This is a genomic window from Amphibacillus sp. MSJ-3, assembly GCF_018919165.1.
Lineage (GTDB): Bacteria > Bacillota > Bacilli > Bacillales > Amphibacillaceae > Amphibacillus.
This window is the reverse complement of sequence record NZ_JAHLQM010000005.1, coordinates 1-57,671: the sequence shown is the minus strand read 5'-3', so window position 1 is coordinate 57,671 and position 57,671 is coordinate 1. Positions and strand designations below refer to the sequence as shown.

Annotated in this window: 43 protein-coding genes and 1 riboswitch (1 of these 44 running past the window's edge); of the genes, 9 read left to right on the top strand and 34 right to left on the bottom strand. The window is 36.7% G+C overall.

Features of this window, described 5'->3' with window-relative positions; genetic code table 11:
- From KQI76_RS02780 to KQI76_RS02730, 11 genes are all read right to left on the bottom strand, one after another.
- A protein-coding gene (locus KQI76_RS02780) for an ABC transporter ATP-binding protein (protein WP_253288772.1) crosses the window boundary here: on the bottom strand, nucleotides 1-566 show its beginning. The gene continues 1,192 nt to the left of window position 1, outside the view; 566 of the gene's 1,758 nt are visible here — the first part of the coding sequence; its start codon is at nucleotides 564-566; the stop codon falls past the left edge of the window.
- Complete coding sequence (locus KQI76_RS02775) at nucleotides 563-2,275, bottom strand: ABC transporter ATP-binding protein (protein WP_216398780.1); 1,713 nt, start codon at nucleotides 2,273-2,275, stop codon at nucleotides 563-565. The genes KQI76_RS02780 and KQI76_RS02775 overlap by 4 nt, the downstream gene beginning before the upstream one ends.
- A gap of 228 nt (nucleotides 2,276-2,503) precedes the next feature.
- Nucleotides 2,504-3,856: a branched-chain amino acid transport system II carrier protein gene (brnQ, locus tag KQI76_RS02770; protein ID WP_216398779.1), complete on the bottom strand. Its 1,353-nt coding sequence runs from the start codon at nucleotides 3,854-3,856 to the stop codon at nucleotides 2,504-2,506.
- Nucleotides 3,857-4,067: 211 nt separating this feature from the next.
- Entirely contained in the window at nucleotides 4,068-5,516 is a 1,449-nt protein-coding gene (locus KQI76_RS02765) for an ABC transporter substrate-binding protein (RefSeq protein WP_216398778.1), read from the bottom strand.
- A 43-nt stretch (nucleotides 5,517-5,559) separates the two neighbouring features.
- Complete coding sequence (locus KQI76_RS02760) at nucleotides 5,560-6,561, bottom strand: carbohydrate ABC transporter permease (protein WP_253288771.1); 1,002 nt, start codon at nucleotides 6,559-6,561, stop codon at nucleotides 5,560-5,562.
- 15 nt (nucleotides 6,562-6,576) lie between these two features.
- Nucleotides 6,577-7,431 (bottom strand): carbohydrate ABC transporter permease, encoded by an 855-nt coding sequence (locus KQI76_RS02755; RefSeq protein ID WP_216398777.1) that lies wholly within the window; start codon nucleotides 7,429-7,431, stop codon nucleotides 6,577-6,579.
- Entirely contained in the window at nucleotides 7,431-9,806 is a 2,376-nt protein-coding gene (locus KQI76_RS02750; RefSeq protein WP_216398776.1) for a DUF5696 domain-containing protein, read from the bottom strand. The genes KQI76_RS02755 and KQI76_RS02750 overlap by 1 nt, the downstream gene beginning before the upstream one ends.
- On the bottom strand, nucleotides 9,793-11,835 hold the full coding sequence (locus KQI76_RS02745) for a YIP1 family protein (protein ID WP_216398775.1): 2,043 nt from the start codon (nucleotides 11,833-11,835) through the stop codon (nucleotides 9,793-9,795). Before KQI76_RS02745 ends, KQI76_RS02750 begins: the two co-directional genes overlap by 14 nt.
- A gap of 9 nt (nucleotides 11,836-11,844) precedes the next feature.
- Nucleotides 11,845-12,714, bottom strand: a complete 870-nt coding sequence (locus tag KQI76_RS02740; RefSeq protein WP_216398774.1) for a carbohydrate ABC transporter permease — start codon at nucleotides 12,712-12,714, stop codon at nucleotides 11,845-11,847.
- A gap of 15 nt (nucleotides 12,715-12,729) precedes the next feature.
- Nucleotides 12,730-13,614 (bottom strand): carbohydrate ABC transporter permease, encoded by an 885-nt coding sequence (locus KQI76_RS02735; RefSeq protein WP_216398773.1) that lies wholly within the window; start codon nucleotides 13,612-13,614, stop codon nucleotides 12,730-12,732.
- 18 nt (nucleotides 13,615-13,632) lie between these two features.
- A complete protein-coding gene (locus KQI76_RS02730; protein WP_216398772.1) occupies nucleotides 13,633-16,551 on the bottom strand; it encodes an extracellular solute-binding protein in 2,919 nt (972 codons plus the stop codon).
- 290 nt (nucleotides 16,552-16,841) lie between these two features.
- Here KQI76_RS02730 and KQI76_RS02725 point away from each other — a divergent pair, with 290 nt between their 5' ends.
- Complete coding sequence (locus KQI76_RS02725) at nucleotides 16,842-17,744, top strand: ArsR/SmtB family transcription factor (protein ID WP_216398771.1); 903 nt, start codon at nucleotides 16,842-16,844, stop codon at nucleotides 17,742-17,744.
- Between the two features lie 253 nt (nucleotides 17,745-17,997).
- Here KQI76_RS02725 and KQI76_RS02720 read toward each other — a convergent pair whose 3' ends face one another.
- The 13 genes from KQI76_RS02720 to KQI76_RS02660 form a co-directional block, all read right to left on the bottom strand.
- The gene (locus KQI76_RS02720) at nucleotides 17,998-18,855 is read right to left on the bottom strand and encodes an aldose epimerase family protein (protein WP_216398770.1); all 858 of its coding nucleotides are present in this window, start codon (nucleotides 18,853-18,855) and stop codon (nucleotides 17,998-18,000) included.
- Between the two features lie 473 nt (nucleotides 18,856-19,328).
- Entirely contained in the window at nucleotides 19,329-20,141 is an 813-nt protein-coding gene (locus tag KQI76_RS02715; RefSeq protein ID WP_216398769.1) for a MetQ/NlpA family ABC transporter substrate-binding protein, read from the bottom strand.
- Between the two features lie 2 nt (nucleotides 20,142-20,143).
- Nucleotides 20,144-21,172, bottom strand: a complete 1,029-nt coding sequence (locus tag KQI76_RS02710) for a uroporphyrinogen decarboxylase family protein (protein WP_216398768.1) — start codon at nucleotides 21,170-21,172, stop codon at nucleotides 20,144-20,146.
- Between the two features lie 121 nt (nucleotides 21,173-21,293).
- On the bottom strand, nucleotides 21,294-21,953 hold the full coding sequence (locus KQI76_RS02705) for a methionine ABC transporter permease (RefSeq protein WP_216398767.1): 660 nt from the start codon (nucleotides 21,951-21,953) through the stop codon (nucleotides 21,294-21,296).
- On the bottom strand, nucleotides 21,953-22,972 hold the full coding sequence (locus KQI76_RS02700) for a methionine ABC transporter ATP-binding protein (protein WP_216398815.1): 1,020 nt from the start codon (nucleotides 22,970-22,972) through the stop codon (nucleotides 21,953-21,955). Before KQI76_RS02700 ends, KQI76_RS02705 begins: the two co-directional genes overlap by 1 nt.
- 270 nt (nucleotides 22,973-23,242) lie before the next feature.
- Entirely contained in the window at nucleotides 23,243-24,340 is a 1,098-nt protein-coding gene (locus KQI76_RS02695; RefSeq protein WP_216398766.1) for a 5-methyltetrahydropteroyltriglutamate--homocysteine S-methyltransferase, read from the bottom strand.
- 18 nt (nucleotides 24,341-24,358) lie between these two features.
- Nucleotides 24,359-25,459, bottom strand: coding sequence for an aminotransferase class I/II-fold pyridoxal phosphate-dependent enzyme (locus tag KQI76_RS02690; protein ID WP_216398765.1), 1,101 nt, complete (start codon nucleotides 25,457-25,459; stop codon nucleotides 24,359-24,361).
- Between the two features lie 251 nt (nucleotides 25,460-25,710).
- A riboswitch (SAM riboswitch) is annotated at nucleotides 25,711-25,818 on the bottom strand.
- A gap of 350 nt (nucleotides 25,819-26,168) precedes the next feature.
- On the bottom strand, nucleotides 26,169-27,668 hold the full coding sequence (locus tag KQI76_RS02685; RefSeq protein ID WP_253288770.1) for a tagaturonate epimerase family protein: 1,500 nt from the start codon (nucleotides 27,666-27,668) through the stop codon (nucleotides 26,169-26,171).
- Nucleotides 27,669-27,832: 164 nt separating this feature from the next.
- Entirely contained in the window at nucleotides 27,833-29,128 is a 1,296-nt protein-coding gene (locus KQI76_RS02680; protein ID WP_216398764.1) for a Gfo/Idh/MocA family oxidoreductase, read from the bottom strand.
- Between the two features lie 528 nt (nucleotides 29,129-29,656).
- Nucleotides 29,657-30,655, bottom strand: a complete 999-nt coding sequence (locus KQI76_RS02675) for a dienelactone hydrolase family protein (protein ID WP_216398763.1) — start codon at nucleotides 30,653-30,655, stop codon at nucleotides 29,657-29,659.
- A 41-nt stretch (nucleotides 30,656-30,696) separates the two neighbouring features.
- A complete protein-coding gene (locus KQI76_RS02670; protein WP_216398762.1) occupies nucleotides 30,697-32,172 on the bottom strand; it encodes a gluconokinase in 1,476 nt (491 codons plus the stop codon).
- A gap of 161 nt (nucleotides 32,173-32,333) precedes the next feature.
- Nucleotides 32,334-33,104, bottom strand: a complete 771-nt coding sequence (locus tag KQI76_RS02665; protein WP_216398761.1) for an SDR family oxidoreductase — start codon at nucleotides 33,102-33,104, stop codon at nucleotides 32,334-32,336.
- 26 nt (nucleotides 33,105-33,130) lie between these two features.
- Nucleotides 33,131-34,393, bottom strand: coding sequence for a nickel pincer cofactor-dependent isomerase, group 22 (locus KQI76_RS02660; RefSeq protein WP_216398760.1), 1,263 nt, complete (start codon nucleotides 34,391-34,393; stop codon nucleotides 33,131-33,133).
- Between the two features lie 668 nt (nucleotides 34,394-35,061).
- On the opposite strand from KQI76_RS02660, the gene KQI76_RS02655 reads away from it, so the two are divergent.
- The gene (locus KQI76_RS02655; protein ID WP_216398759.1) at nucleotides 35,062-36,231 is read left to right on the top strand and encodes an ROK family transcriptional regulator; all 1,170 of its coding nucleotides are present in this window, start codon (nucleotides 35,062-35,064) and stop codon (nucleotides 36,229-36,231) included.
- A 214-nt stretch (nucleotides 36,232-36,445) separates the two neighbouring features.
- Here the strand turns inward: KQI76_RS02655 and KQI76_RS02650 are convergent, their stop codons facing one another.
- Nucleotides 36,446-37,195 (bottom strand): GTP pyrophosphokinase, encoded by a 750-nt coding sequence (locus KQI76_RS02650; protein ID WP_253288769.1) that lies wholly within the window; start codon nucleotides 37,193-37,195, stop codon nucleotides 36,446-36,448.
- 785 nt (nucleotides 37,196-37,980) lie between these two features.
- Between KQI76_RS02650 and KQI76_RS02645 the strand changes: the two genes are divergently transcribed.
- From KQI76_RS02645 to KQI76_RS02635, 3 genes are all read left to right on the top strand, one after another.
- Complete coding sequence (locus tag KQI76_RS02645) at nucleotides 37,981-39,597, top strand: family 43 glycosylhydrolase (protein WP_216398758.1); 1,617 nt, start codon at nucleotides 37,981-37,983, stop codon at nucleotides 39,595-39,597.
- Between the two features lie 593 nt (nucleotides 39,598-40,190).
- Nucleotides 40,191-41,846, top strand: a complete 1,656-nt coding sequence (locus KQI76_RS02640; RefSeq protein ID WP_216398757.1) for a PTS transporter subunit IIBC — start codon at nucleotides 40,191-40,193, stop codon at nucleotides 41,844-41,846.
- A 3-nt stretch (nucleotides 41,847-41,849) separates the two neighbouring features.
- Nucleotides 41,850-42,647 (top strand): endonuclease/exonuclease/phosphatase family protein, encoded by a 798-nt coding sequence (locus KQI76_RS02635; protein WP_216398756.1) that lies wholly within the window; start codon nucleotides 41,850-41,852, stop codon nucleotides 42,645-42,647.
- 572 nt (nucleotides 42,648-43,219) lie between these two features.
- On the opposite strand, the gene KQI76_RS02630 is transcribed toward KQI76_RS02635, so the two are convergent.
- Nucleotides 43,220-44,146, bottom strand: coding sequence for an LCP family glycopolymer transferase (locus tag KQI76_RS02630; RefSeq protein WP_216398755.1), 927 nt, complete (start codon nucleotides 44,144-44,146; stop codon nucleotides 43,220-43,222).
- 847 nt (nucleotides 44,147-44,993) lie between these two features.
- Here KQI76_RS02630 and KQI76_RS02625 point away from each other — a divergent pair.
- Nucleotides 44,994-45,236, top strand: coding sequence for a hypothetical protein (locus tag KQI76_RS02625; RefSeq protein WP_216398754.1), 243 nt, complete (start codon nucleotides 44,994-44,996; stop codon nucleotides 45,234-45,236).
- A 25-nt stretch (nucleotides 45,237-45,261) separates the two neighbouring features.
- On the opposite strand, the gene KQI76_RS02620 is transcribed toward KQI76_RS02625, so the two are convergent.
- From KQI76_RS02620 to nikC, 5 genes are all read right to left on the bottom strand, one after another.
- Nucleotides 45,262-46,158 carry an ATP-grasp domain-containing protein gene (locus KQI76_RS02620; RefSeq protein WP_216398753.1) on the bottom strand — a complete coding sequence of 299 codons (897 nt, stop codon included), beginning with the start codon at nucleotides 46,156-46,158 and terminating at the stop codon, nucleotides 45,262-45,264.
- A gap of 206 nt (nucleotides 46,159-46,364) precedes the next feature.
- Nucleotides 46,365-47,381 (bottom strand): ABC transporter ATP-binding protein, encoded by a 1,017-nt coding sequence (locus tag KQI76_RS02615; protein WP_216398752.1) that lies wholly within the window; start codon nucleotides 47,379-47,381, stop codon nucleotides 46,365-46,367.
- Entirely contained in the window at nucleotides 47,362-48,408 is a 1,047-nt protein-coding gene (locus tag KQI76_RS02610) for an ABC transporter ATP-binding protein (RefSeq protein WP_216398751.1), read from the bottom strand. Before KQI76_RS02610 ends, KQI76_RS02615 begins: the two co-directional genes overlap by 20 nt.
- Nucleotides 48,409-48,438: 30 nt before the next feature.
- A complete protein-coding gene (locus KQI76_RS02605) occupies nucleotides 48,439-49,380 on the bottom strand; it encodes an ABC transporter permease (protein WP_216398750.1) in 942 nt (313 codons plus the stop codon).
- Between the two features lie 17 nt (nucleotides 49,381-49,397).
- Nucleotides 49,398-50,294, bottom strand: coding sequence for a nickel transporter permease (nikC, locus tag KQI76_RS02600; protein ID WP_216398749.1), 897 nt, complete (start codon nucleotides 50,292-50,294; stop codon nucleotides 49,398-49,400).
- Between the two features lie 699 nt (nucleotides 50,295-50,993).
- On the opposite strand from nikC, the gene KQI76_RS02595 reads away from it, so the two are divergent.
- Nucleotides 50,994-52,607: a glutathione ABC transporter substrate-binding protein gene (locus tag KQI76_RS02595; protein WP_216398748.1), complete on the top strand. Its 1,614-nt coding sequence runs from the start codon at nucleotides 50,994-50,996 to the stop codon at nucleotides 52,605-52,607.
- A 61-nt stretch (nucleotides 52,608-52,668) separates the two neighbouring features.
- On the opposite strand, the gene pfkA is transcribed toward KQI76_RS02595, so the two are convergent.
- Complete coding sequence (gene pfkA, locus KQI76_RS02590) at nucleotides 52,669-53,625, bottom strand: 6-phosphofructokinase (protein WP_216398747.1); 957 nt, start codon at nucleotides 53,623-53,625, stop codon at nucleotides 52,669-52,671.
- A 423-nt stretch (nucleotides 53,626-54,048) separates the two neighbouring features.
- Here pfkA and KQI76_RS02585 point away from each other — a divergent pair, with 423 nt between their 5' ends.
- Nucleotides 54,049-55,134 carry a hypothetical protein gene (locus tag KQI76_RS02585; protein WP_216398746.1) on the top strand — a complete coding sequence of 362 codons (1,086 nt, stop codon included), beginning with the start codon at nucleotides 54,049-54,051 and terminating at the stop codon, nucleotides 55,132-55,134.
- Nucleotides 55,135-55,498: 364 nt separating this feature from the next.
- On the opposite strand, the gene KQI76_RS02580 is transcribed toward KQI76_RS02585, so the two are convergent.
- Together KQI76_RS02580 and KQI76_RS02575 are read right to left on the bottom strand one after the other, a co-directional pair.
- Nucleotides 55,499-56,188, bottom strand: a complete 690-nt coding sequence (locus KQI76_RS02580) for an LrgB family protein (RefSeq protein ID WP_216398745.1) — start codon at nucleotides 56,186-56,188, stop codon at nucleotides 55,499-55,501.
- Complete coding sequence (locus tag KQI76_RS02575) at nucleotides 56,188-56,544, bottom strand: CidA/LrgA family protein (protein WP_216398744.1); 357 nt, start codon at nucleotides 56,542-56,544, stop codon at nucleotides 56,188-56,190. Before KQI76_RS02575 ends, KQI76_RS02580 begins: the two co-directional genes overlap by 1 nt.
- Before the next feature lie 822 nt (nucleotides 56,545-57,366).
- On the opposite strand from KQI76_RS02575, the gene tnpA reads away from it, so the two are divergent.
- On the top strand, nucleotides 57,367-57,671 hold a 305-nt coding region (gene tnpA, locus KQI76_RS02570; protein ID WP_216398743.1), incomplete at its 3' end, for an IS200/IS605 family transposase.

Here is a 57,671-nt window from a genome sequence, read left to right as displayed (position 1 = left end):
AAACGGGTCGCGAAGAAGCTTAATGGTACAGTAAGTAGGAAGGCAAGTGACAAGATCCAGCTGATATTGACCATCATAAGTAAAATTCCAATTACTAATACCAAACTACCAAACATTTGACTGACACTAATTTGAATGTTATTCCCCATCTTATCAATATCATTCGTCATTCGACTAATCAAATCACCAGTTGACTGATTATCAAAATACGTCAGGGGTACTTTTTTAATTTTAGCAGATACTTCTGATCGAAGATCTTTGACCAATCTTTGCGATAAGTAAACGAGCGTACGCTCTTTAACAATATCAGCCACTGCTAAAATAAGATACATCACGATTAAAAGTAAGACAATTCTAAGTATGAATTGGTGATCAACAGCTATATGATCGCGAAATGCGACTTGTAGATGATTTAGAATCTGCCCTAAAATAACGGGTGTAAATACTTGAATAACTGTGACAATAACGGTGAACAAAAGTGAGATAATTAAAATCGCTTTATAGTGACTTAAATAACTCAGTAACCGCAAGAATGATCCTGTTTTCTTTTGCTTCTGATCCATCATCTACCCACCTCCTCTCCTTGTGAGATCGCAATTTCACGATAGACAGGATGATGGGCTAATAAATCATCATGACTTCCATAACCTTGCACTTTTCCATTTTCTAAAACAAGTATCTTATCAGCGTGACGTATCGTTGCAACACGCTGGGCCACGATGATCGTCATCGCCCCTCTTAGCCGATCTTCAAGCGCCTGCCTGATCTGATAATCTGTTCGATAATCTAAAGCAGAAAATGAATCGTCAAAAATATACACACTTGCATCACGAGCTAATGCTCTCGTAATGGCAAGGCGCTGTCTTTGCCCACCAGAGAAATTCGCACCACCACGGATCACCTTCGTATCTAACGCCTCTTCCTTTGGTAAAAACTCTCTTGCCCTGGCAATCGTTAAATCATTTAAAATCTGCTCATCAGAAATGTCAGGATTACTATACTGCATATTGCCACGTATAGATTCAGAAAAGAAGAAGTTTTGTTGTGGAACATAGCTTATCCGACGACGGACATCATCCGTATAAAGTTGATTAATTGGTTCCCCATTAATCAGCAAGTCACCTTCAGTTGGTTGATAAAACTGCATCAGTAGTTTTAAAAATGTTGATTTACCAGAACCCGTCCCTCCTATAATTCCGAGCACTTCACCTGTTTTTAATGAGAAATTGATTTTGTCTAAAGCAGGTAAATTTGCCCCCGGGTAATAAAATGTAAGATCTTTCGCCTCAATCGACTGCATGGGCTCAGTTAATCTTGTTGTACCACCCACTTTTCGTGATGGATAATCGATCACTTCCTGGACACGCGAAATTGATGTAGACGTACGGGGAATAATCATTAACATTCTTGAAAGCATGACTAATCCTGTCATCACTTGTGCAGTGTATTGAATAAACGCTAGTAACTCACCAATATTCATCGTACCATCGGCAATGAACTGGGACCCAAAATAAACAGCAATAACAGTTGTCACACTAACAACAAAAGTTAATAAAGGTTGTACTGTACTCATCGCATTATTAATACGCATAGATAATCTGTAATAATCATCGTTTGCCTCTTCAAAAATTGCTTCCTCCTCTTTATCTCTGGAAAAAGCACGGATCACCTTTAACCCTGTTAATCGTTGACGCAATAATAAATTAACACGATCTAAAGCGTTTTGTAGTTTAGGGAAATAAGGAATAACCACTCGAATAATAAAATAAATGAGGACAAAGATAATCGGCATACTAATTAGCACGATCGCGGTCAAACGTCGGTGAGTTAAATAGGCCATCACTAATCCACCAATAAATTGCAATGGAGCCCGTAAAAGAGGGCGCATCATGAGTAGAACAAACTGTTCAATATGCCCGACATCGTTTGTCGTCCGAGTAATCAGTGATGAGATGCCTAAAGCCTCTGTTTCATCAAAGGTCATATGATTCACTTTATTAAAAATTCGTTTCCGTAAATCGCGTGAAAAAGCCATGGCAGCTTTTGCAGAAAAATAAGAAGCGGAACCCCGCACGATAATCGTTAGTAATGTCACAAGCAACATAAGGCCGCCGATACGGAAGACATACTGGACATCTTCTACTGCTATCCCATTGTCTACGATTAATGAGAGTAATCGCGGTAAGTATAGTTCACCAATTGTATTTCCTAATGTGAGGAAAAATACGAGAGTGACTAATCCTTTATATTTTTTTAAGTCTTGAAAAACACTCATTCTTGCCCCTCTTTTCTATCTATCTATTAACTAGTCTATCATAATAAGAAATAAGACTTCACTTATATGATTAACTCTATTCTCCAAAATAAAACACAAGTAAATAGGCTGGAGCATACCTTAGATTCCAGACTACAAAACTTGTGTCGTTAGACTCTCTTTAACTATTCTATCTGATTTTCCAACAGAAGACTGTTATCTCTAATTATGTTAGAAATTAAGTGATGATTAGTTCAAGTACTTTTCACGCACTTTCCAAAAAAACAGACCAATGATAAAGCCAATCATTGCAGGAACAATCCAACCAAAGCCATAGTCAAACCCAGGTAAGTAAAGCCCAGCAAAGTTGATTATTTTAGCAATGATTACATTCTCCTTGATCGAATTAGGCAAGGCGTTGATAAAATCGAATAATGCTGCAATAATCGTCAAACCTGTTGTCCATCGATAGACATCCTTTTGTTGATGAATAAAAGGGGACAGTAACGATAAAATAATCAACGTAATAGCCAACGGATAAAGAAACATAAGCACGGGTAAGGATAACTGAATAATTGTATTTAAACCAAAGTTAGCAATGATAAAAGATAAAAGCGTAAAAACCACCGCGTACTTATTATAGGATATGGAATGTGGAAACATTTCTCTAAAGATCTGGGAACATGATGTAATTAATCCGATCGCCGTTTTTAAACAAGCAACAAACACAATGATAGCGAGTAAAATTTGACCTGCAAATCCAAAATAATGTGCACCAACCATGGATAGAATAACCCCACCGTTGGCTCCTATTCCAACACTACCTAAACTCGTTGCTCCCATATAAGCTAATGAAGCATAAATAACACCCATTCCAATCAAACAGACTATACCAGATTTTAATGTCTCAATAGCCTTTCTTTTTGGATCGTGTACCCCTAACTTTTCTATATTTGCAATAATCACAATCGCAAAGGCGAGTGATGCTAATGCATCCATTGTGTGATAACCTTCTATTAGTCCAGTAAATAAAGGGCGGGCAGCATACTTCTCTTGCGGTGCAAATTGACCGACCTCACCCATCGGATTGATAAAGGTTGCAATAATTAAGATAGACAAAAGAACTAAGAAAGTAGGTGTGAGGTATTTACCCACCCAATCCAATATTCGACCTGGTCGAAGTGAAAAGTAAAGCGTCATAATAAAAAAGATCAACGAGAAGATAAATAAACCGATTTGAAGAAATTCATCACCAATAAAATCTGCCAATCCTACTTCAAAAGCGACTGTAGCTGTTCGCGGAATCGCAAATAATGGCCCAATGGTTAAATATAGGGCACACGTAAATAAGATCGAATAGCTCTTATTTATAGGCTTCGCCATATCGTACAAGCTCTCACTTCTAGAAAGTGCTGAGCCGATAACTCCCAGAACCGGAAGACCCACACCTGTAATTAAGAAACCTATCGTGGCTGGTAGAGTATTCATACCTGCCAACTGCCCCATGTGAACAGGAAAAATTAAATTACCCGCTCCGAAAAATAGGCCAAACAATAGTGAACCAATCAATAAACTTGATTTAAAATCTAACTTTTCATTCATCATAAAACTCCTTAAAATAACAGAGGATAATGGATTAAATTATAACATATTGTTTCATATTTCATAGTATTTTTTTCTTTAACATAGAAAAAACTTTTTGGTTTTCATTATATGATTGAGACGGGAATCATACTGACGGTTGTAGTGCGATAAGGACATTAAAAAACACGCTTTGATGGTGGGCACCATCAAAGCATGTCTTAAAAAGTAATTAATAGAATAACTCATCAAGAGCATCTTGATAATATTGATTAATAAACTCTGTTAAGTTAGGTGCAATATCATGAGCATTGACTTCGCCTTCAATAATCGCTCTTTCCACGTTATCATACTCACCGCCAAAGTATACCTCATCCAAGAATGTTTGGAAACCTGGCATTGCCGCACCACCTAATGGAATTGGGTGTGTAGCACGTGCTAAGAAGTCATCATAGTATTGGCCTTCTGGTAACAATGTTCGTAATTCATCCCAAATATCTTGATCTTTAATAAGTGGAAGACCATCTGGATGACTAAAGACTAGCTCGCCATCTTCACGTTCAAGTGTTTTAAATGCTTCTAACTTAGCTTCCCAACCTTCTCGGCCCCATCCAAAGAACTTCAAGAGCTCATAAGCTTCTCTCGGGTACTCAGTAGCATCTGAAATTGAGCCGAAGTCAACAAATGCTGGTTTATTAAGTGATGTTGCATCGTCGCCTTGTGGGACAACATAAGGAACCCATTTAATCCCTTTATCGGCGAATTCATCCGTTCCGAATAAATCTACAGTCCACCATGCATCTAATTGCATCGCTACACGTCCAGATGAGGCAGCCCAAAGCTCACGGTCACCGAAAGCAGCTTCTGCTTCATCTGTATCAAAGAATGGTGCGTGGTTGCCATTACGAACAAATTCAGCATGTTGCGTAATTGAATCAGCCCACTCTGTTGTCATATCATATTGCTCGCCATCCCAACCAAATTCACCATCTGCATCAGCATTGACAATTGGTGCCATTGTAAAGATTTGCGTATAAGTATTATAACCGAAGATTCCCTCTTCAGGGATTGTCATTTTTTCAATCAAATCTAACATTTCACTGTATGTCCAATCTGGAGATGGCATATCTACGTTTTGTTGCTCAAAGAGGTTTTCATCTAAGAAAACGGTATATGGTTGATAAGCAGCAGGGGCTGCCATCTTTCGTTCTCCATCAAAATAACCTTTATTAACTAAGGTATCTAAAATATTATCTGTCTCTGGGTCTGCTTCAAAGAACTCTGTAAAATCGCCTAACCACATATTACGGATTGGTACGTCAACATTACCCATATACCAGAATACATCAGGTAAATCTCCAGTACTTGCTAGGTTAGTTAAATGATCATTCCAACCTTCTTGTTCTAATTCAACAATTTCAACTGTAATATTAGGGTATTTTTCCATAAACTTATCAGCTAAAAAACGTTGTAGTTCAAGGTTTTGCCAAGATGCATATGTTAATGTAATTTCTTCATCAGTCATTGGCGGTAAATCTGCAGTCTCTTCTGTTTCCCCTGCCCCATCATCACTACCTGTGTTTGAATCACTTGGCGTATCATCACTTGATGAACATCCTGCAACTAACAAAAATACTGCTAAAATAACCGACAAGAGTGTATACATTGTTTTTCTTGTCATTTCACTTCCCCCATTCCTTTTAATTAAGTTTATATTACGGTGATTATTCACCGGTAATACCAGTATTATCGACACTTTCAACGAAGTATCGTTGTAAGAAGAAATAAATGATCAGTAGTGGTAGGATACTAATAACCGTTCCAGCCATCTTGATCCCTTCATTGATCCGATTTGGACTCGCTTCAGTTGCTGGATAAAGTGCTTGGTAATTTGTTTCAAATTGCTGTAACTGAAGTAATATAGTCGTAATATCAGTTGAAGAGCTCGTTAAATAAAGCGTTGTTAAATAAGTTTCATTCCAATACCAAACAAATGAGAACAGAAAAGCGACGATAAAGGCTGGGATAGCCATTGGAATCGCAATTTTAAAGAAACTGACCAATTGATTAGCACCATCAACTTCTGCTGCTTCATAAAGAGATTTTGGTGTTTGTTTAAAAAATTGATAAAATATCAAAATAAAAATTGTACTATTTAAACCTTGCCCCAGTAGAGCAGGGATCGTAAAGGCACTTAAAGAACCTGTTAATCCCAACTCACTAAATAAACGATAAGTTGGCATCATCAAAATTTGTGGTGGAATAATAAAACTGAAGATCATTAAACCAAACCATAGTTTCTTCAATGGAAACTCAAATCGAGCAAAGCCATAGCCAACAATTGATGAAATTGCGACTTGAATTAACGTTGGAAATAGGGCAATCTGTATACTTCCTAGCAGTGCCGGACGTACATTTAATACTGTGTAAGCCTGGCGATAATTATCAAGATACAAGGAAGAAGGAATCCAATTAATTGCCATATCCAGTAAATCACTCAACGATTGCATACTCGTTACAAACATATATAGAATCGGATAGAGATAAACAAAGCCAATACATAATAACAGCAAATAAATCGTAAATTTGAGTAGAAAACCTGTTCGGTCGTTGAAACCGAATAGAAAACGTTGCATTTTTTGTTTGATAATCTCAGCTTTATCCCTGAACGACATTTCACTGTTTTTCAATACTCCACCTAGACTCGTTGCACTTTTTGTTGACATAGATATCCTCCCTCCTTAACGATATCGTTTCGGTTCTTTTTCCTTAAATACAAAGTATATAATTATGAGCATAATGCCAATAATGACTGCATACATCCAAGCCATTGCTGATGCGAAGCCATAGCCTCTTGTCGCATTAAACATATTACTATAAATCAATTCAATAATTGGATTTTGGCCACTATTAGCTAACGACACTAGCGTATAAACTAAATTAATTAAAATTAAAGGCTTGATTGTCGGTAAGGTAATCTTCCAAAAACATTCCCAATTTGATCCGCCATCAATTTTCGCTGCTTCGTATAAATTGGGATCGATTTTCTGTAAGGAGGCAAGGAATAAAAGGATCTGCACTCCCGAATACCACAAAATTGTAATGATTTGATTAAACAAATCACTGATGACCCCCGCAAAAAAGCTAGGGAAAATTGAGTTCAAGACACCCATAATAATATCTTGATCGAGCATTGGTATCGCTGTTGCCCCCTGATCAACCAATTGGTTAATCACGGGGCCACTAGCTACAATAACTGGTAAGAAAAAGATTGTTCGAAACAAACCTTTAAATTTAATCTCCTGATTAAGTAACATCGCTATAATTAAAGCGAAGACAACGATAACAGGTACTCGAATAAATGTATCAACAGCAAAGGCTAATAATTCTTGAATAAAGAACATATCTTGTAGCCAAACATTTAGATAATTATTAAAGCCTGCGTAAACGAACTGTAAACCACTTGGTGTAATCCGCATATCATTCATACTATAGTAAAAGGATTGAATCATCGGATAGAGCACCAAGCCTAAAAATCCAATTAACCAAGGTAGAATAAATAGATAGCCATATATTGTTTCACGTTTGATCTTCATCAGTTATTCACCACCTTATACGACATCGGTTCAATCAAGTGATCATTTACTGTTTGTGGCTCTTCCGCATAGTTGATTAAGACATCCACTCCATTATCATAACTGACTCTTGTCGTTTGTCCTTGACGTTGGTAATCAACGATCACCGCTCCTGCTGTTTGATTATGCACATCTGATAGCTCTTGATAATACTCTTGAATCATCTCTTGGTAACGTTCATATTGTGAACTATATATATGAGATGAGTTTGTATTCATTAAATCAGCTGGACTTTCATGAGTAATCAAGAATGATGGATTAAATCCTTGTTCAACCATCTGTAAGAAAAATTCCTCTTGATTCGCTTGGAAATTTACATACTCCGCATAGATCGGAACGACTCCTTTTAATGTTAAAGCCAAAAATGGAATGTCCTCATCGGTAAATACATAGTTTGACGAACGTGTCGGAACATCGATCATCGCTTCTGTTTGGTCCCAAAGATATGCAAAAGGTTGTTCGAGTAAAAGATTAAAGTCATCTGCATAAGATTCAATTACTGGCTCATAATAATCTTTCGTCGAAATTCGATCAAACTCTTTGTTTCCTTCACTATAGGAAAAGAGTGTATTTGAAATTCCACTAATCATTATGTTTTCAATATCTGCATTTAGATAGTTGTCATGCATATTCTCCATTATTTTAACTGTCGATCCAGGATGGAGGTAATTGAATTCACGATACACTTTTCCATGGACCTCTTCCTTATATGTCCGACGGTTAAATTTCTTCATGATCTTATGTCGCGTTGTACCAAGTTCATCCATATTGATCCGCAGTCCATCATGGTAGAGGAATAAATCAATTTGTTCTTCATCCAACTGTTCAATTAACTCTTCTATTGATGTCCCATCAGATAAGGTAGACTCCGGATTAAATGTTTGAATCGGTAACCCACCATAATAACCTTTGTCATTCCAACCTTTATAGATTGATAAAATATTTTCCGCTCCCTGATCCTTAATATCTGTCAGAATATCATAGGCTTGACTAAAGGTTGTCATTGGAACGTCACTCTTAAAGAGTAAGCCTTGCTCAACTTCGGCGCCCAGAAGATCGACTCTTAGATTAAACTGGTCCTCTTTAACCGTGATTAAGTCATTATCTAACAAGTAGTCGCGATAAGTTGATGCGAGTCCCATATAATTTGCATCCTCTTCAGCAACGAAATGATAATGAACTTTAATATCAAAATTATTTCGATTACGCTGACGAACAACCATTGTTCCTGTATCTTGGCTTGTTGGTTGATTATAAACTTGACGATAAATAAACTTTGGTGTTATCCAGTTATAAGGTAGAATCGCTCCATTTGGATAAGCCTCTATACGGGCACTGAATTCTCCTTCTTCAATAATTCCTAGATACCCAATTTCATTATCGGTATGCACCATACCAAAAACAGGGGCAAGGACCTTTTCCGGATCATTAAATGGATTCATTTGGTTAAACAATGATAAGACATAAGGATCATCGATACCGACGTTTTCACCATATACCATCACTGAATAAGGTTGTGTATACTTACCGTCTTTATCATTAAGATAAATTAGGGCCCCAGAACCGTCCGGGATAAACATATATCCTTCCCGATCACCTAATAATGTATGGCCTAGAAATGGATAAACATAAATACTCGCCATACGGTATTGATTATTTTCCTCCACAATTGAGTCTTGTGGAATATCAACAGTAATCCCTTGATCTGTTAATGTCACTATCACTTCAAAACCAATTTCAAGTTCAGGATAAAAAATTTCTGCCAGAAAACCATCCTCTGTTTCAGTTACTGTTTTCTCTGGTTCCTGTGAATACATATCTGCCCGATAGGTCACAATATTTGTACCAACAATATATTCCATGACAATACCTGAACGGACAAAGTTTTGCCAAGATTCATTACTACCAACAGGTTCATCCACAGTTGAAGTCATAATGGCTCCAGTTTGTTTTTCACGTAAAATGATCGATAAATTTTCTTCTTTCAAATAAAGTTCAAAATGATCATTTTCAGTTAGAAATTTATGTCCTTCAATTTCATCCTGTTTTGAATCAATAATAATCTTTCGTTCTTCCTCTTCTTCCAATAAGTCTTCAAGTTCTTCCTCATCAACTTCAACCTGTTCGGGTTCTTCTTCTGGTGGAAGTTCACCTTCCGCATCTTCGGCGTCATCTCCAGCTTCATCTTCACCAGCCGGCTCTTCGACCACCGGTGTATCAGGGCCGGTTATTTCCATATCCTCCTCATCACCTGATAAGAGAAAATAGGTAAACCAGCCAGCAATGATAACGAATAGAACAACCTTAATTATTGTTTTTACTTTAACTGTTTTCAATGCGATACACCCCCTCATTGAAGACTGCAACAATAAACTGGAACATCTGTATGATCAAGATATAAACAATAAAGATGAACAATACAGCAATTAAAATCATAAATAATGTTAAGAAGATAATTTTAATTGTTTCACGAATTGTGTAGTCATTAATCTCTTTAATCATCACAAAGATTAACACGCCGACCCAAGTATAAATGATAACATTAGCTAAACTTAGTAAATACGCCTCATTTAATGTTAAGAAATTACTTATTAAGATCGTAAATGGTTTGAAAACAAAGTATGGCGCAAAGGCATAGATAAAGCCAGTAAAGACATGGTTGAATTTACCTTCCCCATCATTAATCGTTGTGATGAGATAGTTAGAACCAATTACTAAAGCAACAACCGCAACAAACATGGCCGTATCCATCGCTAATGTATATTCGCCATCACGAACGTAACTAAATATAAATCCTGTAAAGTATTTATCAATTATGAATAAGAGATAGAGTATAAATAACCAGAATGAGGCAGACCACATACTCCCTTTCTTTTCATATTGAATACTATAATAAGTATCAATTGGATGTCTAATCATATTTTTAATTAAAAAGACATCTTTGAAAAACTTCAGTCGATAACGAGATTGCAGATGGTCTGATAGACGTTTCCAATAACCCTTTCTGCTTTCTACAAAACCAAGGATTTTGAATAGGACATAGATACCAATGATAACAAAAATTAAGGTCATTACATTTTCTCTCATCCATACATTACGTACTTCCCAATAGGCATCTGAGTAACCTTCTTGATACTTCGCTTGACGGAAAGCATCTAGAGCTTCATTATATTCTTCTTCTTTAAAGAAGGCTTCGCCAAGACCGAGGTAAGCAAAATCGAATAAACTATTTAATCGAATAACCTCTTCCCATGGTTCCTTACTTGCCTCATAGTCCCCATTCTGATAAAGTTCAAGTGAGGTATGGACAAGATTAGCAAATTCAGTTGGTCGGAAAATTTGAATTTGGTTTCGATCTTGATCCAGCGCATAAATCTGGTCATTACTATCTACAGCAATAGCCGATAGTTTTCTAAATAGACCAATTCGTTGCCGTCCGTCATCCTGGCCACCAAAAACAAATAATAAATTCCCTTCACTGGTATATTCATAAATAAATCCATCTTCACTACCTACATAGACATTCTCTAAGGAACCTATTTCAATTGAGGCAGGAAATTCATCGGCTACTTGTGTTTCAATAATATTCTGTCCGGCTACATTTAACTTTCGAATCGCTTCTACTCGTTCCCCCTGCGAAACAGAATAGACAAGACCTTTTTCATCAATATTTATATTCGTCGATGTTGGTGGAACGATATCAATCATTCGACTTAATTGTTCATCGGTGAAAATCGCTTTACGGAAAACAGTCATTGGCGTTACCGCAGTTTGATTCGGGGCGTAATAGCCTAGAAATTGCCCAGTATTTGCATTAATTTGAATAATCCCATTTGAGTTACCCTGTGAAATAATATAAATATTATCTCTTTGGTCAACAGCTACTTTTAACGGAATAAAATTAGCTGTTTCACCAAATAGAATACTTTCCGGACGACCAAATTCTTGAAGCAATTCGCCTTCTAATGTATAAACATAAATCTTGGCATTTGACTCATCTGCCACATACACTTTATCGTCATGCGACAGAAAAATACCTGTTGGGCGACTCAATTCTTCTTCGCCAAAAATACGTTCTAAATTACCGGATCGATCACCAACTAAAATTCGGCCATTGCCAGTATCGGCAACATAGATTAGTCCATCAGCACCTACTTTTAGATCTTCGGCCTGTGAAAAGAGTTCATCATCAAATTTAACAATCGTATTTCTAACCGTATAGGCTGTTTGTGTTTCAACATAACGGCCATAACCATCTTCTGTAAATGTTCGGTAAGCTGTGTTTGCTTCTACAACCTGTGCCGTCGAAGTTAATAATAGAGTTATAGTAAGCAAGGCTAAGCTTATTCTTTTGATCATTTTCATTGTTAACACCTACTTTAATCCTGAATGTGCCATCGTATTCATTACCTTGCTTTGTAAGATAATAAACAAAATCAGGTTTGGCAAGAACATAATCAGAGAGGCGACGGCTGCCATTCCCTGTCCTACGACAACGTTTGTCTGAGCTGCTAATGTATTCATAAAGAATGCTAGCGTTCGCATATTCTCACTGGTTGTATAGAGTGTTGAAGTCTCTAAATCATTCCATACTAGCTGGAAGGCTAGAATTGCTGCCGTTGCTATCGCTGGTCTGATCAAAGGTAAAATGACCTTCCAATAAATCTTCAAGTCACTTGCCCCATCAATTACAGCCGCTTCAATCAACGAGTCAGGCACTTGGTCGATAAATTGCTTAACTAGAAACAGTCCAACTGGCATCGCAACAAGTGGTAAGATATGGGCAAAGTAAGTATCCTCAATACCTATAAATGAAATCGTTAAAAATCTTGGAATCATCACTGCAATCGGAACAAACATCAAGGCTGCATTATTAATTTCTAAAAGTGCCTTTTTACCGGTAAACTTCTTCTTAGATAAAGCGTAACCAGCAAGCGTCGATAAAATGATCGATAGTAATACCACCACAATCGTAACAAAGATACTGTTAAATAAATAACGTGATAAAGGAATCCCTGACGATTCAGCTAATTTATACAAGTTCGTAAAGTTTTCCAACGTCGGGTTTTTCACAAAGAACGTTGGCGGAAATGCATAAAGTTCATCAAGTGGCTTGAATGCATGGTTAAAGATAAAAATAATCGGCAATATCATAAACATAGCAAGCGGAATTAAAAAGATATAAAATTTCAATTGACTACGATGAAAGCCCTTTGGGTTCACACCACTACTTTTAAAAGCCATCTCAACCTTCCTTCCTTAAGCCTCTTCACTGAAGAGTTTTTTCGAAATATGGGCAAATAAGTATATGATCAGTAACAGAACAACAGATAATGCTGCTGCATAGCCCATCTCAAATCGAATAAAACCGTAGTCCTCGATATGATTCACCATGAGTTGACCAGCATACCCAGGTGTTGGATTTGCCCCTGTTAACTGCACACCGATCGCCCCAGCTGAGAAGGTACCAACAATCGCCATTACCGCACCAAAGAGCATCTGTGGTTTCATTGAAGGTACTGTAATATAGATTAACTCTTGGAAACGATTTTTTATTCCATCAATCGCACCCGCTTCATATAAAGTCTCATCAACATTAAGTACGCCCGAAATCATCGCTAGGAAACCAACCCCCATACTACTCCATAAGGCAACAACAATCATAATTGGTAAAATAAAACGCGTATCTTGTAGCCAAATAACAGGTTCAGTAATGATTCCTAACTTCATTAAAATGTAGTTGAAATAACCCGATTGGTTACCACTGAATATGACCTGCCAGACAACTGCCATTGCAATTCCTGCCGTCATCGATGGTGAGTAAAAAATTAAAGCAAAAATTGTCCGTGGTATTTTTGGTAATTGAGCTAAAACCCAAGCCAGGAGGAAGGATAAGACATATCCCCCTGGGCCAACAATTACGGCAAACAAAATCGTATTCGGTAAAACATATTGCATAAAAATTTCATCTTGTGTTAGCAAATTAATATAATTCATAAAGCCTACAAATTCTGGTGTTTCAATCGTGTTAAAGTTTGTAAACGATAGGAAGATCGCCATTAAAACAGGCACGATAATAAACAAGGTAAACAGTAAAATATAGGGTAGTAAAAACAGGTAGGCGCTTTTATTATTGTCTCTCATGACTTTGACCCTCCTTCGTTACTCTTCATTAAGTGACAATTCCGGATTTGGATAAGACTGGATAACTGCTCCATCTTTCATAAAGCCGAATTCCTCCAGCTTTCTTTCCGTTTCACGATTAACTCGTTTACTTGCTAAGTCAATCGCCGTCCGTAGATTTTCGCCATCAAGCACAACAGCATTGTATGCATTACTTAACTCACGCTCTAGTAAATAACTACCCGGTGCACGAGGTACTTCAGCAATCCATTCGGCCTGATCAAGGATTATTTGTTTATGACTATGTGGCCATGGTAATTCTGAATAAGCCGCTAAATTAGCAGTATTCCACATATATTCTGATCCATAGGTCGTTTGAAGCGTATTTCCAAAAGCAACTTGGGTTTCTGCTTTAGACCACCACTTCATAAACTCCCAAGCAGCATCCGTTTTGTCAGTATCTTTAAACATAATATTACTTTCCGCTCCACCTGTAGACCAACGCTCGACTTCTCCATCACTATTTTCAATCCCTGGGACAAGAGCAACATCCCAAACATTAGCAATTTCTGGCGCAGCATTCAGAATTAAGTTATACATATGATAGTCTGAAATCCCAATTGGAATCGAACCATCGCGGAACTGTTGATAGAAACTTGGAACATCGTAAGGTATATTATAGATTGTAAATAACTCGGTTAATAAGCGCATACCCTCAATTGTATCATTGTTATTTAACTCGGTTCGATGAATCGTATCGCCGTAGAATTGTCCACCACTTTGATAGATCAATGGCATGGTCCCGGCGAAAATTTTCATTCCACTCATACCTGCTGTCGGGTAGAAAAAGTTCATCCCACGTCTTTGAAGCTCTGGTAAGTATGAACGAACATCAAAGATCGTATCAGGAATTGCTAATTCCATATCCTCTAAAATATCCTCCCGATAAAACATAACCCAAAAATTCATTGTATCTGGCAGTGCATAGACACCGTCTTGAATCTTCGCGGGTACAAGCATTCCTGGTGGATAATCAGAAACAACCTCTTGATAATCACTAAACTCAGTTAAATCTTGAAGAGCGCCACGAATTCCAATTTCAAATGGAAGGGCGTAGTTTACACCCAAGGCCACATCTGGCGCTTCCCCAGCTGCATTAGCAAGGATTAATTTATTCTGGTCTGGCATTAAGGATAGATCAACTTTTACTCCAGTCTCAGCAGTAAATGTTTCATCAATCAAACGTTGCATAATTTCAACATATTGGCGTGGGCGGTTGACCCATACCTGTAAATTATTTTTATCTATATTGCTCACTTCATAATCTTGGGCACCAAATGTATTGGCAAAACGCTTAATACTGGCCCATGTCTTAGTAAAGAAGCCTGCTTCTTCAGGAATATCCGCTTCATCTTGATAAAGGTAAAAGCGATCGATTGCAATCCCGTTATCATTATGGGCTTGAAGTAAGTTTCCTAGATAGGCAGTGACTGAATTCGTTCCTGTTGATAGTTCACTTTTGCGTCGTGCTATTTGCTCTGGACGTTCAGCCAAACTTCGCAACTGCTCTTCAGCAATTCTCAACTCTGAAAAGGCTCCGATTGCATTTTTGTCAGGATTAAACGTTTTCATCTCTTCATAAATAGTAGCCATTTCATCAGCCCAGGAAATCATTAAATCTGTCACACCTGGAATATAATCTTCTACATTAATATCTCTGTATCGATCGGCATCTGGTCCAATCAAGTTTGTTAATTCTAATGATAGATTTTGAATCTCATTCGTTAAACGTTCAATTTGTTCCATCGCTTCTTTTAGAGGTTCAACCGTTATTTGAAAAGAAATTGTATGGCTTCCCTCTTCAAGATAGATCGGAATTTTTTGATCTGATTGATCCGCTAATGTATAGTGGTAATACTTTGATTGATAAGGAAATGGGAAATCTTTGAAACTCTGAAAAGGAATCTCACCATCTAGTTCAATATTCATAAATACAGGAAAATCAGCTTTTGAATCTTGTTGATAATGCATACCCAAATAATAGTAACCAGCTTCCTCTATATCAACATCATAATAAATTTTATCCCCCGCTGAATTAAAGGAATCAGCATCAATATGATTTAACACTCGCTTATCATCACTGTAAGGGACTAAATTTACATTAAAAGAGGCATTTGCCCGAATGGAAGAATTATTCCGCTTCACCAGATCATTGGCCGCTTCAACTTCAATATATTGATTCCCCGTCACTTCAGCCTGCTCGTGGTCACCTAATGAAGGTTTACCAGCTAACTCTATTGTACGTATAAGTAAATTTCCCTCAGAAACAGTCAATTCAATTTCATTTTCCCCTTGTTCCAATTTCATCATTAATGGGGAACTATCTCGATAACTTGAATCAATTAAATACTTAAACTCCCAATCATCAATCTTAATTGGTTGAGGAATAATTTCATTTCCATACTTGTCAATTTGAAAGGTTTCTGGATTTTCCCAACCACTCTCAAAGATTAAATTTCGCATTTCATAAAAAGGAATAGAATCATTGACACGCATCTCCAATTGCGTTGGTAAAACATTGACACCTTCAATCTTATATTCAAACCCAATCTGATAATAAGCTGTCTCAGGTGCTTCAATCGTAAAGCTAGCGGTTTCATCTTGACCCACCTGAATCACTTGTTCACCTTCAACAGTCGTTTGTCGATCAGATTTTAGCCCAGTCATATCATCAAATACAATTGGCTCGCCTTGATAATGGTCTGCTTCTGTACCTTCTATATATGCTGAGTATTTCTCAGTTTCATCACGCTCTTCATCTGAAACGATATCCTCCAGATCGACAGATTCATCATATGTCACTTCCAGATCTTCATCTTCTGTTTCTGCTTCATCAGCATAGACTGATAGATTCAGAAACGGTGATCCCAATAACACTAAAACTAAGATGCTAATCATTACTTTTTTCCACTTTACAAGTAGCAAACCCATCACCTCTAAAAATATCATGATATATTCCATATAAATTAAGATAACCCTATAAAAAGAATCGATTGTTGATCTGTCACTTATAAATATATACGTATATGTAAACGATGTCAATAACATATAAGTAATTTACACCTTTTATTTTGCATTCACTTAACCTTTTTGTTAATCTTATAGATGAATTAAGTTTTTATTTCAATTTGATTAAAACAAAAACATTTACTATCACCTACAATTTAACTAGTTAAGGAGGAAAAAACATGCAATTAGGAATTGACCTTGATTCATTGCCAGTTTATCAAGCTCTTGCCAGTGATGTAAGACTTAAAATGATTCAACTACTTTCAAAGAAGACCTATAATTTAAAAGAATTATCTGAAGCTCTCAACCTAAGTAGCCCGATTGTAAAAAAGCACATTGAAAAATTAGAACAGGCTGGAATTTTAAGAACTGAGAAGGTACCAGGCAAGTCAGGAGTCCAGCGGATTTCTATCTTACTCGTCGACCATATCGAAATTTCCTTCCCTAAAAAAATACAACTTGCCTTTGCCTCCTATGAAATATCCGTACCAATTGGACATTACACTGATTTCTCGATTGTCCCTACCTGCGGATTAGCATCAGATAAAGATTTTATCGGTCCAGTCGACCAACCAAAGTACTTCTTAGCACCAGAACGTATTTCTGCGGAAATTCTTTGGTTTACCCAAGGGTTTATCGAATACAAAATATTTAATCACTTAGAAAAGGATCATCAATTGAAGCAAATTGATATTAGTTTTGAAATCTCATCAGAATTTCCCTTTTCGAATTCTGTCTGGCCATCAGATATTAGTTTTTCATTAAATCATGTAGAATTAGGTACTTGGCAAAGTCCTGGTGATTTTGCTGATACAAGAGGAAAACTCACCCCAAAATGGTGGCCTGATAAAATTAATCAATATGGTTTACTTAAAACTTTGCGAATTACCTCCCATGGCACCTATATGGATGGTGATCATCTTTCGGATATAACCATTGCTGATCTATCTACAGCTCATGATAGTTGGATATTTAGAATTGAAGTTAAAGAGGATGCTGAACATGTTGGTGGAGTTACCTTATTTGGGAAGAAGTTCGGTAATCATCCGCAAGATATTATTTTTAAAACCTATTATATATAAGAAAATGAGTCCCTACCCTGATGGAGGTTTTTCATCCCTCACTAAGAAATCGAGCTTTTATTAACCTTTATCGATCCTTCTTGAACGACTCCCCTCATTTCTAACAAAATTTGAAGGGGGATCTTCTAGCCAAAATCAGATGAATTTTAATCTCTCTTAAATAATTAAGACAAGACTGAGGATTAGTTGGAGAAGATATTAAAAAAATCCAAAGCAATCATTTGCTTTGGATTTAACTTGTAAATTTTTTTATTTAAATATTTTGAAAACTAACCCATGTTTCAAATGCTTGACCTGGTTCAACAATAATTAGCTCTTCTTGTCGGGTTAACGCTCCTGATTTTGCTGTCCATGGTTCTATACAGACAAATTTCTTATCCTGCTCGGTCCACAAAACAGTATAACGAAAATCTTTGGCCATATTCATATGTAAATCAACATCATCAATTTTCGCATGAATATCAGTACGTCTATTTTCTAATACAACGGATTCGTGCAATTTTTCTAAATCAATTTCCCCAGTAAAATCCTTGATCTTATGGTCATTATAATCATAATAAGTGTCCACACCTGTGTCAATTGAAATAACCTTTGACTCAGCCTTGAAATAAGGATGTAATCCTGGATAAATCGGCATTTTCTTATTGCCAACATTACGATAGGTTTGATAAATAAAGAGTTGATCATCTTTTAGTGTATAAGTAAAAATAACTTCAAAATCAAAAGGGTAGACTTCTTTTGTTCCAATACTACTTTCAAACAAAATAGAAATAAATGCTTTTTCCTCATCAGCACTAGTTTCAATTACTTCCCACGGATGAATACGAGCAAGTCCATGATTTGGCAATGAATACTGTTGATCTTCCCATTCATATTTCCCATCTTGTAGTTGTCCGGAAATCGGGAACAAAATCGGAATCCCACCACGGATATTTTGCTTACGATCATAAAAAGTATCATCATTTAAGTAAAGTTTCTCCCGGCCCCGAGTGCCATAACCAATAATAATACCGCCACGTTCAGGACAAACCGTTATCCATGACGTGCCATCTTCATTCTTAAGCTGATACATCTTGAACATTTGTTTCTCAAAGCTTTCAATTTTATACATTTGTTAGATATCCCCTTAATTCATATTATCTATCTCTTTCTATTAATGTGAACCTTTACTCAGCAGGGACTTTTCCCCATTGAGCGTTAGATGAACGAATTAGGCTTATACTAACTATTGATCCCTGTTTATCATCCAATGGTTTCACTTGAATGATTAAAGTGAGAGACTTATAGTTAGTTAATCTGCGATAAATATAGCACCTAAGCCTGACTTAGAGCTAATTTAAAGCACAATATCTACATTATACTAAAAATCGTCAACTTTGAATATCTTTTTTATACTTTTGTCGAAAAAGTTCACAAATTTTGTAAGCTTTATCTATATGAAAATTCCTACCTAAATAGGCCATCATCGATTTGATTTCAATTATCGTGACGACAATACAACAGGGCGAATACAGCTAGTAAATATAAAAAAGTGCAAAAAAATAACAGTAGCGAAGACAAAGCTATGCCACTGTTAGTATTAAATTACTGAGCATCCTGACTACCTGGTAGAATAAAGCCATCGTACTTCGTTTGACTTGTCATATATGCTTCAAATTCTGGAGATTCTATGGCTGCCTTTAGATCCTGTGCCCATTCTTCATCTAAATCTTCCTCGAGAATCGATACAATGATTCGATGTTCATCAGGAGTATCTTCGATTGCTAAACCATCAGCAATACGCATACCAGCATCTGCAATGTAATTTCCATTGATAATCCCAAAATCAACATCCTCTAATGAAACAAGAATTTGTGCTGGATCTAAAACGACGAATTCAAGATCATAGTCTCCTGCTGAAACACTAGATAAATTAAAATCTACCGTTCCAGCATCATCTGCAATTGTCACCCAACCAAGTTCCTCTAAAATTCTAACCGCCCGCTCTTGATTAACGGGGTCATTTGGTAGTGCAATTGTTGAGCCGTCCTCAACAGCATCTAATGAATCATGGCGTACAGAATGTAATGACTGTGGTGCACTAGGCGAATATGTTAGAGCTGTCATATTAATACCTAATTCCTCATTAATTGCCTCCATATATGCTGTACTCTGGAAAATGCTAACATCAATCGCCCCTTCCGCCATCGCTGGATTGACTTGCATATTCTGCGAAAACACTTTTATTTCAACTTCATAGCCTTGTTCTTCTAAGATAGGAACAATTCCTTCACGAAACTGTTCTTCATAAGTTCCAACCCCAAATCCTGCAACAATTTTATCCGACGTTTGTTCATTCTCACAAGCCGTAAAAATTGCTAAACTCCCAAGTAAAAATAACACGATAATTCTTTTCATCACTATTCCCCTCTCAATCTTTCCATACCTTCCTTTAATGCTGTTAGCGTCTCAACCGTAGCTTGTGGTGAGACAGCACAATTAGGCGCTAAAAGAAATGGCTCATCTGCTATCTTGGATAAGGATGCTTTTACTTGTTCCTTCAACGGTTCAGCATCTCTTGTTGCAAACAAATCATGATCAATACCAGCAACTTTGACTTTATCCAGTTTTACAGTGAGATCGGGGTTCCCTTCTGCATTTGGATCCCAACTAATCCCCTCAACTGGGTAATCATTGAACCGCTCTGGATCAGCATATGGACCACATGTGTGTAATAACCGTCCGCCTTTTTTCATTGCTGATAAGACGATTTCGTCGTATGGCCGCGAAAACTCATTAAATTGTTCTAATGAAAACAGTTTAGGGTGGGCTGTACCAGTCGTTGCATAAAACAAACCATCTGCACCAACAACGTCAAGAGCCTTGACATAATCCTTTAGCGTTAAAGCAATGGCATGAAGAGCTCTATGAACATCGCTACGATAATGTCTGAATAATAATTGAAGATCAATTGGATTGTCGGCTCCATACATTTTCTGATCTACATATGCTTGGTTTCCCGTTAAGAATAATAGCACTGTTAATGGTGAAAATACTGTTTGAAGTAGTGGAGTATCAGGTAAATCTAGTCGAATTCGTTGTACCACTTCTAGTTGTTCTAATAATGGAGCAGAGTCTTCCCATGCCACTTCCTTTATCTGACTTAAGTCACCTGGTGCTTTAACAACTGCTTCTACTTGCCGAGGAAAAACCCATTGATAATCTGAAAAATCATACCGGTTACCAAATACCTCCGCTAAATAAGTTGCTCGTGGATTAATCTTGACCCAATCCCAATCATATTGATTAACAAAAGATAGGGTTGCTTCAGCCAAATCACTCGCAGTCTGCTCTTTAGTTAAAAAATGATGCCAGACACTTACTAATGGACGATCGGCTTGATCGCCAGTTAAAGTTTTAATCAAGCGTTCTCTCTTCGTTAATCCCATCCTCATAACCTCCGATTCTTTTTTTAAAAATACCATTACCAAAAAATACATAAAGAGATCTAGTGAATCTTCACTCAGTTAGATCCACTGAGCAACAGATAAAGTGAAACTTCAGCCAGCTTTACCGATGGCGGACAATGCGTGCAAGCCGATTGCCAGTTGATTGAATGACTTGCACAATAATCACTAATAGAATCACTGTTGAAATCATCGCAAAGCTATCAAACCGTTGATAACCATAAACAATAGCGATATCGCCAATTCCCCCGCCACCCACTGTACCAGCCATTGCAGTCGCACCGATCAAGGTAATCGTTGCTGTGGTCAATGATAAGATCAATGAGCTAAAAGCTTCTGGTAATATAAAGTATCTAATCATTTGTAGCGGGGTGGCTCCCATTGATTCAGCTGCCTCAATAATGCCCGGGCCAACTTCAAGAAGTGAATTTTCAACAAGTCGCGCAATAAATGGTGTAATATAAATAATCAGTGGAATAATTGCTGCATTTGTTCCTATCGATGTACCAATAATCATTCTAGTAAAAGGAATAATGGCGACCATTAGGATAATAAAAGGAATTGAACGGACCATATTAATGATTGGATTTAATAGTGTATAAATAATTGGGATTGGGATAATCCCGTCTTTCTTCGTAACGACAATAACAATTCCAATCATTGAACCTAATAAGGTTCCAATCAATAACGACATCCCGACCATATATAATGTATCCTGGATACCCTCCGCAAATTGCTCTAAGGTTAAATTTGTTTCAAACATTATACCGACACCTCCTGGTACCTCACACCCTGCGAATCTAAAAAGTCTAAGGCAGCTGCTTTATCCTTTGCTTCTCCTTGAATATCAACATACCAAATCGCTAAAGTTGTCTCCTGAATTTCGGTCATATTTGTAAAGACTGTACTAACAGTTAAATTGAATTTTTGTATTAATAGTGCTAATAGTGGTTGGGTTGCATGATCACCGACCATTTCTAATTTCGTTAAAGTTGTAATGCCGGACTTATCTAGATTTGCCTTGATATTTCTTGGAATATCTGTTCTAACAACTGTTTGAACAAAGTCTTGTGTCGTTGGATGTTTCGGATCACCAAAGACATCAAGCACAGTCCCCTCTTCTATTATTTTGCCATTTTCCATTACAGCAACCCGATTGCAAATGCTTTGAATGACAGACATCTCATGTGTAATCAAAAGGATGGTAATCCCATACTCACGATTAATTCGCTTTAATAAGTTCAAAATAGATTGTGTTGTTTGTGGGTCTAGGGCAGAGGTTGCTTCATCACAAAGTAATATTTTTGGATTTAATGCGAGCGCACGTGCAATACCAACACGTTGTTTTTGACCACCCGAAAGTTCATTCGGATAACTCATTACCTTATCGGACAAACCTACAAACTCAAGTAACTCTGTTACACGCCTTTTAATATCTTGTTTCGGAACTTTCGAGATAATTAGTGGCATCGCCACGTTTTGGTAAATCGTTTTTGATTCTAACAAGTTGAAATGTTGAAAAATCATCCCAATATCTTTTTTTATCTCTCGAAGTGCTTTAGATGATTGCTCTGTAAGAGAGCGTCCATCAACGATAATCTTTCCTTCTGTTGGTTGTTCTAAATAGTTGACTAAACGGACAAGAGTGCTTTTCCCCGCACCACTATATCCAATGACACCAAAAATATCCCCTTGTTCAACTTTTAAGTCGATTCCTTTTAATGCTTGAATTGATTTGCTTCTTTTTTGATATGTTTTATGAATATTTCTCAATTCAATCATCATTGATCAGCCTTTCTGATATTACCTATAAATTAAATAGGAATAATAAGTTTAATATTCTATTAAAAATCAAAAAGGCTTAGGCCTTTTTGATTCTTAATTTGCGCTAAAGTAACCCTTCATCCAGAGGAGTTTCTTTCCCCACTGAGTGTTGGATAAAGTGAAACTTCAATCAGTGGGGGTTGGGCCTACAGGACCTAGGTTATGCAGAAGTTACCAGATGACATGGTGGGATCTAACCGTCCATTAAATCATAGCCAAATGATTGGACTAATCTCCCCAAACTTCTTTAGCGATCTTAACAACATGTTCTAGTTTATTCCATTGGTCTTCTTCTGTGATTAAATTCCCATGATGTGTCGATGCAAAGCCACATTGTGGACTTAAACATAACTGATCTAAGGGGACATACTTCGCTGCTTCGGCAATTCTCGCTTTGATCAAGTCCGGATCTTCTAACTCAGCATGTTTTGAGGTAATTAATCCAAGGACAACTTTAGCACCGCCTTTTGGAATATGGGCCAAGGGTTCAAAATCACCCGAACGATCGTCATCATATTCTAGAAAGAAGCCATCAACTTTTTCTTTAGCAAAAACAGTTGGTGCAATTAATTGATAACTTCCTTGAAAAGCATAAGTAGACTGATAGTTTCCGCGACAAATATGAGTTGTCACGATTAAATCTTCTGGTTTTCCTTCTAATACAGCATTGATCACACGTACAGCTAAATCAATTAAATAATCGCGCTTGTATGGACCACTATCAAAATCATTATCTGGTGAAGTTAATACAGCTAAATACACATCATCAATTTGTAAGTAACGAACACCAGCATCATAAAAAGCTTGAATGGCATCTCGGTAAGCTTGAATAATATCCTTGGCATAAGATTCATAGTCAGGATAAATATCTGAATTAATTATATCAACATGGAAGAGTTGATTTGGACTTGGAATTGTTTGCTTCGCAATCGCACGCCCATTAACAATCTTATTAAATTCCTTAAAGTCATCAATAAAGGGATGATCTGGATTGAATGATATTTTGCCTATATTTCGAACATCATAAGGTTCTGTTTCAACACCTTCAAAAAAGTAGCCATGTTCAGGAACATATCCTTCAAAGCCATTTAAGTTCTCTAAAAAGTCAATATGCCACCAATCACGGCGGAATTCACCATCTGTCACGACATCTAAACCAAGTTCAATTTGTTTATCAACAATACGGGTCACTTCTTCAATCTCAATTTTCTTTAATTCACTTCGCTCAATCTTTCCTTCTTTATAATCACGACGAGCCTTTTTTAATCGCTCTGGTCTTAATAAACTCCCTACATGGTCTGCATGAAAAGGCGCTTGAATTGTCATTAACAATCTCCTACTTTCTTATTTTAATTTTGCAAAACTCGTTTTAAGATCTGTAATTAAATCCTCTACAGCTTCAATCCCGACTGAAAATCGCAATAATGTATCATCAATACCTAGTGCTAATCTTTCAGCTTCAGGAATATCAGCATGTGTTTGTGTAGTCGGAAAAGTAATAAAACTCTCAACCCCACCTAAACTCTCAGCAAAACTAATGAGCTTGAGCTCTTGTAAAAATGGTTTTACCCAATTTTTATCTTTTAACCGAAAGGAGAGCATACCACCCTTTCCTGGATAAAAAACTTGACCTACACATGGATGATTTGATAAAAACTTAACTAAAGTCTGAGCATTTTCTTGTTGCTGTTTAATACGAACCGGTAAAGTTTTCATCCCCCTCATCAACAACCAGGCATCGAATGGTGATAGGGTCGCTCCAATATTATTATGCAGTTCGGCTAGTTTTTCTGCGATACTCTCAGATTTCACAATCGTCAATCCTGCCAACACATCATTATGACCACCTAAATACTTTGTCGCGCTATGCACAACAATATCTGCACCTAGAGCCAATGGTTGCTGTAAATAAGGTGTATAAAAAGTATTATCAACAATTAATAAAAGACCATTTTCCTCCGTGATCTTGCTAACTGCCTCAATATCGATTTCGGTTAACAAAGGATTTGTCGGCGTTTCAAGTAGGATTGCCTTTGTTTCCGTCCGGATAGCTGCACTTACATCTGATAGATGATCGAAATCCAGATAGCTAATTTCTAAATCATATTGTTGTTCAAAATGTTCAAGTAAACGATAGGTTCCACCATAAAGATGGTTTGCTACAATTAAGTGATCACCAGACTTAAACAATGAAAAAACTAACTGAAGCGCAGCTAATCCTGAGCTACAAGCAAAGCCAGCTACACCACCTTCCAATTCAGCGATTGCTTCCTCCAGTATTAGTCGTGTTGGATTTTTTGTTCGAGTATAGTCAAACCCTGTTGACTCTCCCAACGTTTGATGGCGATAAGCTGTCGACATGTGAATCGGAGCACTCACCGCCCCCGTCTCTACATCCACTCGATTACCTAACTGTGTCAAAATCGTCTCCTGTTTAAAGCTCATCACTTCACCTCCTTCAATAAACTTCATTCTTTTTTAAAAAATACAGTAAATTGGCTAAAATAACTTTCCGCTCAGCGGGGGATTTCCCACCCCATCATGTTAGCTGAGCAACTTGCGCTATTACTAGGCTATTCATCTCCATTAACCATCCGCTCGTTTCCCTTATAAGATTGAAGTAAGGGACTTGCATTCAATCAATCCATATTAAAAAAAGACCTTCTAAGAAGAAAGTCTTTTAATTAAAAACATTCTTCTCATCTTCTAGGCAGTTGCCTATTTGGAATTAGCACCGTTCCCCAATAACTAAGGTGGTTGCTGAGACGTCATCGGGCCAATCCCTCTGTCTCTCTGGATAAGAAATCGCATTATTAGATTGTTGATTAAACTGAATTACCGAAAAATAGCTTAAAAATAGCTTATGCTATTTTCTCAAAAAAAGCAAGACCTTTTTTGAAAATATTCAGAATTCATTTATTTTTATGTTAATTATGACGATTAACAATAAGCTTAAGCTCACGCACGAGGACATCCACAATAAATGTTAGATGAAGGAATCTAATCTTGACCGACAGCCCCCACTTATCATCCTTAACTTTTCACGAGATGTTGAAATAGGGGCTCATCGGCCAAGTGCGGTGATTTAACCACTAGCTATGGCGACTTTTAAGCCTAAGCGAATACCTAACATGACTCAGTTGTTAGTCAAATTTTATCTTAGACCAAGTTTGTCAATATGACGACCGATATGTTTCATAAGTGCTGCTGTATATTCTTCTTCATGATCATAAAGTGTTTTATAAAACTGATCTTTAAAAGTAAATTGATCTTGGTCATTTTTATCAGTCAAAATCAAACCATATGTGACGTGGAATAATTGTCGGGCCGCATCATTATTCATATAATCCGGAAGTTCGGAATCAGTAACCTTATCAAGCGGTTTTATGCTAGCTAAATCTGGTGTAACATGATAGTATTTCAAGGCTTTTTCAAAGTTTTCTAATGCGAAAGTATGCATATCTCGATAGAGTGGCGGATTCGTTTTAGCAATCACTCGAACCGCTTCAAGCCAATTGGTTCCAGCCGTTTTAATATGAAGAACACCCTTCGTATATTTCCCTATGATTGGAAATACTTTGAATTTATCACTTCCTGAGTGAATGCTTAATTTATAACCAAAGTGTTCTGAAATCAAAGCATGCTCCCTTAATTCATGTTCAAATTGTTCAATATCCCCAATATAGTCAATTCCTTTTTGAAATTCACCACAAAAGCGGGGAGCAAGGCTATTGACTTGAACACCTCTATCAATTAATTCATTTGCAACAAAAAAGTGAGCAGTTGGAGATGTGACGGTTTCGGTTTCATCAATTGATATTTCAAAATCTATTGCACGCTCTTCTTTATTAATATATTCCTTAAACACATGTGTCGTAAAAACAATTGCTTCATCATAAAGCAGGACATTTCTCATTAGAGAGAGACGATCAAACGTTAGGGTAAGTCCATTCACTTGAAATGTTTTATTCAAATAACGTTCTTGGTAATAATCTCTAGTCCGTTTTGGAAGCTCCTCGTACTCTACCTCTATCTTTTCGGCGGTTGCTTCTTCTATTGTTTTATCTATTTGATCTGAACAATCTAACGTTATCATTGAAACACCAAGTGAAAGTGCATCTTTTATATCAGACTCTTCTTTTATATGGTCACCATCTGCACCATATCCTCCTTCATATCCTGTTTGAAAGACTGCAAAGGCGGCTGCATCTAAGATATCCTCCATTGTTCGATTAGTAAGATTCAATTCACGGATACTTTGTTGAGCCAGAATAGGTTTCATTTTACTCTTTCTTACGGTTTCAATATGTCCTGGTGATGCTAACCCTAGACGGTCACCTAATCCAATTGTTGCTGTTTTCGTTCCAAATGCACGAGGTTTAGTATAATCAAAATAACGGTTCAAAACGAGACGATTTTCGTGGGTAAGTGGACACTTTTTCCCTCTATCAACGATTTGATCACCGACCAATTCATCATATAATAAGCCTGTTCCTGTTGCTAGAATATACTTCTCATTCCCCACCTTCACCATTAATAAATGAACATTCTCATAGTTTTTGTATGACTTTTCATAAACTTTTACATGAGTTGTTGATTCGGCTACTTCTCCTTGAGCTAACATTTCAATAATCGGTAATAATGTCATCGTCATTTCAACCCTTTCTAAAATTTATTGTAGATTAACTAACTATAAGTCCCTCACTAAGTGAAGGTTTACTTTATCATCCAAACAATGAAAACAGATATTAAAAATCGAGAACTTATAGCAATTTAATCAAACAGCTTAATTGAAATTAACACCATCTCATTCATTCTTCATTTCACTTTATTAAAATCTATTAAATGATCAACTTTGACTGGTTGACCTGTCTGAAGGGAAAGATTACCGGCAATTCCTGTTAATATAGAGGTAGCACCATCGATATGTGATGCTGCCCGATTAAATTCATCTTCTTCCGGCAGACCAAATAAATCTTGTAATAAAAGCGGATCGCCTCCGCCGTGTCCACCTTCTCCTTCGACAATTTCCACTTCATAGGGCTCACCAAACATAGGAAGAACACGAACCGACTTTTCAGCTAATTTCCCTTCATCACTCTTTGAGCCACCGGAGTTAATATATGAGTGTTCACGAACTTGAACCTCAATTCGCCCCTTACTCCCGTTAAAAGAAACGATAAACCCTTCCCATGGCAAATAAGCGTTTAGGGAATAAGTAAGAATGGCTTTATTTTTATAAGTGACCATTACACCTAAAGTATCCTCAATGTTAATCCCATCCCCAAACACACTTTGATCTCGTTGGTAGCCATCTTCTTTCTCTGCATCCAAATACATTGCTTTTAAATGCGGATTATCTGCTAACTGAATTGCGAACGGATCAGTTTCTGCTTGCTTGCTTCCATGGGCGCGTTGATAGAACTTCGTTTCACCTCGAGCTTCTGCATTTTCTCTACCATAAAAACGTAATCCACCAGTTGCGTAAACCGTGTCTGGTGATGTATCAAGCCAAAAGTTAACTAAATCAAAATGATGGGTTGACTTATGAACAAGGAGACCACCACTATTGGCTTTATTTCGATGCCATCTTCGGAAATAATCAGCACCGTGTTGTGTATCTAGTGCCCATTCAAAATTAACAGAATAGACCTCTCCTATCACTCCATCCCGAATCAATTCCCTAATCTTAGTGTTGTGAGGTGCATAACGATAATTAAATGTAACTCGAACCTGATTTCCTGTTCGGTTTATAGCATCTATTATCGCTTGTGTTTTTTCAGCATCAGTTGTCATCGGTTTTTCAGTAATGACATCACAACCTAATTCAAGTGCTCTAATAATATATTTATGATGTGTTCGATCAACAGTTGTCACAATCACGATATCTGGTTTTTCCTTTGCAATCATTTGATCGAATTCATTAGCTAAATAAGTATTGATCTTAGCATGATGATACTTTTCTTCTAACAATTGATTAGCATAATTCATTCTCGTCTGATTAATATCACAGAAAGCAACTAAGCGACTCGTTTCTTTAAAGTCTCTAACCAGTGCCCCATAAAAAAACTCTGCTCTTCCCCCTGTACCTACAAGTACATATTTCTTTTGCACTCCACCATCAACTCCCAATCTATGTATTTTTTGGAGAAATAACTAAATATCTTTCTAATCTTAAATCTTACAATTTTGTAAACCCTTTCATTTTATCTATCAAATAAAAAGGAATAATAAGATCGGACCATCACCGATTATCGATATTAATCCGATTAAGCGAATGTTAAACATCCAATCTTAGTGTACTAGATCGGTATAATCACGTCCATAATCATCTCTAGTGATTGTTACTTTTATGCTAAAATCTAAGTTATTGATACCAATCTTTGAATATGATTATCATCTAATTGATCATATTTTGCCAACGAACAACTAGAGGTGGCTTCACTCAGAAAGGCGCTTTCCCAGCTAATTCTTAAATAAACGAATCTGACTTTTACTAACTGTTGCCCCCACGCCTATCATCCGGTCGGTTACCTTATATGATTGAAAGGTAGCCTATAGTCGATTGATCTGTTCCAGGTTCAATTCATTAAGACTATATCGTTCGGCATTTACCCATCATATTTCATCAAGCATCCTCCATTATGTGAGTTGGTTTATGATCCAATCAAATGATTTTTGACCATTTATTTCATGTCCACCAGGGAAGATATGTGCATCGAGCATAGACTCAGCATTAAAGCTTCGATAAATAGTAGTTAGCCTTTCAATGGCATAATGGACATATTCGACCGGGAAAAGATGGTCTTCAGTGCCAGCCTCAATAAAAAGTGGCCTTGGAGCAATTAAACCAAGCCATTCAGGCATCTCAGCTTCATTTAAAATACCCGGGATATAATTATCCAAACAGTGTCGTCTAGCCATGATACTCGTTTTAAAAGTATTGGTGTAACCACTGATCACAGTTGCACGTATCCGTTGATCAAGGGCAGAGGTAAAACCTGCTACTAGCCCACCACCGGAAATCCCCATACAAGCAATCTTCTCCTGATCTACTTCTGTTAAAGTCTCGATAAAATCAAGCACCCTTTTGCATTCATGGACTCTAAGACCGGCTAATGTTTTTCCTACTAAAAGAAGTTGACTAGCAATCATATAACAAGAATTGTCGGTTGGTTTGCCAATTCCTTGATCTACCTTTCTCTTTCGATCACCAAAACCGACTAATTCAGGAACAAGGACAACAGTTCCTCTCTTCACCAGTTCAATCGCAAAATTCTTATGATATTCTCCACCATCAATCCTTGTACCATCATGATTTAATCCTACTAAAGCCTTGTTCCCATAACCATGACCATGGATAGCCAAAACAGCAGGCTTCTTTTTCTTAGGTTCATGGTTAGGGATTAATACATAGACTGGCATTTTTAAATGTTTGACTGTCGAAATCACAACACCTAATCGGGTATAACTATCAAGTTCTACTCTTTCAATAATTTCTGGATTCAAGGGTTGATCCTGACCTGAGAAATCACCCAATAATTCCTCAAATTTAACTAAAAGTTGATTTTGGTCTTTTTGTTCTTGATTCGCAATTGCCTCTTGGTACAAATAGTCTAAATACGCATCAGGTGAAAACATTCCTTCCTCCTTATGATTCATTTGACTTACTTTAAATATGGTTAGTCAAAAAATACGTTAAGGCTTTTGGCAAGTTTTAGATACTTCTTAAATAAATGATGATATTTTTGATGGTTTTCCATATTCGGTTGAACTACTTTTTCATGTGGCAAACTGCTTTTTATTTCTGAAAAACCCTCAACTTTGCCAATCCCCACTAAAGCCGTCCAAGCAGCTCCCCAGGCAGCATTATGATGTGTGTCAGATAAATAAATACTTTGCCCAAAGATATCTGCCATAATTTGTGTCCATAATTTTGATTTTGATAAACCACCATTTACTGTGATTTTCTTAGCTGGACCAGCTATTGTTTCTAATGATTGACTGATTTGAAATAAGTTATATGAAATACCTTCTAGGACTGCACGAACAAGATGTCCTTTCCTATGGTTCACACTAAGTCCATAGAAATTCCCTTTAGCCCGTCCGTCCCAGACTGGTGCTCGCTCTCCATTTATATAGGGCACAAATAGAAGACCGTCAGCTCCCAGTTCGATATTGTCCGCTAACAATAAGAGCTCATCATATGTCCCTTCAAAGTCAATCAAATCCTTTAGCCACTGAAGCGCAATCCCACCATTATTTGTTGGACCACCAACTATTGAAGTATCCTTGGTAAATGCATAAGTGAAAGTCTCCATTGCCTTATTTATTGGTGCCCCTTTGACAAATTGCCGAACTGCCCCACTTGTTCCAACAGAGATATTGACCTCACCTGGATTAATCGCACCGCTACCTAGATTTGCAAGTTGACCATCCGCTGCCCCAATAACAAATGGGGTTTCTGGCAATAAGTTCATTTGATCAGCAATCTCTATATTTAAACCTGTTAAAATTTCTGTCGGTGGGACTATTTTGGAGAGTTGTTCTTCATTAATACCTGCTAATTCTAATGCTGATTTCTCCCACTTTAAATCATTTACATTAAAAAAACCAGTTGCCGATGCCATCGAATAATCGATCACCCGAACCCCAAACCACTTTTGTATTAAATATTCTTTCATCGACATAAAGTAGCGGGCATTCAAATAAGCTCGTGCTTGTTCTTCTTTTAACCATAGTAATTTGAGTAACGGGGTCATCGGATGAATGGGTGTACCTGTTTTAAGATACATAGCCCTTCCGTCTTCCGTTAAATATTTTTCTGCTATATGACTGCTTCGTTTATCTGACCATATCATCATCGGTGATATGGGTTGTAAGTCTTGATCGAAACAAATAAGCGAATGCATCGCTGCGGAAATTCCTACTGTAAGAATTTCTTCAGTTCTTGCTTGTGCTTTGGCCATTGCATTTTTAATGACAAAGATTGCAGCTTCTTCAATGTCTTTAGGATTTTGTTCGGCCCAAGTCGGATGTGGATAATTGGTTGTAATTAATTCTTCGGCCTCCGCAATTAGCTGGCCATCGCATTTAAATACAACCGCCTTTACACTCGTTGTACCTATATCAAGTCCAATGACTAATTCTCTAGACATAATGATTCCCCTCTATTCCCTGAAAAGTCACTTTAGAAAATCTACCGGAAGACCTCTTTTGGTCCTGCATAATCAACCCGAAATATTGAGATATTCCTAGTTAATAAAAAGACTAGTGTCCTTTTACATGGATTCAATGACCAATCAATTAATCTGTATCATCAAATCGTCATACTCAAGTAACCACCATCCACACGTAAAAAACTACCTGTCACAAATCCGGAAGCTTTATCTGATGCCAGGTAAATAGCAGCACCTTTTAGCTCTTCAGGTTTACCAAACCGCTTCATAGGCGTGTGTGCCATGATCGATTCAATTCGCGAGTCATCCATAATTTTACGGTTTTGTTCCGCCGGGAAAAAGCCTGGAATGATCGCATTTACCCGAATCCCATGAGGGGCAAATTCTCTTGCTAAAAATTGGGTGATACTATTAATTCCAGCTTTTGATGCCGAATAGGTAAAAACTTTTGATAAAGGAATATCAGAAGAAGCAGATGAAATATTAATAATACTTCCTTTCCGCCCTTGATCAATCATTTTTTTCGCAAAGTGTTGGATTGTAAAGACTGTTCCCTTCAAATTTACATCCATAATATCATCCCACTCTTCTAAATCAAGCTCAAAAAACGGTGTACTGCTGTTTTTACCAGCTGCATTCAGAAGAATATCCCATCCAGAAGCCCATGCTTCAATCTCGTCAGCAACTCTTTTAATCGTCTCTAAATCGCTTACATCTGCTTGAAAGGCTTTAGCGATACCCCCATTTTCAGTAATATCCTCTGCAACTTGTGTAGCCGTAACTATATTTCGTCCCACAACAGCTACTTTGGCCCCTTGTTCCGCTAATCCCTTGGCCATTGTTGATCCGAGAGTACTATTACCACCTATAGCAACAGCAACCTTTCCACTTAAGTCAAATAAATTCCCCATATCACACAGTTCCTCCTAAATAATTTCTATTTTAGATTTCCTTCTTTATTAAAGGTAAGTTCATATAAATCAGAAACTTGTTCCATATTCGGGTGTTCCCTGACTACTTTTAATAAACTTTCAGATACTTCAATTTCACCAACATGAAGGGTGTCTTTAATACGAACCATTTTCACTTGATTAAAATCTAAAATATTACATGTTTTAATCGCTGCTTGAATTGCTGTTTTATCACTTGGCATTGCAGTTGAAATATGCGTTGGTCCCACTACAGTTGATGTTAAGCCATTTGCGTAGGTTGCTTCTCGATCCATTTTGTCTACAAGTCGTTGAGTTGTAAAATCTGCCGTTCCAACACCGTTTGCATTTCCTTCTGTTTCCTTTGTTAAATCCAATACAGCCATTTTGGTGACTTCAGGTCCTCCATGTGCATAAGGTGTCGGGTAGCGCCCTGTAATATTCGGGTCCATTCCATCACCACTAATGTTCTTACCGATCTGATCAATAATTAACACATCAATTTGGTCAAGATAAATTTTAGGTAATAGTTCCTTAGCTAGCTTCTGTAAGTCCGGCTCTTTTTCTTCAATTTCCTCAGCTTTTAATACCGTCAATTGGGCTACTTTATCAAAAGCATTTTCAACAGTGGCAATTGCAAATAAAATCGGTTTTTTCGCAATCGCTACCTTAGCCATCGCCGGAACATGTTCTGCCATATGTTTAAAGCCAAGTTGATGGCAAGCTTCAGCTCCCTTTTGCTTTCCTAATCCAATACTAATCATCTTCATGATTCCGCTTTCTACTTTCCCCCGAAAAGCGGTGTGAGGTTTCACTCGGTTAATAACCACAATCCCGTCTGCTTCTGATGCGAATTTATCCATATAAATAGGTAAGCCATTCTCTAGTTCGCCTAACTTAACAACTTCCATAGATGAACGGATTTCCGCACCCACAGATTCCTCGGTCACACCTAAATGTGCGAGTACAGCTGCTTGACCAGGTCCTGTTGCTCCACCATGACTCCCCATACTCGGTACAATAAATGGTTTTGCACCTAAATTCTTCAAAAAGCTTACTGTCTCTCGTGTTATTTCAACTAGGGCATCTGTCCCTCTACTGCCAACCGCGATTGCGATTTCACTTCCAGGCTCAACTCGATCCTTTACCCCTTCTAATTCCTCCCGTATTGTCGTAACAACATCTTCTAACTTTGAAGAATCAAAAGTTTGTTTCACCTTTGCCATTTTTGGAATCGGTATATCCTGAACTAACTTTTCAAGAATACTCATCTTTATTCCTCCTCTACATATTTGGCTATTGATCACCCTAAATCATTTGATAGCAGAGAATCATTATTTATCCCCTTCTATCGTGATTTCAGTGATCAAACCTTATTTTTAAATACCTTATATTGTTTTGCTTTTCATAACTATGTTTTATAATTAAATATTACTTATATAGTTTGTTTGCCAAACAAACTATATCTATATATTATATGTAAAGCGTTGATCTTTCAAGACTAACGCTTTACTTTTTATCAAAACTAAAGTTATCCTTGTGAAATCATTAAACGAATGGTCTTTTTTTATAGTATAATGTAAAATAAAATGAAACTTTACTCAGTGAAAGTCAACAGTCCGTTAATTGCGCTGAAGTTCCTCACTGTGTTAGTCTATAAACAACTATGCCCAATGACAGTATTTTCGATGAACGGGTAAGTGCAAATATCTTCAGAAAGCAGGTAAGCACAGCCCAGTCAAAAAACTAGTCTTAACGTCTAACTGATCTACATTTTCTAGGCCTCACGGGAAGCATCGCCCTATAGTCGAAATCACTGGTGCTTTCTCTAACTTGATTGTTAATTCTTTATACTTAGTTACTTTACTATGGAACTCATTTAATTACATAGTCATTAAATTTGGACATTAAATAAAATTCTATTCAAAGGGGGATACAAATGGTTACAGGTGATAGCTCTTATATTAAAAAGTTTAATCGAAACATTATTTTACAAAGAATCGTCGAACATGGTTCAATATCGAGAGCTGATTTATCAAAGATCACTGGCTTAAACAAGGCAACGATCTCTGTACAAGTTGCTGATTTACTTGATAGCGAGTTAATTTATGAGACACAACAAGAGCATACTTCTGTCGGACGTAGACCAATCTTACTCTCACTTAATCAAAAGGCAGGCTATGTACTTGGAGTCGATCTTGATTATAAAAAAATTCAGTATACAATTTCAGATTTACTCGGTAATCCAATCATGAACGAAGACATTAAATTTGACACAGATGATTACCATGCCATTCTTCAACTCCTTATTAAACAGATTAATTTATATAAAGAAAAGTGTCCAGATAGTCATTATGGACTCGTTGGCGTAGTCATTGGGATTCACGGCACCGTAAACAAAGATGATCAATCCGTTTTATTTGTTCCAAAGTATCAATGGCACAATAAAGATTTAAAAAATGATTTATTAAAAGAAATTGATTTACCTATATTAATTGAAAACAATGCTAATTTATCAACTTATGCAGAGCGTGTCTTCTATCATCATGATTGTAACAATCTGCTGACATTGATCATCTCCTCAGGTATGGGAGCAGGAATCATGATTGATGGCGAACTACAGCGGGGCTATCATGGTTATGCAGGTGAAATGGGGCATATGATCGTTGTTCCTGACGGTGAATCATGCACCTGTGGTAACAAAGGGTGCTGGGAACTATATTCCACTGAACCTAGCTTATTTAAGAAAATAGCCATTCACCAAGGTCAAGATCTTTCATATCAGAAGATTAAACAATTGATTAAAGAACAAGATAAAAATACCTTGGCAGATATCGAACAATTTATTAAATATCTATCAATTGGAATAAATAATATTATCAACATATTCAATCCTGAAACACTTGTATTAACGAGTGAAGTGCTAACGATGTATCCCAATGCAATCGAGAAGATTGAAATGAATCTGCATTCCTCTGTTAGTCAATATAATAAAATTGTTCTATCTAAGTTCCATAACCGTTCCTGTGTCATGGGAGCCTGTGCTTTAGCCATTCAAACATTTTTAGAAATTCCAAAGCTTACCCTAAATCCACCAGAAGAAAAGTAAATCTTTATTTAAGGATGAGTTTCTACTCAATACTAAATGAAATAATCAAGCCTTTACCGGTCCTAACCCAACAAATACTTCGTCTTATGTTATTGGGAAGGAAATTACGGCGACTTCAGCAGAGGAAAACAACCAACAGTTTTAGGCATAGCCCTTGTTACTGCTTTGCAACTAACAAGGACTATGCCTGTTTTTGTTAAAATAAGATTAATTTCTAGATCCAATTAACCCGGTTTAATTGATCTAAAAAATTGGTTGGTAAATGAAATTGTTCACCATCTAACTCAAGTACTTCTAATTCATTTTCTGCTTGATTATTTGCTTTAATCACATTCATTTCAGTGTGAAGAGCTTCCATTTTCTTATCTAATTGATGGGCAACAGTTGCTGCTTCCGTTAATTCTAATTTAATATGATTAGGAATATCTTTATTGTATTTATAATATATTTTATGTTCAAGTGTCGCCCAAAAGTCCATTGCAATTGTGCGAATTTGAACTTCTACCAACACCTCTTCTTCTCGATCAGACATAAAAACAGGCACGGCAATAATTAAGTGTAAACTGCGATAACCATTTCCCTTTGGGTTTTTTATATAGTCTTTTTCTTCGATAATTTTAATATCACGGTGTTTTTGCAACATATCACGTAAGACATAAATATCTGTTTCAAATGAACAGGTAATTCTTAAACCCGCAATATCACGGATATTTTCTCGAATCCCTTCAATTGTAAATGGACAATTCTTTTTATGTACCTTACGCATAATACTTTCGGGTGATTTGATTCTAGAGGTTACATGCTCAATCGGATTATAATCATGGATATGTTTAAATTCACTTTTTAATGTATCAATTTTTGTTTTCATTTGATCAAGAGCAAATCTATAGCCCATAAAAAAACGCATTAATTCTGTTTTCACTTCTTTTAATTCCGTAGGATTAATCTTCATTTGTTCTTTCATAGTGAAACTCCTTTGATCAATTTAATTCGATTTCATTTTAACATAATCATAATCCATAGGCTAAAGAAAAGGTCATCTTGATCTAATTAAATCGTCTTATTTCAAGTTGAACTCCTCCATATTTTTGCAGCACTTATTCGTTTATAAAGCTCTAATCTATTGCGACTCAACAAGTTAGGTCTCCTTTTATAATTTTATCTAACTTTTAAAAGCAAAATATAGCGAAATGGTGAATCATAGCTAGATATCATTCAGTTTAAAAGGACCTAACATCAAATATCTCAAAAAGGCAACTTTAAATTCCTTATTATTAATGGGTCGAAGCTACTTTTATCTTTTTAAACCCTAAAATCCAGGACAACTTCTAATCAGGCTTTCCTGACAAGGCACGATCAGGTAAAGTGAAACTTGAATCAGTGGAAAGTGGGAGTCAAGACCTAGGTCATGCAGACCTTACCACAGGACCTGGTGGAGCTAATCTGCCTTCAACCATCCCCACTGATTTCTACTACCACAAGGGGATGCCTGAGGGCCCTTGAACCAATCGAGCCGCTACTGTCAATTGACCTCCCACTTACAATGCTTACTTTCCTTCAAATGCTTGCAGTGGGGGTTTTACTAACAATTGCACTGCGGTAAAAAGTCGAACATTCTTATGAAAAAAATGCTCATCGTTTGGCCGAATATCCGAACAAGATAATCAAAACTAATATATTTTATTGAGTTATACGAATAAGTTAGTTATACTAATAAGGAATCGCTTACATACATAGGAGGTAACTTTAATGAAAAAAAGATTGATTTCAGTTAGCCTATTGCTACTGATCTTTTTATTTCCGATCGAAGGGCAAGCAAGTAACCCAGTCATTAAAGATCGTTATAGCGCAGATCCTGCAGCACTTGTTCACGATGGAAGAGTATACTTATATACTGGGCAAGATGAAGCAACAAGTAATGACCATTTCTTTGTCTTGAAAAAATGGAGTATTTATTCATCAGATGATATGGTTAATTGGGAATATGAAGGTTCTCTTGATCGAACAGCTTTCGAATGGGGAATCCATGATACAGCTTGGGCCTCCCAGGCAATCGAACGAGACGGTAAGTTTTATTGGTATACAACTGTCAAAAATAAAAGTACCGAAGATCCTGGTTACGCAATAGGTGTTGCTGTTTCAGATAACCCAGTTGAAGGTTTTAAAGATGCACTTGGGGAACCATTGATTACATCAAGTATGACAACAATTCCTGAATTTATGGGAGATGATCCATGGAATGTGATCGACCCAACCGTCTTTATTGATCAAGATGGACAAGCACATCTTTATTGGGGAAATACCCATCTTTATTACGCTAAACTTAAAGATAATATGATTGAAATAGATGGTGAAATCAAGACAATTGATATTCAAAATATGGAAGGTACATTTACTGAAGGCCCCTTTCTCCACCAATACCTTGATCAATATTACCTAACCTTTGCCTACAATTATCCTGAGGAAATTGGTTATGCGATCAGTGATAGTCCTGAAGGCCCCTGGGAGTTTAAAGGAAAAATCATGGATCGAATTCCTAACAGCGGGACGAGTCACCCAGCTGTTATAGAATTTAATGATAACTGGTATTTCATTTATCATAATACAGCACTTCCTGGCGGTGGCGAAAATAATCGTTCAGTTGCGATTGAACCCCTTCATTATTATGACGATGGTTCTATCGCCAAAATAACGCCTACTGCTTCTGGAGTAAGTCAGGAGAGCTACTTAATAGAACCACTAGATAGCGATCTTGCCTTAAGACAGGTAACAATGGCAATTAGATTAGACCAAGTTGATGATCAGCAATATGATTATCGTTGGTATGAATCAGAGAGTCTAGCATCTATTGGTGAAAATTATGTTTCTTATCAAATAGATAACAGTCCCGGTGTTTACCTTACAAAGACGGATGATGATCAGCTAAAATTAGAAAAAAACGACGGGACAATTGAATTTGCTGAACGAGCAAGCTTTAAGAAGAGTGAAGGATTAGCTGATTCAGATGCTTACTCTCTTCAACCTTATTTAAACGAGGAGCTTTATCTAGCAATTAAAGATGATGGAAAAACAATTGCTTTAGTTAATTACGATCAAATAGAAGACGATAAACTAGCGACATTTTCCATTGAAATTGCCGATCCGATCATCCCACCCGCACCTGACCAAGCAAGTGATGAGCAAGGATCTGAAATAAAAGAAGAGAAACAAGATGAGAGTGAAGAAGTTAAACAGTCCGAGTTTGAAGAAAATGATGATTCTGCATCCGAGCAGGGGCATGACAGTCAACTTACTCTAATCATTATCATCCTTTTTGCCATCATTGGGTTAGCTAGCTATATTCTCTTAACAAAAAAGGCTAAATAAGTTTACTATCCTGCCCCACAATAGACCGCATTAGTGGGTAAAGCAAGTAGGCTCATTAATGCTTCTTTATTTTCTAATACACCTATCAAGCTCATGGTCACCAATACTTAGCTTGATAGGTTTTTCTATGGAAAGAGTAACGATTAGTCATTTCGTTAAGATTAGCCCAAGAATGGTCCGACCAGACGAGTAACTAGTGACCAGTGCCAAAATTTGAGAGTCGCTACAAAACACGATCCCTTTATTCAGAACTATGATTTGGAAAAAAGGTTTTATCGCAGTGCAACTGTCAGAATCTTTTCGATGGGGCGAGTAACCGCAAATCTTCTCGGTGGGACGAGTAACCGCAGTCCCAGTCCCAGTCCTAGTCCTAGTCCCGCCCCCAATGATTGAGGTTTCACTTTATCAATTTGCAGACGATAGCAACTTAATCACAAGACGAATGCAATCGTTTTTTAAAATATTATATTTAGCTAATTCATTTTTTACTAACTTAATTTTTGTGCTTGCAAACAAACTTAATTTAACTTACAATAGCAATAGACTTTTTTGCGCAACCGTTAGCGCAACATTATTAATTAAGGAGAATGGGTATGAAGAAAATAGGTTCATTTGATTTCTGGCAGAAGCTTGGTAAAGTTCTGCTGGTTGTTGTAGCCGTTATGCCGGCTGCTGGAATTATGATTTCATTAGGTAAAGTTGTTGCCATGTCTGGTGGTGACATTGAATTTATTATAAGTATAGGCCGTGTAATGGAAGAAATGGGTTGGGCGGTCATCAACAACCTACATATTCTATTTGCGGTTGCAATTGGAGGTTCCTGGGCTAAAGAAAGAGCCGGTGGGGCTTTTGCGGCGCTATTAGCTTTCATTTTAATTAACCGCATCACTGGTGCGATCTTTGGTGTAAGCGCTGAAATGGTAAATGACCCCGACGCTGTTATTACATCACTATTAGGTGGAGAATTAGTTGTTGGAGATTACTTTACTTTAATCCTTGAGGCTCCTGCTTTAAATATGGGGGTTTTCGTTGGGATTATCTCAGGTTTCATCGGAGCTATTGTTTTTAATAAATACTATAACTATAATAAATTACCACAAGCCTTAGCTTTCTTTAATGGTAAACGGTTCGTTCCATTTGTTGTCATGCTTTGGTCAGTGATCTCAGCAGTAGTTCTATCAATTTTTTGGCCTTTTATTCAAGGGTTACTTAATAACTTTGGGGAATGGATTGCAGGTTCACGAGACAGTGCACCATTTATTGCCCCGTTTGTGTTTGGTACACTTGAACGAATTTTATTACCATTTGGGCTTCATCACATGTTAACTGTACCAATTAACTACACAGAACTTGGTGGTTTATATACGGTCTTAACAGGTAGTAATGCAGGATCTGTCGTAGCTGGCCAAGACCCGCTATGGTTAGCTTGGGTATCTGATCTTAATAATCTACGCGCGGCAGGTGATACTGCAGGATATCAAGCACTATTAAATGAAGTCACTCCTGCACGTTTCAAGGTTGGACAAATGATCTTGAGTACATCTGTTCTAATCGGTGCTGCCCTAGCCATGTATAAAAACGTTGATAAAGATAAGCGACTAAAATATAAATCAATGTTCTTATCTGCTGGTTTAGCAGTTTTCTTAACTGGAGTAACTGAACCCATCGAGTTTATGTTTATGTTTGCTGCACCATTACTATATGGTATTTATGCTGTAATGGCTGGACTTGCCTTTGCAATGGCAGATGTCATTAATTTGCGAATTCACACATTCGGTAACATTGAATTTTTGACTCGCCTACCAATGACGATCAATGCTGGTTTAATCATGGATTTAGTTAATTATATTATTGTTAATATTGTGTTCTTCTTCTTAACTTATTTTCTGTTTAGCTTTTTAATCAAGAAATTTAACATGCCAACACCAGGACGTGCTGGAAACTACACAGATGAAGATGAAGGTACAGATGATAAGAATGATAATAAAGATAAGAAAGAAATTGATCAAACGAGTCAAGCAGCTGAAATTATCAATCTATTAGGTGGTAGAGCTAATATCACTGATGTCGATGCATGTATGACACGACTACGCGTTACTGTAAAAGACCAGGAAAAAGTTGCTGATGAACAAACTTGGAAAAAGAATGGTGCACTTGGTCTGATTCTTAAAGATAAAGGAGTTCAGGCAATTTACGGACCAAAAGCGGATGTATTAAAATCTGAAATTCAAGATTATCTAGGGGAATAAATAATGAAGCTTCTGACCTTAAACGCCCACAGTTGGCAAGAGTGTGATCAATTAGACAAAATCGATTATTTAGCTAAAGTAATCGCCGATCATCAATATGATGTCATCGCATTACAAGAGGTGAGCCAACGAATCGATTCGACACCTTTAGCAAACTCTCAACTTCGAGAAGATAACTATGCTTATCTTCTCGTTGAGAAACTTAACCGCTTGAGCAAAGAGCAATACAAGCTCAGTTGGACTTTCGCACATATTGGCTACGATATTTATCAAGAAGGTCTTGCTATTATAACAAAACATCCAATCATTGAAGAAAAGGCGATTCCATTAACCGTTACAGCTAATGAAAGTAGTTGGAAACGAAGGGTTGCTTTAAAATTAACAATCGATTTCAATAACCAAGATATTGATATCTTTTCCTGTCATCTTGGTTTTTGGCACGATCAGGAAGAACCTGCGAAAGAACAATTTGTACGTTTAATTGAGGCGACTCAACAAGATCGACTAACCTTTTTAATGGGTGATTTTAATACAGATGCATCTGTATCAAATGAAGGTTATGATTTCCTTAGTAACCAAGGATGGTTTGACACATATAAACTAGCAGAAACTAAAGATAAAGGCTATACGATCCCTGGCCAAATTGATGGTTGGCGCGACGCTGATCATTCTGCTAAACGTATTGATTATATTTTTGTCAATCAACCACTTGAGATCAACCATTTTGCTACTATTTTTACCGGTGACCATAAGAAAATCATTTCAGACCATTTTGGTGTTGAAGTAGAGGGAAAGCTTTAATCAGTAGCTATGCTATATCATGATTTAAACAGTTGCCTAAATGATTAACTACTTCCTTCAAACTGATGGATATTCACACTAGACCAAATCTCACCGTATCCTTGTGCATTTTATTAACTAGTCTTATAAAGAAAAATAAGATAAAAAAAGTGCAAGCGCCCGTTTAGCTTCGTACAAATTGGAGAGCTTCTGACGAGATAAAGGATACACGGCGACGTAGGAGCCGATGTTGACTTATCGTAGGAAGAAGATCGAAATTTGCTAGAAGCTGGGCGCTTAAGCTAGACAGTTATCAAATTTTTTATACTTTCTTATATTTAAAAAAAGCCGAAGTTAGTCAAATAGCTTCGGTTTTTTCATTTATTTTGCATTGATAATTCGAATGCTTGAAGTGGGAGTCTTACTGACAATTGCACTGCGGTAAAGGAATCTGAGCTTGATCCATTCTACTGAATCTTGCCAGCCCCTATCAGCCAATCATTTTACTTATATGATTGAAGCAGGGAGCTTACAATCCATTAACCCACGAAAAAAGTGCTGTAAAACATATCGCTTTACAACACTTTTATAAATTATGATTCTATCATATTTCGTACATTTTCAATTTCTTCATCAGGGACAATGTAATAATAAATACCATCAATCATCGTACCTGTTCCTTGCATTTGATAACTCTCGAAATTCTCTATCGTCTGACGGTAATGTTGCATCAAAGTTAACATGTCATTAAATTCTATGTTAGTTCCCATATTTTTACCTAAAATATCTGTTAATTGAACAACTCGAGTTGCATTAGCAACCGTAGCCCCTTCTTTAATAATTCCCTCAATTACCTTCCGTTGCCGTTCTGTCCGACCAAAATCCCCAGCTGGATCCTGTTTTCGCATACGAACATAGTTCAATGCCATATCCCCATCTAATTCAATTTGGCCAACAGGGAAATGATAATTACCTTGACTAAATTCCAATTCATTATTAACTGTAATTGTGCCAAGTTCATTTATAAGCTCGGCTAAGCCATTCATATTAATTCGAACATAGTAATCAATATCAATTCCTAGAAAATCCTCAACTGTGTTAATTGACATATCTGGTCCACCATATGAATATGCGTGATTAATTTTCTCAACTGTTCCACGACCAGCAATTGTTGCTCGTGTATCACGAGGAATACTAATCAAACTCAGCTCATCCTCATTCGGTCTAAGCGTCATGACTAATAAGGCATCTGATCGCCCAGAATCAGCGGATTCAGAATCAATTCCAAGCAAAAGGATGTTTAAATTATCACGATCTTTCAATTTCTTCTGTGTCACATTTTGATCGATTGCTGAAACAGTTTCGTACATTTGTCCATCAACATTATTTTTAACCCCATAAAAGATATAAACTGCATATAATCCAACTGAAAGAATAAGGGCAATAATAATGATTAGTGGCGTTAATATCCACCAATTTCTTTTTTTCTTTTGACTGCTTCGTTGTTTTCTTTGCGTCATCTTCATCGTCCTATCTGCCTATAATGAATAGCTAATAGAGGTTGTTCAAAAAGTCCCATTCTGTAAATGCCGGCTAGTCATCAGTTCATCATCTTCTACTTTCAATGACATCAATATTTTCTTCACTCTTCCCAACAGACAACTAACCCTAACTAGAAACATTGCACCTATTTATAGAATAAGAATGGTATTACTTTTATCCTGAGTGTTAAGATGTACTTCTTTTAATCAATATAATCTTTTCTGTTTCCTATTTTGAACAAACACTACTAAAGTAAGTATAGCAAATATCAAAAAATGAACAAGTTTTAAATTATTTTTAGTAGATTATTTTTATCACAGAGTAACGGATTATAAGCCCTACCTAGTAAAAAATCCACTTTATCAGCGGTTATTTATTAATATATTTTAAATATGCCTAATTCCCTATAATAATTGTAAATATTGTTTTTTTTATATTCTGCTTTAACCTTACCTATCAATCGATGATTGGCGAAAAGTAAAATGAGACTTCAATCCCACTGATTGGGACTGGGACAGCGGTTACTCATCCATCCGAAAACATTTGTTACTACCACAAGGGGATGACCCAAAGACGCTTGAACCAATCAGGACCTTATTGTCAGATCTACTCCTACTTACAATCCTTACTTTCCTTCTAATTCTTGAAGGAGGGGGCTTACTGGTAGTTAAAATATATAGAATATTAAGATACTTTACCATATGAAATTCATCTTTCAACATTTACAAAAATATTACAGTTGGGTTAAATAAGCCCTTTTCCCGATTAATTTATTTTTAGGCGGGTAAATATCTTATGTAAAATAAAAAAGGAGGATTTTTATTTATGAAAAAAGCAGTAAAGCTTTTAGCAGTGTCATTAGTATCTATTGGAGTCTTGGCAGCGTGTGGCGATGATGTAGAGGATCCAGCTGATATAGAAGATCCAGTTATAGAAGATCCAGCCGGTGAGGATCCAGCAGTTGGCGATCCTGGTGTTGAGGAACCAGGTGCAGAGGATCCAGGCGTTGAAGAACCAGGTACTGAGGATCCTGGTGTAAATGATGATGCAGAAGGTGACTTAAATTAGTTAAACATAGGTAGGGGCGCTTCTTTTAAGAACGCCCCTGTACTTTTGCCAAAATATATTCAAAAATAAAAGCTGACACATCTATACCAGTACATTGATAGATATTCTTTATATGCGCATTTGAATTAACCTCACAAATAAGCGGCTGACCATGATTACCATAAAGTAAATCCACTCCAGAAAAATCAGCTCCAACAGCTTTTGAAGCAGCAATCGCTAAATCAATAAACTCCTGACTAGGATCGACCGTAAACATCTCTCCACCATTAGTCACATTTGCTCTAAAATCAGCTTTAGATACACGTTGCATACTTGCAACAACTTGATTGCCAACAACATGTAGGCGAACATCTTTACCATGGCTTGAACGAATATATTCTTGGAAAAGATGGGGACGATGAATTAACTCTTTCGCTTTTGTTTCTAACTGTTGGCGATTTTCAATCAAATATACTTGCTGGCCAAAAGAACCATATGCTTCTTTGATAACTAAAGGATATGACAAACTTTTTTCTACATAAGTCAAAAACTGAGCATTTGGTTGCTTTATTTGCGAAAATAGCATCGGAGCAAAAATAGTTAATGGTTGTGGTAAATTTGCTTTTGCTAATTGCTGATGCATTTGTATTTTGTTATCACATATTGCGATCGTTTCAGGTGAATTAAATATAGGTACTCCCCACTCAAGTAAATGTTCAGCCAAGCGAATATCCTTATCTAAAAATAAAACAAAATCAGGACGTGTATTGTGCGACACAATCAAACGCTGGCCATTTTCAATCCCAATAAATAATTCATCATTAGATAAAGCCATTAAATCAATTTGGTATTTCCTTGCCGTTCTAATATACCAATCATGGATTTCAAGAAATTTTGCTGTCTTCATCCCTCCATTATAAATTAGCCATCCCCTATATTTCATATGTATACCTCCAAGTTAATTTCTCTTTCTAGTATACATTAATCAAGAGATGATTAGTTAATTCATTTATCGCAGATTAACAATCTCTAAGACTCCAGAGCATTCAAACAACTACAAAAATGAAAATGGTTCTATTTACAGAAAAACGTAAATAGAACCACTTTTTACTCAGTGAGACTAGTTTTATCCCAGCCTCTTTGCTTTTTTTAATATTTTGCGGTGTGTGTACCTGCTTCAATTTCTTCAATATAATGACAAGCAGCAGAGTGGCCTTCTTTCATGTAATCTTCAGAACGTAGTGTCGGTTCTACTAACTTGCATTTTTCAGTAGCAAATGGACAACGTGTATGGAAGCGACAGCCACTAGGCGGATCAATTGGAGAAGGAACATCTCCTTGTAAAATAATCCGTTCTTTTTTAGCTTCTGGTTCTGGATCCGGTACAGGAATCGCAGATAGTAGTGCTTTAGTATAAGGATGTTGTGGATTTTCAAAAATAGATGTTTTATCACCTATCTCCACAATCTTACCTAGATACATAACAATGACACGATCAGAAATATGGCGTACTACACCTAAATCGTGAGAAATAAATAAATAAGTTAAATTAAATTCACGCTGAAGTTTCTTTAACAAGTTAATCACTTGTGCTTGGATAGATACATCAAGTGCTGAAACAGCCTCATCTGCGATAATTAACTTCGGATCTACAGATAGAGCACGTGCAATTCCAATTCGTTGACGCTGTCCACCACTAAATTCATGTGGGAAACGATCAGCTTGATGTGCCCCTAAACCAACGACATCCATTAATTCAGCAATTTTCTTTGACCGTTCTTCCTTTGGCACAACATTTTGAATAGTTAATGCTTCCTCTAATATTTGTCGAACAGTTTGACGTGGATTAATTGAAGCATAAGGGTCTTGGAAAATAATTTGGAGATCTTTACGTTTTTTCCGCATCTCTCTTTTACTTAAGCTAAGTAAATCTTCACCATCAAATTCTACTTCACCACTTGTTGGTTCATCTAATCGTAAAATGGCCCGACCAGTTGTTGATTTACCACAACCAGACTCACCTACGATACTTACTGTCTCACCTTCATGGACAGTAAAACTCACACCATCAACTGCTTTTACATGGTTAATCGTTCGACCTAACATCCCACCTTTAATGGGGAAATATTGTTTAAGATCTGTTACTTTAAGAAGTTCTTTCGCCATTAACATCCACCTCCGGATCGCCATCCCATTCATCAGTATAAATCCAACAACGAATTTGATTGCCATTATCACTTTCTTCTAATTCAGGTAAACGTTCATGGCAAATATCGCTAGCAAAAGGACAGCGCGGTGCAAAGCGACAGCCTTTCGGGATATTATCTGGACTTGGTACAGCTCCTTTAATCACCATCAAATCCTCATCACCTAAATCAATATCGTGTCGAGGTAAGGAATTTAAAAGACCTACTGTATAAGGATGTTTTGGATTTTTGAATAAATCTTTAACTGTAGCATATTCAACTACTTTCCCCATATACATAACCGCAACATAATCACATGTTTCTGCAACAACACCTAAGTCATGAGTAATCATAATGATTGACATTCCTAAACGATCTTGCAAATCTTTCATTAGCTCTAATATCTGAGCTTGAATAGTCACATCAAGAGCAGTTGTTGGTTCATCTGCAATTAATAGTTCTGGGTCACAGGCTAGCGCCATTGCAATCATGACCCGCTGTCTCATCCCTCCAGATAATTCGTGTGGATACTGTTTCACACGTTGCTCTGGTGATGGGATACCCACTAGTTTAAGCATATCAACTGAACGAAGCATAGCCTCTTTTTTAGTCATATTTTGATGAATCATAAATGATTCACTAATTTGTTGTCCAACTGTATAAACAGGATTTAATGATGTCATTGGTTCTTGGAAAATCATTGATATTTCATTTCCACGAATTTGACGCATCTGACTTTCTGTTTTTTCGAGAAGATTCTCTCCCTTAAAGATGACCTCCCCACCCTTAATCTTACCTGGACTCTGAATCAAGCGTAAAATGGAAAGGGACGTAATGCTTTTTCCTGAACCTGACTCTCCTACGATACCTAATGTTTTCCCTTTAGGTACGGCAAAGCTAACGCCATCTACTGCTTTAATCTCTAATTTTTCAGTGAAAAATGATGTTTGTAGATCACGCACTTCTAGAATGGGTTCTTCTTTTAATAGTTCAGTCACTTTAGTCATCTGTTTCACACCTTTCCTAAATAAAAATAATTAATTAAAGTCAATTCGTTTATTTAAATATCGATATAAGATATCTACTACAATATTCACTAAAACAAATAGTAAGGCAAAAACTAAAATACCACCTTGCACGATCGGAAAATCACGTGCTTGAATCGAATCAACAATTAATCGTCCTAAGCCATTAATCGCAAAGACTGATTCAGTTAATACTGCCCCTCCTAATAAAGAACCAAATTGTAAACCTACAACAGTCACAACTGGAATAAGGGCATTTTTTAATGCATGGCGATAAACCACAACACGCTCTTTTACCCCTTTTGCACGGGCTGTCCGAATATAATCTTGGTCAATGACCTCTAACATACTGGAACGAGTCATCCGAGCGATAATAGCTGCTCCAGCTGTTCCCAATGTAACCACTGGTAACACCTGTTGTTGCCAAGTTCCCCAACCGGATGCCAAGAACCAACCCGTGTTAATCGGCCCGATATTAAAACCAATCGCAAAATACTGAATTAGCATTAAACCAAGCCAAAAAGCAGGCATTGATAATCCAAATAAAGCAAGAATCATGATAAGAGAATCTGCCCATGAATAACGTCTAACCGCTGAAACAATTCCCGCAACTAAACCAATGACAATTGATAATGCCGTACTATAAATGGCCAATTCAACTGTTGGTCTTAAGCGTAGTAATATTTCATCAGAAACAGCACGTCCACTTCGAATAGAATTACCAAGATCACCAGTTGCAATCCCTTTAACATAATCTAAATATTGAACAGGGAGTGGATCATTCAGTCCAAGTCGTTCTTCCATTAAAGCAATTTGTTCAGGCGATGCACTTTCACCAGCCATAATTTGAGCTGGGTTTCCAGGTATGAGATGCATCATACTAAACGTTAAAATAGTTACACCTATTATCACAGGTATCGTTTGAAGTAAGCGTCTTACGATAAAAGTAAACAATGTTTAGTACCTCTCTTCTAGTTTTTCATTTTCGGATCAAACGCATCACGTAATCCGTCACCAAATATATTAAATGCCAATACGACTATAACAATAGCAAGACCAGGGATCGTCGCAACATGTGGAGCATCCCACATATAGTTACGTCCATCACTCAGCATGGCACCCCACTCAGGAGTTGGTGGCTGTGCCCCCATCCCTAAGAATGATAGACCACTAGCTGATAATATTGAAGTCGCAATACTAAGTGTAGCTTGTACAATAATCGGTGATAGTACATTGGGTAAGATATGCTTGAAAATAATTCGTAAATCTGATGCTCCAAGTGCTCTAATTGCATCGATGTACTCCAGCTTCCTCACCGCTAACGTTGATCCTCGAACAATTCTAGCAAAGACAGGAATAGAAAAGATCCCAACCGCGATGATCACATTATTCAGATCTGTCCCTAAAACACTTACAATCGCAAGTGCTAAAATAATCCCAGGAAAAGCAAGCATAATATCCATAATCCGCATGATAATTGTATCAATTTTTCCCCCGTAATAACCAGAAATCACGCCTAATGTAACTCCACAAGTCATCCCAATCAATACAGCAAAGAAACCGACGTATAATGTAATACTCATTCCATGAATAATCCGACTAAAAATATCTCGTCCATGATGATCCGTGCCAAACCAGTGCTCTGAAGACGGACCCGTTAATTTAATCGCATGATCCTGAACATTAGGATCAAATGGGGTGAAGTAAGGACCGATAATTGCAATTAAAATTAAGATTAAAATAACAATACCACCAATAACGGCCGATTTGTTTTTTAAGAATTTCCTCCAAAAGTCATTCCATTTGACTATGGTTGGATTTGGTGCTGCCTTTGCTTCCACTTCATTTGTATTAATTTCTTCCCTCATAAAAAAAACCCTTTCTTAATTTAATTCAGAATTTTCGTATAAAGATTGAATCGATCAAACCTAATGGTTAATTATAGATACTAAAATAATAGCATTTATCATCGAATAGACAATGCTAGTTTTCTTGAAATTCAACCTATTATTGCTATTCTTCATCAGTTTTTCAGAAATATGTTTAATATTTGACTGGAGTTATTTGTGGAATAGTCAGTAAATTATGATTTTATACATAAATTCATATATTCGATTATTTTGTCATATTACGTGAAATTATGCAATGAAATTAATAAATATCAGAATATTAAGTTTAATAGTAGATTAAAAGTAAGAGTTTATTATAATTATTGGTTCAAATAGTATCTAATTCTTTCAAAATAATTTAATTAAGTTCTTACTAGTAGAGGTTTTTCTTATGCTTAACCGAGCATTAGACAAATGATTCAAGCCTCCTCAAACCCTTGAACATCTGCTTACCATCTGGTCATTTTTCTTATCTAATTGAAGGAGTTCCTTACGATCAATTAATTCGTAAATAAATCCTTCAACCAACGATTCTATCTATTTTTTTAAGTAGTTCCACTATTACCCACTAATAATGAATATTTAGATAATTCATACTTGTTTTATTTTTAGTATTGTTGTATAGTATTAATCAGTTTTTAAATAGAAAAACAACTATAACTTAAGGGGAGTGTAGAAATGAAACAAGTTAAAAAGTCCTTTCTCTTGTTTATTCTTCTTGTTACATCTGTGATGGTTATTGCAGCTTGTGGATCAGATGATTCAGATACAGGGAATGAGACAGGAACTGGAGAAGAGACAGGTGAACAAGTAGCAAGTGAAGGCGGCGATCTTATTATTGCCGAACATTCAGACGCTGTATCTTTAGATCCTCACGGTTCAAACGATACACCTTCAAGTAACGTTACCTTTAATATTTATGAAGCATTAGTTACTCAGAATCAAGATATGGAGCTTGAACCAGGTCTTGCTTATGATTGGGAAATGATAGATGACTTAACATGGGAATTTAAACTTGAGGAAGGAGTTAAATTCCATGATGGTTCAGATTTTAACGCAGAGGTTGTTAAAGCAAATCTTGATCGTATTCTAGACGATGCTATCGCATCACCAAGAGCATTTTTATATGATATGATATCTGAAATTAACGTTGTTGATGACTATACAATTCAATTTGTTACTGAATATTCCTTTGCACCACTTCCAGCGCACTTGGCGCATAATGGTGGTGGCATGATCTCAGGAGAATTAATCGAAAAAGATTATGCAGCAATGGAAGATGGCGAGGAGCCAGGTAGTGTAATCAATGCTGAACCAGTTGGAACTGGGCCATTTGTATTTGACAGTTGGACACCAGGTGAAGAAATTAAATTGGTTAGAAACGATGATTACTGGGGTGAACCTGCTCATCTAGATTCAATTACATTTAAAGTTGTACCTGAAGACTCAACTCGTATTGCAGACCTCGAAACAGAAGCTGCACATATCACTGATCCATTGAGTCCATCTGATGTTTCACGAATTGAAGCAACAGAAGGTGTACATGTAAATAAACAACCTTCAGTATCACTTTCTTATATTGGATTTAATGCATCAAAAGAACCATTTGATGATCCACTAGTTCGTCAAGCAATTTCTAAAGCAATTGATAAGGATGCTATTATTGAAGGGATTTATGATGGTGCCGGTATCCCAGCAAACGGTCCATTAGCACCAGATGTATTTGGTTATGATGATTCAATTGAAGGTCTAGAATATAATGTTGAAGAAGCAAAAGAATTGCTTGCTGAAGCAGGCTACCCAGATGGCTTCTCAACAACAATATGGACAAACGATACTCGTGAACGTGTTGATACTGCTACTTTTGTTCAAGCACAACTTAAGGAAATTGGTGTAGAAGTTGAAATTGAACAAGTTGAGTGGGGTGCTTACTTAGAAAATACAGCCGCTGGTGAGCATGATATGTTTGTTCTTGGATGGTCAACTGTTACTGGTGATGCTGATTATGGAATGTACCCACTATTCCACACTGATAATTTCGGTGAACCAGGTAACCGTACATTCTTGGACAATGCTGAAGTGGATAAATTGTTAGTCGAAGCTCGTCAAAATCCAAATGCAGACGAACGCTTAGATTTATACCGTCAAGTACAAGAAATTCTTGTTGATGAAGCACCAATGATTTATATTCACCACCAAGAGTTCCTTCTAGGTGTTAGTGATAAAGTACAAGGCTTCTGGCAACACCCAACAGGTATATTAATGCTTAAAGATGTTAGCTTAACTGAATAATGATTTACAAAAGAAATAGCCCTAGAAATTAGGGCTATTTCTTTATGGATCATATGATCGCTTAAACTAAATCTTCAAAGATTTGATAAAGTTTTTCATTAATTTGATTTTTAGCATTAAAGATATCTTCAAAGCTATGATAAGTAATCTGATTACTTTCTATTCCAAGACCGACTCCCGTTATTCCTTCTTGAATCAATTCAATGACTTTATGACCTAAGCGGCTTGAATAAACACGGTCAAAGGCACTTGGTGTTCCTCCTCTTTGAATATGACCAAGCACTGTTGGGCGCGTATCTAATCCTGTTAAATCTTTTATTTGTTTTGCGACATCTTCTGCTGTCCCAGCGCCTTCAGCAACAATAACGATACTATGTGATTTGCCACGATCGAAACCTTTTTTTATACTAGCTGCAGTCTTTTCAATATCAGGTTTAACTTCGGGAATCAAGATCGCATCAACACCGCTAGCAATTCCTGCTTGTAGGGCAATATCCCCACAATTACGTCCCATCGCCTCAATGACACTGACACGTTCATGACTGCTCATTGTATCACGTAAGTTGCCGATTGCATTTGTTACGACATTCAGTGTTGTATCAAATCCAATTGTATAATCTGTTAATGGAATATCATTATCAATCGTACCTGGTATTCCAAATGTTTTTATCCCATGACGTTCAAGAGCTTGAGCACCCTTGTAACTTCCGTCACCACCGATCACAACTACATAATCGATTCCTTTTGCATTAAGATTTTCAACAGCTTGTGCTTGTCCTTCTGGTGTCAAAAATTCTTTTGAACGTGCAGATTGGAGAAAAGTCCCTCCTCGATATAGAATATCACTAACTTCTTTTGAACCTAATGTTATAAAATCATCATCAATTAACCCTTTAAATCCCTTGCGAACACCAAATATTTCAAAGTTATTGGCCAATCCCGTTCTTGCAACTGCTCGAATTGCACTATTCATCCCTTGGGAATCTCCACCTGATGTAACGATAGCTATTTTTTTCAAGCTGATCACCTTCCTCTATTTCTATAAACTTGACCAAAAATAAATTTATTTTCTTTTTTTAGTATACCATATATTCTACAAGTTGACATATATAAGAAACTTATTTTATCCTCGGTCTAGTTATTTTACCCTAGCCCAACTGACGATAAGACCCACATGTCAATCATAGATAGAAAGAATCAGGAAATCACTATAAGCGCTAGGGCTAATTTATCTAACTCACACTCAAGGGGGAAGCTTCACTTTATCGTCAGTAAATTGCCTTCATAGTTAATATTCCCTATAATCCCTAGATCAACCCTATTTTGATATAATTAAATTCAGTCATTCTATTTCTGCTTGCGCAATCTAGCTTGTTTTTGGCATGATTTATATAAGGTTAACATATACTTTATATGGTGTAATTTTAAGGAGGGACTTGATATGGAACAATTAATTTATTTTTCTAGCGCACATACATCTGCTGGATATCAAGATTTATTAGCGTCAAATTTAATTGGACTTGATCATATTTTTCTAATTGAAGGTGCGACAACAAAAGAACGATCAGAGTTTGTTCGGATTTTCTTTGACCGCTGGCGTGCACGTGGGGAAAAAATAGAATTAATATTAAACAGTATCGATCACACAGTCATGTCTGGCGTGATTAACAGACGGTTAAGCTGTGCCATTATTGATCGAACACAGCATCTGAACTATCCCATAAAGGCATTAGGAGTAATTGAACACTTAGTAGATTTAAGCTCAGTTTTTAATCAAAAGGACCTTCTGACTAATCGGGAACAAATCCTTAAGTTTCAGCATGAGCGGGATCGTCACATTCAGGAAGCCCACAAGGCCTTTGCAAGGGGACTTGATCTTCATGATCAGCTTGAAAAAATCTATATTCATGCGATGGATTTTAATAAAGCTAATCTAGTTACAGACCAGTTAATTGATGAAATTTTCCAGAATGAAACGAGCCAAAAGATTAAACCAATCATCCGTCATCGTTTTTTAGGTGCATCTACTGCTAATGGCGTCATCGATTTTATTGATCAATTAACAGAGCAATTAGGGAAACGCTACTTAATCAAAGGGCGGGCAGGTTCAGGGAAGTCTACACTATTAAGAAAGATTGTCGCTGAAGCAGAAAGACGGCATTTTTCAATTGAGGTTTATCATTGTGGCTTCGATCCAGATAGTCTTGATATGGTTATTATTCGCGAATTGGGTATCGCTATTTTTGACAGTACCGCTCCACATGAGTATGAGCCAAATCGTCATGGGGATCAACTCATCGATCTATACCAGACAACGATTGCACATGGTACTGATGAAAAATACCATGAAGAGATTTCTCATTTAACCATCCAATACAAATACTTTATCCAACATGGAACAAGACTTTTGGCAAAAGCTTTAGAAGTAGAGAAAAAACTTGAGTCCATCTATCAACAATCACTTGATTCAAATGCCTTTGCTAAACAAATCGATCAATTCACTGAAAATGTAGAAAAGTCTTTATAAGCGCTAATTAAATATAAGACAAGAACGGTTCATTTAATTGCGAAACCTTCTCCCCTATTCAATAAAAAATTGAAATGAAGAATCGAACAAATTGCGAATAATCCGCACAAAAATAAGGTAACTATCCTTATGGACTATTTTCACAGTTACCCTTCTCGAGAAAAAATAAATCAACTATTGGCAGCTTTCCTAGCCGTTTGACGCCAACTACTTTTTCCTCCCCTTTTGATTTGGAGTCTTACGGCTAGTTTAGGACCAGTAAAAAGGAGTCCTTTTTTAGTAAGTTCCTTTTTCAACTGAATTTTTGATGGACCAAACAGGCCTTTACTAGCTAGTAAATACAACGATTAACATTGGTAATTTATTATACTAGTATAGTGATCAACCAAGGTAGGAGAGTTATACCTAAAACAGTTGTTATGATGCCAGCAAAAATCATAGCTAAAGTAGAGTATGTTGTTGCTTCCTCCCCGTATTGTAAAGCTCGATTCGTTCCTACAGCATGTGCGGCCATCCCCAATGCTATTCCTCTCGCCAGTGGTGTTTCTATTTTTAACCAATCAAAAACAAAAGGAGCAATAAGACTACCTAGCAAGCCCGTAATGATAACAAAGACAATGGTTAAAGATGGGATAGCACCAATTTCTTTAGATACCTCAATCGCTAGTGGTGTCGTAATTGATCGTGGTAATAAACTAATTACAAAATGTTCTTCAAGCATAGCCAGTATAGAAAGGATTAAAGTTGAAAAGATGGCTACAATTGAACCAATGAAAACACCGACAAGTATTAAACTAAAATAGGCTTTGACTGTATCAAAATGTTTATAAATTGGAATCGCAAACGCAATGGTTGCCGGGCCAAGCAAATGGGTTAACATACTTGTCCCCTCTTGATACTGAACCAGCGGTATATCTAATAATAAAATAGCTATAACAATTAAGATGGGAGTTAAAATTAGTGGGTGAAATGCCAAAATAGGAAAACGCTTCTCAAGTCCTTTGACAGCTCCATATAAAATAACTGTTAGTAATGTCATCCATACGATATTCATCATTTACTTCCCTCAAATAATTGAACAATACGTCCCGTCACACCAAGGACAATGATTGTACTTAATAAAATAATTAACATTAGCCAAACACCCTGTAAACTAAACAGCTCTTGATAATCCATTAACCCAACAGCTGATGGAACAAAAAATAATAATAATTGCGCCATTAACCATTGTCCACCCTGTTCAACCCATTCCAATTTTATTAATTTACTATTCAAGGCAAAGAACAACAAAATCAAACCAATTATCGTTGCAGGTAATGGAATTGGAATTAATTGCTTTATTCCAATTCCGACCAGTAAAAAAATATCGATAAGTACAATTTGTAATAAAATAATAACTATTTTCTTCAATATGTATCCCTCAAAACAATTTTTTTCTTTATCTATGATACACCTGATTTATTTGAAATGCTATAAGTAGCCCACTTTTTTAGTCATCATTCCTGATAAAGTGAAACTTTAATCAGTGGGTAGGTTTATCCCCCACTGATTATTAGTACCACAAGGGTATGACCTAGAGGCCCTTGAACCAATCGGGCCGTTACTGTCAGTTGATCTCCCACTTACAATCCTTATTTTTCTTCAAATGCTTGATGTGGGAATCTTACTGACAGTTACACTGCGGTAAAGTGAAACTTTAATCAGTGGGGAGGTTTATCCCCACTGATTATTAGTACCACAAGGGTATGACCTAAAGGCCCTTGAACCAATCGGGCCGTTACTGTCAGTTGACTTCCCATTCACAATCCTTATTTTTCTTCAAATGCTTGATGTGGGAATCTTACTGATAGTTACACTGCGGTAAACCAATCAATATTCTATCAAAATAGCATAATTGATTAACGTCTGTTAAATTAGTATATTTCCCGGGGAATAACGATATTATTGTCGAATTTTACCCGACTATTGATCAAATATCTATGATTCGATCTTCTCCTTTATATAATTGAAGTGGGAAAGCGTACAATCAGTTAATCCAGGGGAAATAATTATTTAAGATTGTTCTTAACCGTTTAGTTCTAGTTTCTTTAACGGATTTCCGAAAGAAGTCTCCCATCCACAAGGAATGAGAAGGGCGATAGCCCAATGAGTAGGTGGGAGATGAATTTCGGTTGGCTTTAACCAAAGCTTGTGATACAATCACTCTCAGCTGGATAAAGGACTGATATACCAATGAAATTAGATAACAATAATCATTCAGTGTTCTTATTGCACTATCATCTTGTGCTGGTTGTAAAATATCGCAGACAAGTATTTGATAATGAAATATCTGATTTTGCAAAAGATATGTTCGTTGAGATTGGAAGTAAATACAAAATTTCTTTAGTGGAATGGAATTACGATAAAGATCATATCCACATCTTATTCAAAGCACATCCTAACTCTGAATTATCAAAGTTCATTAACGCTTATAAGAGTGCAAGTTCTCGATTGATAAAGAGAGACTTTCCGCATATTAGAAAAAAACTATGGAAAGA

What these genes read in the sequence shown, in the direction of transcription:
- KQI76_RS02655 (WP_216398759.1), top strand. Translation starts at nt 35,062, where the DNA reads ATGGTTACAGGTGATAGCTCTTATATTAAAAAGTTTAATCGAAACATT.
- KQI76_RS02740 (WP_216398774.1), bottom strand. Translation starts at nt 12,714, where the DNA reads ATGGCTTTTAAAAGTAGTGGTGTGAACCCAAAGGGCTTTCATCGTAGT.
- KQI76_RS02625 (WP_216398754.1), top strand. Translation starts at nt 44,994, where the DNA reads ATGAAAAAAGCAGTAAAGCTTTTAGCAGTGTCATTAGTATCTATTGGA.
- KQI76_RS02730 (WP_216398772.1), bottom strand. Translation starts at nt 16,551, where the DNA reads ATGATTAGCATCTTAGTTTTAGTGTTATTGGGATCACCGTTTCTGAAT.
- KQI76_RS02710 (WP_216398768.1), bottom strand. Translation starts at nt 21,172, where the DNA reads ATGGGATTAACGAAGAGAGAACGCTTGATTAAAACTTTAACTGGCGAT.
- KQI76_RS02660 (WP_216398760.1), bottom strand. Translation starts at nt 34,393, where the DNA reads ATGAGTATTCTTGAAAAGTTAGTTCAGGATATACCGATTCCAAAAATG.
- brnQ (WP_216398779.1), bottom strand. Translation starts at nt 3,856, where the DNA reads ATGAATGAAAAGTTAGATTTTAAATCAAGTTTATTGATTGGTTCACTA.
- KQI76_RS02665 (WP_216398761.1), bottom strand. Translation starts at nt 33,104, where the DNA reads ATGGGGAATTTATTTGACTTAAGTGGAAAGGTTGCTGTTGCTATAGGT.
- KQI76_RS02775 (WP_216398780.1), bottom strand. Translation starts at nt 2,275, where the DNA reads ATGAGTGTTTTTCAAGACTTAAAAAAATATAAAGGATTAGTCACTCTC.
- KQI76_RS02670 (WP_216398762.1), bottom strand. Translation starts at nt 32,172, where the DNA reads ATGTCTAGAGAATTAGTCATTGGACTTGATATAGGTACAACGAGTGTA.
- KQI76_RS02630 (WP_216398755.1), bottom strand. Translation starts at nt 44,146, where the DNA reads ATGACGCAAAGAAAACAACGAAGCAGTCAAAAGAAAAAAAGAAATTGG.
- KQI76_RS02585 (WP_216398746.1), top strand. Translation starts at nt 54,049, where the DNA reads ATGGAACAATTAATTTATTTTTCTAGCGCACATACATCTGCTGGATAT.
- KQI76_RS02615 (WP_216398752.1), bottom strand. Translation starts at nt 47,381, where the DNA reads ATGGCGAAAGAACTTCTTAAAGTAACAGATCTTAAACAATATTTCCCC.
- KQI76_RS02765 (WP_216398778.1), bottom strand. Translation starts at nt 5,516, where the DNA reads ATGACAAGAAAAACAATGTATACACTCTTGTCGGTTATTTTAGCAGTA.
- KQI76_RS02755 (WP_216398777.1), bottom strand. Translation starts at nt 7,431, where the DNA reads ATGAAGATCAAACGTGAAACAATATATGGCTATCTATTTATTCTACCT.
- KQI76_RS02720 (WP_216398770.1), bottom strand. Translation starts at nt 18,855, where the DNA reads ATGTATAAAATTGAAAGCTTTGAGAAACAAATGTTCAAGATGTATCAG.
- KQI76_RS02745 (WP_216398775.1), bottom strand. Translation starts at nt 11,835, where the DNA reads ATGAAAATGATCAAAAGAATAAGCTTAGCCTTGCTTACTATAACTCTA.
- KQI76_RS02735 (WP_216398773.1), bottom strand. Translation starts at nt 13,614, where the DNA reads ATGAGAGACAATAATAAAAGCGCCTACCTGTTTTTACTACCCTATATT.
- KQI76_RS02760 (WP_253288771.1), bottom strand. Translation starts at nt 6,561, where the DNA reads ATGTCAACAAAAAGTGCAACGAGTCTAGGTGGAGTATTGAAAAACAGT.
- KQI76_RS02705 (WP_216398767.1), bottom strand. Translation starts at nt 21,953, where the DNA reads ATGTTTGAAACAAATTTAACCTTAGAGCAATTTGCGGAGGGTATCCAG.
- KQI76_RS02725 (WP_216398771.1), top strand. Translation starts at nt 16,842, where the DNA reads ATGCAATTAGGAATTGACCTTGATTCATTGCCAGTTTATCAAGCTCTT.
- KQI76_RS02715 (WP_216398769.1), bottom strand. Translation starts at nt 20,141, where the DNA reads ATGAAAAGAATTATCGTGTTATTTTTACTTGGGAGTTTAGCAATTTTT.
- KQI76_RS02640 (WP_216398757.1), top strand. Translation starts at nt 40,191, where the DNA reads ATGAAGAAAATAGGTTCATTTGATTTCTGGCAGAAGCTTGGTAAAGTT.
- KQI76_RS02595 (WP_216398748.1), top strand. Translation starts at nt 50,994, where the DNA reads ATGAAACAAGTTAAAAAGTCCTTTCTCTTGTTTATTCTTCTTGTTACA.
- KQI76_RS02635 (WP_216398756.1), top strand. Translation starts at nt 41,850, where the DNA reads ATGAAGCTTCTGACCTTAAACGCCCACAGTTGGCAAGAGTGTGATCAA.
- KQI76_RS02580 (WP_216398745.1), bottom strand. Translation starts at nt 56,188, where the DNA reads ATGAATATCGTATGGATGACATTACTAACAGTTATTTTATATGGAGCT.
- KQI76_RS02610 (WP_216398751.1), bottom strand. Translation starts at nt 48,408, where the DNA reads ATGACTAAAGTGACTGAACTATTAAAAGAAGAACCCATTCTAGAAGTG.
- KQI76_RS02690 (WP_216398765.1), bottom strand. Translation starts at nt 25,459, where the DNA reads ATGAGCTTTAAACAGGAGACGATTTTGACACAGTTAGGTAATCGAGTG.
- KQI76_RS02620 (WP_216398753.1), bottom strand. Translation starts at nt 46,158, where the DNA reads ATGAAATATAGGGGATGGCTAATTTATAATGGAGGGATGAAGACAGCA.
- KQI76_RS02645 (WP_216398758.1), top strand. Translation starts at nt 37,981, where the DNA reads ATGAAAAAAAGATTGATTTCAGTTAGCCTATTGCTACTGATCTTTTTA.
- KQI76_RS02650 (WP_253288769.1), bottom strand. Translation starts at nt 37,195, where the DNA reads ATGAAAGAACAAATGAAGATTAATCCTACGGAATTAAAAGAAGTGAAA.
- KQI76_RS02695 (WP_216398766.1), bottom strand. Translation starts at nt 24,340, where the DNA reads ATGACAATTCAAGCGCCTTTTCATGCAGACCATGTAGGGAGTTTATTA.
- KQI76_RS02700 (WP_216398815.1), bottom strand. Translation starts at nt 22,972, where the DNA reads ATGATTGAATTGAGAAATATTCATAAAACATATCAAAAAAGAAGCAAA.
- KQI76_RS02685 (WP_253288770.1), bottom strand. Translation starts at nt 27,668, where the DNA reads ATGACGATGACATTATTACCGATTATTGAAATGTTAGCTCAAGGAGAA.
- nikC (WP_216398749.1), bottom strand. Translation starts at nt 50,294, where the DNA reads ATGAGGGAAGAAATTAATACAAATGAAGTGGAAGCAAAGGCAGCACCA.
- KQI76_RS02675 (WP_216398763.1), bottom strand. Translation starts at nt 30,655, where the DNA reads ATGTTTTCACCTGATGCGTATTTAGACTATTTGTACCAAGAGGCAATT.